This is a genomic window from Lysobacter sp. CCNWLW3 (assembly GCF_036697405.1).
Lineage (GTDB): Bacteria > Pseudomonadota > Gammaproteobacteria > Xanthomonadales > Xanthomonadaceae > Lysobacter.
On the sequence record NZ_JBAHWA010000027.1, the window covers coordinates 1 to 42,799 of the forward strand.

The 42,799-nt window shown below is 68.2% G+C and carries 53 protein-coding genes; 13 read left to right on the forward strand and 40 right to left on the reverse strand.

Going from position 1 to position 42,799, the window contains the following annotated elements; translation table 11 throughout:
• Positions 1–200 (forward strand): hypothetical protein (locus tag V1318_RS20930; RefSeq protein WP_332941706.1); only part of this gene is annotated, 200 nt, incomplete at its 5' end.
• 382 nt (positions 201–582) lie between these two features.
• Here V1318_RS20930 and V1318_RS20935 read toward each other — a convergent pair.
• Genes V1318_RS20935 through surE form a run of 4 tightly spaced genes read right to left on the reverse strand, consistent with a single transcriptional unit; the run spans position 583 to position 3,533 of the window.
• Positions 583–1,437 carry a peptidoglycan DD-metalloendopeptidase family protein gene (locus V1318_RS20935; protein WP_332941707.1) on the reverse strand — a complete coding sequence of 285 codons (855 nt, stop codon included), beginning with the start codon at positions 1,435–1,437 and terminating at the stop codon, positions 583–585.
• Positions 1,434–2,051, reverse strand: a complete 618-nt coding sequence (locus tag V1318_RS20940; protein ID WP_332941708.1) for a YqaA family protein — start codon at positions 2,049–2,051, stop codon at positions 1,434–1,436. Before V1318_RS20940 ends, V1318_RS20935 begins: the two co-directional genes overlap by 4 nt.
• A 25-nt stretch (positions 2,052–2,076) precedes the next feature.
• On the reverse strand, positions 2,077–2,757 hold the full coding sequence (locus tag V1318_RS20945; RefSeq protein ID WP_332941709.1) for a protein-L-isoaspartate(D-aspartate) O-methyltransferase: 681 nt from the start codon (positions 2,755–2,757) through the stop codon (positions 2,077–2,079).
• Positions 2,754–3,533: a 5'/3'-nucleotidase SurE gene (surE, locus tag V1318_RS20950; RefSeq protein WP_332941710.1), complete on the reverse strand. Its 780-nt coding sequence runs from the start codon at positions 3,531–3,533 to the stop codon at positions 2,754–2,756. Before surE ends, V1318_RS20945 begins: the two co-directional genes overlap by 4 nt.
• Positions 3,534–3,924: 391 nt before the next feature.
• Between surE and V1318_RS20955 the strand changes: the two genes are divergently transcribed.
• Positions 3,925–4,500, forward strand: coding sequence for a Smr/MutS family protein (locus tag V1318_RS20955; RefSeq protein WP_332941711.1), 576 nt, complete (start codon positions 3,925–3,927; stop codon positions 4,498–4,500).
• A 6-nt stretch (positions 4,501–4,506) separates the two neighbouring features.
• On the opposite strand, the gene V1318_RS20960 is transcribed toward V1318_RS20955, so the two are convergent.
• From V1318_RS20960 to V1318_RS21090, 27 genes are all read right to left on the reverse strand, one after another.
• Entirely contained in the window at positions 4,507–4,737 is a 231-nt protein-coding gene (locus V1318_RS20960; RefSeq protein ID WP_332941712.1) for a hypothetical protein, read from the reverse strand.
• Positions 4,738–4,852: 115 nt separating this feature from the next.
• A complete protein-coding gene (truD, locus tag V1318_RS20965) occupies positions 4,853–5,920 on the reverse strand; it encodes a tRNA pseudouridine(13) synthase TruD (protein WP_332941713.1) in 1,068 nt (355 codons plus the stop codon).
• Complete coding sequence (ispF, locus tag V1318_RS20970; protein WP_332941714.1) at positions 5,917–6,390, reverse strand: 2-C-methyl-D-erythritol 2,4-cyclodiphosphate synthase; 474 nt, start codon at positions 6,388–6,390, stop codon at positions 5,917–5,919. Before ispF ends, truD begins: the two co-directional genes overlap by 4 nt.
• 8 nt (positions 6,391–6,398) lie before the next feature.
• On the reverse strand, positions 6,399–6,671 hold the full coding sequence (locus tag V1318_RS20975; protein WP_332941715.1) for a hypothetical protein: 273 nt from the start codon (positions 6,669–6,671) through the stop codon (positions 6,399–6,401).
• Positions 6,672–6,684: 13 nt separating this feature from the next.
• Complete coding sequence (gene ispD / locus V1318_RS20980) at positions 6,685–7,374, reverse strand: 2-C-methyl-D-erythritol 4-phosphate cytidylyltransferase (RefSeq protein ID WP_332941716.1); 690 nt, start codon at positions 7,372–7,374, stop codon at positions 6,685–6,687.
• Positions 7,375–7,417: 43 nt separating this feature from the next.
• Positions 7,418–7,753, reverse strand: a complete 336-nt coding sequence (ftsB, locus tag V1318_RS20985; protein ID WP_332941717.1) for a cell division protein FtsB — start codon at positions 7,751–7,753, stop codon at positions 7,418–7,420.
• 20 nt (positions 7,754–7,773) lie between these two features.
• Entirely contained in the window at positions 7,774–9,060 is a 1,287-nt protein-coding gene (gene eno, locus V1318_RS20990) for a phosphopyruvate hydratase (protein ID WP_332941718.1), read from the reverse strand.
• A 67-nt stretch (positions 9,061–9,127) separates the two neighbouring features.
• Positions 9,128–9,694, reverse strand: a complete 567-nt coding sequence (locus V1318_RS20995) for a hypothetical protein (protein WP_332941719.1) — start codon at positions 9,692–9,694, stop codon at positions 9,128–9,130.
• Positions 9,694–10,527 carry a 3-deoxy-8-phosphooctulonate synthase gene (gene kdsA, locus V1318_RS21000; RefSeq protein ID WP_332941720.1) on the reverse strand — a complete coding sequence of 278 codons (834 nt, stop codon included), beginning with the start codon at positions 10,525–10,527 and terminating at the stop codon, positions 9,694–9,696. The genes V1318_RS20995 and kdsA overlap by 1 nt, the downstream gene beginning before the upstream one ends.
• 28 nt (positions 10,528–10,555) lie before the next feature.
• On the reverse strand, positions 10,556–12,214 hold the full coding sequence (locus V1318_RS21005; RefSeq protein ID WP_332941721.1) for a CTP synthase: 1,659 nt from the start codon (positions 12,212–12,214) through the stop codon (positions 10,556–10,558).
• A gap of 252 nt (positions 12,215–12,466) precedes the next feature.
• Positions 12,467–12,853: a DUF488 family protein gene (locus V1318_RS21010; protein WP_332941722.1), complete on the reverse strand. Its 387-nt coding sequence runs from the start codon at positions 12,851–12,853 to the stop codon at positions 12,467–12,469.
• A 130-nt stretch (positions 12,854–12,983) separates the two neighbouring features.
• Complete coding sequence (locus tag V1318_RS21015) at positions 12,984–13,679, reverse strand: phosphodiester glycosidase family protein (RefSeq protein WP_332941723.1); 696 nt, start codon at positions 13,677–13,679, stop codon at positions 12,984–12,986.
• A 16-nt stretch (positions 13,680–13,695) separates the two neighbouring features.
• Positions 13,696–14,130, reverse strand: a complete 435-nt coding sequence (locus tag V1318_RS21020; RefSeq protein ID WP_332941724.1) for a hypothetical protein — start codon at positions 14,128–14,130, stop codon at positions 13,696–13,698.
• Positions 14,131–14,159: 29 nt separating this feature from the next.
• The gene (locus V1318_RS21025; protein WP_332941725.1) at positions 14,160–14,525 is read right to left on the reverse strand and encodes a ribonuclease E inhibitor RraB; all 366 of its coding nucleotides are present in this window, start codon (positions 14,523–14,525) and stop codon (positions 14,160–14,162) included.
• Between the two features lie 152 nt (positions 14,526–14,677).
• Positions 14,678–15,034, reverse strand: coding sequence for a hypothetical protein (locus tag V1318_RS21030; protein WP_332941727.1), 357 nt, complete (start codon positions 15,032–15,034; stop codon positions 14,678–14,680).
• A 144-nt stretch (positions 15,035–15,178) separates the two neighbouring features.
• A complete protein-coding gene (locus V1318_RS21035; protein WP_332941757.1) occupies positions 15,179–15,649 on the reverse strand; it encodes a GFA family protein in 471 nt (156 codons plus the stop codon).
• A 5-nt stretch (positions 15,650–15,654) separates the two neighbouring features.
• Positions 15,655–15,858 carry a zinc ribbon domain-containing protein gene (locus V1318_RS21040; protein WP_332941728.1) on the reverse strand — a complete coding sequence of 68 codons (204 nt, stop codon included), beginning with the start codon at positions 15,856–15,858 and terminating at the stop codon, positions 15,655–15,657.
• Positions 15,859–15,881: 23 nt separating this feature from the next.
• Entirely contained in the window at positions 15,882–16,400 is a 519-nt protein-coding gene (locus tag V1318_RS21045) for a hypothetical protein (RefSeq protein ID WP_332941729.1), read from the reverse strand.
• 22 nt (positions 16,401–16,422) lie between these two features.
• Positions 16,423–16,836, reverse strand: a complete 414-nt coding sequence (locus V1318_RS21050) for a hypothetical protein (protein WP_332941730.1) — start codon at positions 16,834–16,836, stop codon at positions 16,423–16,425.
• A 13-nt stretch (positions 16,837–16,849) separates the two neighbouring features.
• Positions 16,850–17,020 (reverse strand): hypothetical protein, encoded by a 171-nt coding sequence (locus V1318_RS21055; RefSeq protein WP_332941731.1) that lies wholly within the window; start codon positions 17,018–17,020, stop codon positions 16,850–16,852.
• Between the two features lie 307 nt (positions 17,021–17,327).
• Entirely contained in the window at positions 17,328–17,576 is a 249-nt protein-coding gene (locus tag V1318_RS21060) for a hypothetical protein (RefSeq protein ID WP_332941732.1), read from the reverse strand.
• 375 nt (positions 17,577–17,951) lie between these two features.
• Complete coding sequence (locus V1318_RS21065; protein ID WP_332941733.1) at positions 17,952–18,233, reverse strand: hypothetical protein; 282 nt, start codon at positions 18,231–18,233, stop codon at positions 17,952–17,954.
• Positions 18,234–18,800: 567 nt separating this feature from the next.
• A complete protein-coding gene (locus V1318_RS21070; protein ID WP_332941734.1) occupies positions 18,801–19,253 on the reverse strand; it encodes a hypothetical protein in 453 nt (150 codons plus the stop codon).
• Between the two features lie 163 nt (positions 19,254–19,416).
• A complete protein-coding gene (locus V1318_RS21075; RefSeq protein ID WP_332941735.1) occupies positions 19,417–19,926 on the reverse strand; it encodes a nuclear transport factor 2 family protein in 510 nt (169 codons plus the stop codon).
• Between the two features lie 42 nt (positions 19,927–19,968).
• The gene (locus V1318_RS21080; RefSeq protein ID WP_332941736.1) at positions 19,969–20,487 is read right to left on the reverse strand and encodes a DUF5063 domain-containing protein; all 519 of its coding nucleotides are present in this window, start codon (positions 20,485–20,487) and stop codon (positions 19,969–19,971) included.
• 78 nt (positions 20,488–20,565) lie between these two features.
• Positions 20,566–21,081, reverse strand: a complete 516-nt coding sequence (locus V1318_RS21085) for a hypothetical protein (RefSeq protein WP_332941737.1) — start codon at positions 21,079–21,081, stop codon at positions 20,566–20,568.
• Between the two features lie 124 nt (positions 21,082–21,205).
• Positions 21,206–21,376 (reverse strand): hypothetical protein, encoded by a 171-nt coding sequence (locus V1318_RS21090; RefSeq protein ID WP_332941738.1) that lies wholly within the window; start codon positions 21,374–21,376, stop codon positions 21,206–21,208.
• Positions 21,377–21,858: 482 nt separating this feature from the next.
• On the opposite strand from V1318_RS21090, the gene V1318_RS21095 reads away from it, so the two are divergent.
• The 5 genes from V1318_RS21095 to V1318_RS21115 all read left to right on the forward strand — a co-directional run bounded on the left by V1318_RS21095 (position 21,859) and on the right by V1318_RS21115 (position 27,341).
• Positions 21,859–22,587, forward strand: a complete 729-nt coding sequence (locus tag V1318_RS21095) for a hypothetical protein (protein ID WP_332941739.1) — start codon at positions 21,859–21,861, stop codon at positions 22,585–22,587.
• Positions 22,588–22,626: 39 nt separating this feature from the next.
• Entirely contained in the window at positions 22,627–24,528 is a 1,902-nt protein-coding gene (parE, locus tag V1318_RS21100; protein WP_332941740.1) for a DNA topoisomerase IV subunit B, read from the forward strand.
• A 39-nt stretch (positions 24,529–24,567) separates the two neighbouring features.
• Entirely contained in the window at positions 24,568–24,987 is a 420-nt protein-coding gene (locus tag V1318_RS21105) for an ankyrin repeat domain-containing protein (RefSeq protein ID WP_332941741.1), read from the forward strand.
• Between the two features lie 229 nt (positions 24,988–25,216).
• On the forward strand, positions 25,217–26,782 hold the full coding sequence (locus V1318_RS21110) for a right-handed parallel beta-helix repeat-containing protein (RefSeq protein WP_332941742.1): 1,566 nt from the start codon (positions 25,217–25,219) through the stop codon (positions 26,780–26,782).
• 274 nt (positions 26,783–27,056) lie between these two features.
• Positions 27,057–27,341: a hypothetical protein gene (locus tag V1318_RS21115; RefSeq protein WP_332941743.1), complete on the forward strand. Its 285-nt coding sequence runs from the start codon at positions 27,057–27,059 to the stop codon at positions 27,339–27,341.
• A 277-nt stretch (positions 27,342–27,618) separates the two neighbouring features.
• Here V1318_RS21115 and V1318_RS21120 read toward each other — a convergent pair whose 3' ends face one another.
• The 5 genes from V1318_RS21120 to V1318_RS21140 form a co-directional block, all read right to left on the reverse strand.
• A complete protein-coding gene (locus V1318_RS21120; protein WP_332941744.1) occupies positions 27,619–28,884 on the reverse strand; it encodes a crosslink repair DNA glycosylase YcaQ family protein in 1,266 nt (421 codons plus the stop codon).
• Positions 28,881–29,687 (reverse strand): N-formylglutamate deformylase, encoded by an 807-nt coding sequence (hutG, locus tag V1318_RS21125; RefSeq protein WP_332941745.1) that lies wholly within the window; start codon positions 29,685–29,687, stop codon positions 28,881–28,883. The genes V1318_RS21120 and hutG overlap by 4 nt, the downstream gene beginning before the upstream one ends.
• A 6-nt stretch (positions 29,688–29,693) precedes the next feature.
• The gene (locus V1318_RS21130) at positions 29,694–31,772 is read right to left on the reverse strand and encodes a prolyl oligopeptidase family serine peptidase (RefSeq protein ID WP_332941746.1); all 2,079 of its coding nucleotides are present in this window, start codon (positions 31,770–31,772) and stop codon (positions 29,694–29,696) included.
• Between the two features lie 67 nt (positions 31,773–31,839).
• Positions 31,840–33,195, reverse strand: a complete 1,356-nt coding sequence (gorA, locus tag V1318_RS21135) for a glutathione-disulfide reductase (RefSeq protein WP_332941747.1) — start codon at positions 33,193–33,195, stop codon at positions 31,840–31,842.
• Positions 33,192–34,445, reverse strand: a complete 1,254-nt coding sequence (locus tag V1318_RS21140) for an FAD-dependent oxidoreductase (protein WP_332941758.1) — start codon at positions 34,443–34,445, stop codon at positions 33,192–33,194. Before V1318_RS21140 ends, gorA begins: the two co-directional genes overlap by 4 nt.
• A 268-nt stretch (positions 34,446–34,713) precedes the next feature.
• Between V1318_RS21140 and V1318_RS21145 the strand changes: the two genes are divergently transcribed.
• Positions 34,714–36,495: a M4 family metallopeptidase gene (locus V1318_RS21145; protein WP_332941748.1), complete on the forward strand. Its 1,782-nt coding sequence runs from the start codon at positions 34,714–34,716 to the stop codon at positions 36,493–36,495.
• 55 nt (positions 36,496–36,550) lie between these two features.
• Here V1318_RS21145 and V1318_RS21150 read toward each other — a convergent pair whose 3' ends face one another.
• Both V1318_RS21150 and V1318_RS21155 read right to left on the reverse strand, forming a co-directional pair.
• Positions 36,551–37,807, reverse strand: a complete 1,257-nt coding sequence (locus V1318_RS21150) for a DUF418 domain-containing protein (RefSeq protein WP_332941749.1) — start codon at positions 37,805–37,807, stop codon at positions 36,551–36,553.
• A gap of 80 nt (positions 37,808–37,887) precedes the next feature.
• Entirely contained in the window at positions 37,888–38,367 is a 480-nt protein-coding gene (locus V1318_RS21155; RefSeq protein WP_332941750.1) for a peptidylprolyl isomerase, read from the reverse strand.
• A 201-nt stretch (positions 38,368–38,568) separates the two neighbouring features.
• Here V1318_RS21155 and V1318_RS21160 point away from each other — a divergent pair, with 201 nt between their 5' ends.
• Positions 38,569–39,066, forward strand: coding sequence for a C40 family peptidase (locus tag V1318_RS21160; RefSeq protein WP_332941759.1), 498 nt, complete (start codon positions 38,569–38,571; stop codon positions 39,064–39,066).
• 117 nt (positions 39,067–39,183) lie between these two features.
• Positions 39,184–39,906: a C40 family peptidase gene (locus tag V1318_RS21165; RefSeq protein WP_332941751.1), complete on the forward strand. Its 723-nt coding sequence runs from the start codon at positions 39,184–39,186 to the stop codon at positions 39,904–39,906.
• A gap of 162 nt (positions 39,907–40,068) precedes the next feature.
• Here the strand turns inward: V1318_RS21165 and V1318_RS21170 are convergent, their stop codons facing one another.
• Positions 40,069–40,578: a hotdog domain-containing protein gene (locus tag V1318_RS21170; protein WP_332941752.1), complete on the reverse strand. Its 510-nt coding sequence runs from the start codon at positions 40,576–40,578 to the stop codon at positions 40,069–40,071.
• Positions 40,575–41,216, reverse strand: coding sequence for an NAD(P)H-dependent oxidoreductase (locus tag V1318_RS21175; protein ID WP_332941753.1), 642 nt, complete (start codon positions 41,214–41,216; stop codon positions 40,575–40,577). The genes V1318_RS21170 and V1318_RS21175 overlap by 4 nt, the downstream gene beginning before the upstream one ends.
• A 107-nt stretch (positions 41,217–41,323) precedes the next feature.
• On the opposite strand from V1318_RS21175, the gene V1318_RS21180 reads away from it, so the two are divergent.
• Genes V1318_RS21180 through V1318_RS21190 form a run of 3 tightly spaced genes read left to right on the forward strand, consistent with a single transcriptional unit; the run spans position 41,324 to position 42,623 of the window.
• On the forward strand, positions 41,324–41,737 hold the full coding sequence (locus tag V1318_RS21180) for a hypothetical protein (protein ID WP_332941754.1): 414 nt from the start codon (positions 41,324–41,326) through the stop codon (positions 41,735–41,737).
• Complete coding sequence (locus tag V1318_RS21185) at positions 41,734–42,201, forward strand: hypothetical protein (protein ID WP_332941755.1); 468 nt, start codon at positions 41,734–41,736, stop codon at positions 42,199–42,201. Before V1318_RS21180 ends, V1318_RS21185 begins: the two co-directional genes overlap by 4 nt.
• An 8-nt stretch (positions 42,202–42,209) precedes the next feature.
• Positions 42,210–42,623 carry a DUF4288 domain-containing protein gene (locus tag V1318_RS21190; protein ID WP_332941756.1) on the forward strand — a complete coding sequence of 138 codons (414 nt, stop codon included), beginning with the start codon at positions 42,210–42,212 and terminating at the stop codon, positions 42,621–42,623.
• The last annotated feature ends 176 nt before the right edge of the window (positions 42,624–42,799 follow it).

Here is a 42,799-nt window from a genome sequence, read left to right on the forward strand (position 1 = left end):
AAGCCGTTGACCTTCGTGCCAACCCTGCAGAGCAAGGGCAAGAGCAAATCCTCCCCAACCCTCCTTTGTTAAAGGAGGGAGCTAAAGGCAGACAAGGTGACCCGCACGCGCAGCGGGCGGAAGCCGTTGACCTTCGCGCCAACCACGCAAAGCAACAACAACAGCAAATCCTCCCCAACCCACCCGGCCAGCAGGCATAGCCTGCAATCGTTCAGCCGCGCACGAACCTGCGGTTCGTAAACGCACGGCTTCACCCCTTGATAAAGGAGGGAGCCAAAAGCAGGAGAAGGTGACCAGCCGACGCAGCAGCTGGAATTCGCGGTCGCGGCTCACGCCGCTCCTACAGGGAGCCCGGCAACAGAAAATGGCCCGCATGCGCGGCGGGGAAGCCGTTGGCCTTCGTGGCAGCCAAGCGGAGCAAGGGCAACAGCAAATCCCCCCAACCCGCCCAGCCAGCAGGCATGACCTGCCGGCGTTCAGCCGCGCACGAACCTGCGACTGACAACGCGCGCGCCTTCATCCTTTTTCAAAGGAGGCGGCTGGAGGCAAGAGAAACCGATCGCCTGCGCCGCTATCGGCCGCTCATTTCTTCGGCAAGTACAACAACGGATCGACCGGCTTGCCGTTGTAGCGGACCTCGAAGTGCAGCATGTCGCGCGCGGCGCCGCTGCGGCCCATTTCGGCGATCTGCTGGCCCGACTTCACCAACTGGCCTTCGTTGACCAGGCGGTTGCGGTTGTGGCCGTAGGCCGAAAGCCAGGCATCATTGTGCTTGATGATGATCAGTTCGCCGTAGCCGACCAGGCCCGAGCCCGAGTACACCACCACGCCGTCGCTGGCCGCGCGCACCGGCGCGCCGCTGCTGCCGGCGATGTCGATACCCTGCTTGGTCGGTTCGCCGGCGACGTAGCGGCTCAACAACTGGCCGTCGGCGGGCCAGCGCCAGTCGATGCCGCTGCTGACCGGCGCGGTCGCGGCCGGCGGCGGACGCGAGGGCGCGGTGGCGACCGGCGGACGCACGACCGGCGTGGCCGCAACGCCGGTCGCAGGCGTCGTAACGGTGGGCCGGGCCGGCGGCGGACGCGAGACCGGCGGGCGCGCAGCCGCGGCATTGCCGCTGCCGGGATACAGCTTCAGACGCTGCCCCGGATAGATCGTGTACGGCGCGCCGATGCCGTTCCAGGCCGCCAGATCGCGCGCGTCGATGCCGTTGCGGAAGGCGATCCCGTACATGGTGTCGCCGCGCTGGACCACCGCGCTGGCGCCGTACTTGGGCGTGGACACGCGCACCGGCGCGCGGCCGCCGCGCGAGGGCTCGCGGATCACGGTGCTGGAACAGGCCGCCAGCGCGAACGCCGCGGCGACAACGACCAGCAATCGTTGAATATTGATCGTGCCTATGGGCAACCGTCCTGTGTCGATCATGCGCGCGCTCATGCTCCCGATCTTGCGTGCCACCACAGCCAGCCCAGGCCCAGCACCACCACCGCGGTCGCGACCCAGCCCACCGGCTCGATGTAGCGACGCAGCGCGGCCTCGGCGCGCGGCCCGCCGATCCGGATCACCAGCGCCAGCAGGAACACCCGCTTGCCGCGACCGATCAGCATGCTCAGCACGTATTGCAGCATGGGAACGCCGACGATGCCCGACGCCCAGGTGAACACCTTCATCGGAATCGGCATGAAGCCGCCGATCACCAGGAAGGTGAACACCGCCCACGGCGACTCCACCATCTTGGCCTGGACCGTGGCGATGCCGGCCTCGATGTTGTCCAGCATACCCAGCGCCGCGAACATCGGCTTCAGGGCCTCGAAGGCGTAGTGCCCCAGCGCATAACCGACCAGGGCGCCGGCCATCGAGCCGATCAGGCTCAAGGTGGCGAACCAGAACGCGCGCCTGGGCTGGGCCACGCACATCGGCGCCAACATCACTTCGGGCATCACCGGAAAGATGATCGCCTCGACGAAGCTCAGGCCGGTGAGGTAGGCCGGCGCGTGGCGGTGGGCGGCCCAGGCCAGCGTGCGCTCGTAGAGCGGACCGAAAATCTTCACTCAGTATCCCTGTCGCGCGCGGCGTTCAATCGATCATGCCCGACAGCAGCGGCACGAACACCACCGGCGCGAGCGTGGTTTGGCTGACGTTGCCTTCGGCGTCCTTGCGCAGCTTGAGCAGCGACTGCGAGGAAGAACCGCCGACCGGCGCGATCAGGGTGCCGCCCGCGGCCAGCTGCGCGGTCAGCGCGTCGACCAGGGCCGGCGCCGCGGCCGTGACGATGATGGCGTCGAAGGGACCGTTCTCGGGCCAGCCGATGCGGCCGTCGTCGTGCTTGCTGCGCACGTTCAGGCCGAGCTGGCGGAAACGCTTGCGCGCGGTGCGCAGCAGTTCGCCGATGCGCTCGACGGTGTGCACCTCCAGGCCCAGCGCGGCCAGGATCGCGGCCTGATAGCCCGAGCCGGTGCCGATCTCCAGCACCTTGCCCGGCACGCCGTCGGCGAGCAGGGCCTCGGTCATCTTGGCCACCACCCAGGGCTGAGAGATGGTCTGGCCGTGGCCGATCGGCAGCGCGGTGTCCTCGTAGGCGCGCGTGGCCAGGGCTTCGTCGACGAACAGATGGCGCGGCACGGTGCGGATCGCATTGAGCACGCGCTCGTCGGCGATGCCGTTGTCGCGCAGGCGCTCGACCAGGCGATCGCGCACGCGCTGCGAGGTCATGCCGGTGCCGATCGCCTCGGGTTGCAGACGCATGCGCACGCTCATGCGCTCCGCTCCAGCTCGGCGGCGAGCCCGCCGACCCAGCTGGCGACCTGGTCCAGGGCCTGATAACGGGTCAGGTCGACGTGGATCGGGGTGATCGAAATGCAGCCGCGGCGCAGCGCATGGAAATCGGTGCCGGGGCCGGCGTCCTGCTCGGGACCGGCGGCGCCGATCCACCACCATTGGCGGCCGCGCGGATCGCGCTGCGGCACGCAGGCTTCGGCGCGGTGGCGATTGCCCAGGCGGGTGACCTCGAAGCCGGCGATCTCGCCCCAGGGCAGGTCGGGCACGTTGACGTTGAGGATGGTGTCGGCCGGCAGCGGGTCGGTGCGCAGACGGGCGATGATCTCGACCGCGGCGCGCGCGGCGGTTTCGTAATGCTTGCCGTCGTGATCCACCGTCTGCAGCGACATCGCCAGCGCCGGCAGGCCCAGGAAGCGGCCTTCCATCGCCGCGGCGACGGTGCCCGAATAGATCACGTCGTCGCCGAGGTTGGCGGTGTTGTTGATGCCGGACACCACCAGGTCGGGCTCGACCTCGAGCATGCCGGTGATGGCGACGTGGACGCAGTCGGTCGGGGTACCGTGCACGCGCCAGGTCGAGGCATCGAGCTGGTGCACGCGCACCGGGGCATCCAGGGTCAGCGAATTGCTCGCGCCGGAACGGTCGCGGTCGGGGGCCACCACCAGCACCTCATGGCCGGCCTCGCGCAAGGTCTGCGCCAGGACGCGGATGCCGGGGGCGTCGACGCCATCGTCGTTACTCACGAGAACTCGCATGGACTCCCTTGCGTTGCCGCACAGCTTCGAAACAGGGTTGGCACCGGTGCGACGAAGCGACTTCGCAACCCCGGGAGCGCGCGCGAACGGCGCACGGGACCATGATAGCCGATGGGCGTTACCGGCTCCCGCGCCGGCGCGTGCGCGGCGTCGCGGCGGGCCTGGATCCGGCCCGCTGCGGCCAGAATCGGAAAAATCGCGCCCATCCCGGCCCCGCCTTGGCCAGGAGCAGCGTAAGCGGCGACCGCCACACCTCAACCCACGACGCAAGTCGCGCCACGCCCGAAGCCATCGCCTGTGCGGCGCCCTCGCCCCAGATCGAACGCGCCCGCGCCGACACCACCCGCCCGCATCGGCCAGACTGCCGCAAGGCCCCTGCTAAAATTCGCCCATGCCCGACGACCGCGACGAAGACGAAGCCGAGTTGTTCCGGTCCGCCATCGGGCCGGTGCGGCGCCTGCCCGAGGCCGCGCTGCCGCCGACCGCGCCCAAGCCCAAGCCGCGCGCGCGCATGGCCGAGCGCGACGAGGCGCAGGCGCGCGAGGAGTTCCGCCACGCCCTGGACGCCAACCTGGCCGGCAGCGGCGAGCTCGAATCCGGCGATGCCCTGTCCTACCGTCGCGACGAACTGCCGCCGCGGGTGTTCCAGCGCCTGCGCCGCGGCGAGATCTCGGCCCAGGAGGAATTGGACCTGCACGGCAGCGACGTGCGCCAGGCCGAGGCGCTGCTGCGCGCGTTCCTGCACGACGCGCGCGAGCACGGCCTGGGTTGCGTGCGGGTGATCCACGGCAAGGGCCGCCGCGGCACGGACTACGTCGACAGCCGTGGGCTACCGGTGCTGAAGAATCTGGTCGACCGGCTGCTGCGGCAGCGCGGCGACATACTGGCCTTCCACTCCGCGCCGCCCTCGCAGGGCGGCACCGGAGCGGTGCTGGTGCTGCTCGCGCCGCCGGTCAGGCGGCGCTGAGCAGGGTCAATCCTCGCTGTTCTTGGCCAGCTGCTTGCGCGGCAGGTTGACCCAGGTCACATCGATGCCGCGACGGCGCGCGATGCGCTCCACCGTGGCCATGTAGACCTCGTCGTTGTCCATGATCGACGGCGCTTTCTGCGGCGGCACGTAGGCACTCTTGGTGCTATGCCCGGCGCAGGCGGCCAGACCGAGGATGGACAGCGACAACAAGGCGACTTTCAAGGACGCGTTCATATTCCCGTCTCCTGAGGCTTACTGCGTCCGGCACCATTGCCGGTCGCACTTTTGGCTTATACGCCCGCCCTCAGGACCAACCAGTGCCGCCCGTTGCTTTCCGACGAACGGTCGATCAGGGCCGAACCAGCGTCGTGATTTCGCCCAGTTCGGCGAGTACCACGGTGGCGTAGGCGCCGGCCGGCAGCACGAAATCCAGTTCCAGCGCGCGGCCTTCGGCGGCCTCCTCCAGCCAGCGCCAACTCAGCGCCGACGGGCGCAGGCGCAGGGCTCGACGCTCCTGGTTGAGACCGGCCTGTTCCAGACCGGCGCGCAGCGCGGCGGCGTCCTCGCCGGCCAATGCGGCCAACTCGATCTCGGCTGCGGCCTGGCGGCTGCGCAGCTCGCCGCGGCCCCACAGCGGGCCGCTGGGATGGATATCGAACGCGGCCAGCCGCGCGGCCAGGGTCTCGTCGTAGGGCTCCGGACCGAACACGCTGCGGCTGCCGTCGAGCATCCAGACCTCGCCGTCCAACGGCCGGTCCCAGCAGTCGGCGCCCACGCGCGCGGCCAAGACCCGGTTGAACAGCTCCGAGCGCGCCGCCGACAGCAACAGGCTGCGCTGCTCGCGCCGCACCCGCCGGCCGCCGAACATCGCCAGCGCATTGGCGACGTTGTCGCCGTCGCGGCCGAAGCGCTGCTCGCCGAAATAGTTGGGCACGCCGCGCGCGGCGATCGCCTGCAGGCGCGTTTCGATCGCGGCGCGCTCGCCGTCCAGTTCGCGCAGCCTGAGCACGAAGCGATTGCCGGCCAGGGCCCCGCGCGGCAGCTTCTTGGCGTGCCAGGCGCTGTCCAGCACGCGCAGGCCTTCGCCGGACGCGGACGCCTCCTGCAGCGCCGCCAGGTCGGGCGCGACGCGCTTGGGCAGGTGCACGCTGAAGCGCTGGCGGGTGAGCGCATGGCGGTCCTTGAGACCGGCATAGCCGATCGCCAGTTCGCCGACGCCGGCCCAGGCCGCCAGCCGCTTGGCCGCGAAGGCGGTGTTCATGCCGCGCTTTTCGATCGTCAACAGCAGATGCTCGCCGCTGCCGCTGGGCTCGAAGCCCGGCAGCTCCTCGACCAAAAAGTCCTCGGGCACGCTGCGGATGCGCGCGCGCACGACCGGCGCGCCATGGGCGCGCGCCAGGGCGGGCTCGGAGCTCATGCCGGCACCAGCAGACAGATCGCGGTCGCGGCGATGCCTTCGCCGCGGCCGGTGAAGCCCAACTTCTCGCTGGTGGTGGCTTTCACGCTGACCGCGTCCAGGGCGATGCCCAGGTCCTGCGCGATCGCCTCGCGCATGGCCAGCGCGTGCGGGCCCACCTTGGGCCGTTCGCAGATCACGGTGACGTCGGCGTTGCCGACCCGGTAGCCGCGCGCGACGATCAATTCGTTGCAGTGGCGCAGGAAGCGCCGGCTGTCGGCGTCGCGCCAGCGCGGGTCGCTGGGCGGGAAATGCTGGCCGATGTCGCCCAGCGCCAGCGCGCCCAGCAGGGCGTCGCACAGCGCATGCAGGACCACGTCGCCGTCCGAATGCGCGATCACCCCGCGATCGTGCGGCACCCGCACCCCGCCGAGCATGACGTGGTCGCCGTCGCCGAATGCGTGGACGTCGTAGCCTTGGCCGATTCTCATAGCGATTCCTAAGATGGGTTCGTGGGCGGCTCGGGCTCGCGCGCGCGGCGTGGGCGCCCCCACAGCAGCGCCCAGACGCCCAGGCCCAGCAAGGCGATGCACAGTGCCAGCCTGGCCAGCGATTCGCCCGTGCCGGGCGGTGTTCCCAAGGGGTCTGCGTCGTTCGTCAGTTGCACGCCGACGGGCTCCAGCAGCGCCCAGACTCCGGTCAAAACGCCGCCCGCGCCCAGCAGCAAAGCCACCAGGCCGAACAACCGCAGGGCGATACGCAGCCAGATCATCACGGTCCCGTGCTCAGCCCTTGCCCAGCAGGTACTCCGCCAGCGCCAGATCGGCCGGCGTGGTGACTTTGAGATTGTCTTCGCGGCCTTCGACCAGGCGCGGATGCAGGCCGGCGTACTCCATCGCCGAGGCCTCGTCGGTCACGATCAGGCCGGCGGCCGCGGAAGCGCGCAGCGCCGCGCTCAGGGCGCCGCGGCGGAAGGCCTGCGGCGTGAACGCGCGCCACAGGCCTTCGCGCGGCTCGGTGGAGTGGATGCGCGACCCATCGGCGCGCTTGAGCGTGTCGCGCACCGGGGCGCCGAGGATGGCGCCGTCGGGCTCGGCCTCGGCCGCCGCGATCAACGCGTCCAGGTCGATCCGGCGCAGATTCGGGCGCGCCGCGTCGTGCACCAGCACCAGGCTGGCGTCGCCGACGTCTTCGGGCAATGCGCGCAGCGCGGCCAGCACCGAATCGGCGCGTTCGCCGCCGCCGACGCAACGCAGCACCGGCTTGCCCTGGCGCTCGCTCCAGCCCGGCCACAGCCCGTCGTCTGCGGCCAGGGCGACCATCGCACCGGCCACCCGCGGATGCGCGAGCAGTGCGTCCAGCGCGTGCGCGATCAGCGGCTTGCCGGCCGCGATCAGATATTGCTTCGGGGTCTGCCCGCCGAAACGGCTGCCGCGACCGGCCGCGGGCATCACCGCCCAGATCGGCGCGCTCATCGGCCCGGCTCCGCGTCGATCCGGAACGGGCGGGACGGCGCCGTCACGGCGCCTGCGCGTCGGCGTCGGCCGACGCGGCCTGCACGCTGACCGGGGTTTCGGGTTCGACCACGCGGTAGAAGGTTTCGCCGGGCTTGATCATGCCCAGCTCGCTGCGCGCGCGTTCCTCGACCGCGGCCTCGCCGGACTTGAGGTCCTCGACTTCGGCCGCGAGCGCGGCGTTGCGCTGGCGCAACCCGCCGTTGTCGCGGGTCTGCTGCCGCACCTGCTGCTCCAGCACGGCCACCGAGCGGCTGCCGCCCTGGCCCATCCACAGACGGTATTGCAGGAAGGCGAGCAGGCCCGCCAGGACCACCACCAGCACTCGCAGCCAGCGCATGCCCGCCCTCCCCGGTCCGCTCAGCGCTTCAAGGACACGAAAGCGTCGCGGCCGGCGTAACGGGCCGCGGCACCCAACTGCTCTTCGATACGCAGCAACTGGTTGTACTTGGCGACGCGGTCGCTGCGGCACAGCGAACCGGTCTTGATCTGGGTCGCGGTGGTGGCCACGGCGATGTCGGCGATGGTGGTGTCCTCGGTTTCGCCGGAACGGTGCGAAACCACCGCCGCATACTTGGCCGCATCCGCCATGGCGATCGCTTCCAGGGTCTCGGTGAGGGTGCCGATCTGGTTGACCTTGATCAGGATGGCGTTGGCGACGTGCTTGTCGATGCCTTCGGCGAAGATCTTCGGGTTGGTCACGAACAGGTCGTCGCCGACCAGCTGGACCTTGTTGCCGATCTTCTCGGTGAGCAGCTTCCAGCCGGCCCAATCGTCCTCGGCCATGCCGTCCTCGATGGTCACGATCGGGTACTGCGCGGCCCAGTTGGCCAGGAAGTCGACGAACTGCTCGCTGGTCAGGCGCTTGCCCTCGCCGACCAGGTGGTACTTGCCGTTGTCGTAGAACTCGGTGGAGGCCACGTCCAGGCCCAGCAGGATGTCCTCGCCGGCCTTGTAACCGGCCTTGCCGATCGCCTCGAGGATGGTTTCCAGCGCTTCCTCGTTGCTGCGCAGGTCGGGGGCGAAACCGCCCTCGTCGCCGACCGCGGTGCTCAGGCCGCGGCCCTTGAGCACGGACTTGAGCGCATGGAAGACCTCGGCGCCGGCGCGCAGCGCCTCGGCGAAGTTGGTCACGCCCACCGGCAGGATCATGAACTCCTGCAGATCGACGTTGTTATCGGCATGCGCGCCGCCGTTGATGATGTTCATCATCGGCACCGGCAGCACCGGCGCGCGGCCGTTGGCCAGGTACTGCCACAGCGGCAGTTTCTTCGACGCGGCCACCGCGTGCGCGTTGGCCATCGACACGCCCAGCAGTGCGTTGGCGCCCAGGCGGCCCTTGTTCTCGGTGCCGTCCAGATCGATCAGGCGACGGTCCAGACCGGCCTGGTCGGCCGCGTCGAAGCCGGTCAGGGCCTGGGCGATCGCGGTGTTCACATTCTCCACCGCCTTGCGCACGCCCTTGCCCAGGTAACGGGTCTTGTCGCCGTCGCGCAGTTCCACGGCTTCCTTGCTGCCGGTGGACGCGCCCGAGGGCACCATCGCGCGGCCGAAGCTGCCGTCGGCCAGGGTGACCTCGGCTTCGAGCGTGGGATTGCCGCGGCTGTCGAGGATTTCGCGGGCGTGGATCTGGGTGATCGTGGTCATGGGCGGGAATGGGACCGGAGATTGAGGGGTATGGAATGAAATTCGCGGCGGCGGCGCAAGTTCGGGCTCAGGGCTCGGGCGGGACGCGCGCCATCGCGGCGGTCAGTTCGGGCGCGACCTTGCAGCGGCCGTCGCTGACGCCGGCGATCTCGGTCGCGACGATCGCCACGGCCTTGGCGCTGAGTATGTCCTGACGGATCGAGACGGCGTCGCGGCTGCCGAACATGCCCAGCGCGACGATCAGAGACTGGGTCTGGCCGACGCTGCCGGCGGGGTTGTCGCGCGCCGACAGCACGGTCAGGTGGCCGGAGCCCAGCACGCTGGAGGCCGAGACCACCAGGGCCGGGTAGCGGCCGGCGGCGTAGAGCTTGGCCGCGACATTCGGGCCGCCGACTTCCTGCATGTAGGGGCCGACGCACTGGTAGAGCTCGCCGGCCAGATCGGCCAGCGACAGGTACAGGCTTTCGTCGGCGCTGGGAGCCCGGTCGGCTTTGGCTCCGGCCTCGGGCCCGGCCGGCGGCTCGGGCGGCGGCGGCGGCGCGGCCAGGGCGGACGCCGCCAGCGCGAACGCCAGCGTGGCGCCGGCGAGCGCCGTAATCCGGGCGCCGCGCCGTCTGTCGCCGCCGGGGCCCATCAGAACGAACTCTCGAGGAAGCCGTTCTTCTTGGTGATGCGGTCCAGCTCCACCAGGGTTTCCAGCAGCGCGCGCATCTTCGGCAGCGGCACCGCGTTGGGACCGTCGGACAGGGCTTCCTCGGGGCGCGGATGGGTTTCCATGAAGATGCCGGAAATGCCCACCGCCATCGCCGCGCGCGCCAGCACCGGCACGAACTCGCGCTGGCCGCCGGACTTGCCGTCCATGCCGCCGGGCAACTGCACCGAATGGGTGGCGTCGAACACCACCGGGCAACCGGTGTCGCGCATCACCGACAGCGAACGCATGTCGCTGACCAGGTTGTTGTAGCCGAAGCTGGCGCCGCGTTCGCAGGCCATGATCTGTTCGTTGCCCACGGCCTTGGCCTTGGCGGTGACGTGCTTCATCTCCCAGGGCGAGAGGAACTGCCCCTTCTTGATGTTGACCGGCTTGCCGGCGCGCGCCACGTTCTGGATGAAATCGGTCTGCCGGCACAGGAAGGCCGGCGTCTGCAGCACGTCCACCACCGAGGCGACCTCGGCCATCGGGGTGTATTCGTGCACGTCGGTCAGCACCGGCACGTTGAGCTGGCGCTTGACCTCGGACAGCACCTTCAGCCCTTCCTCCATGCCCGGGCCGCGGAAGCTCGTCGCCGAGGTGCGGTTGGCCTTGTCGAAGCTGGACTTGAAGATGAAGGGGATGCCGAGCGCGCCGGTGATCTCCTTGAGCTGGCCGGCGACGTCGAGCTGCAGCTGCATCGATTCGATCACGCAGGGACCGGCGATCAGGAAGAACGGCCGGTCCAGGCCGACTTCGAATCCGCACAAATTCATCGGGCAGCTCCGTGGAGAATCGAGGGGTTCATGCGCTGGCTTCCTTGAGCAGGCGGCCGCCGGCCTTGGCCTCGCGCGCGGCGCGCACGAAACCGATGAACAGCGGATGGCCGTCGCGCGGCGTCGACAGGAATTCCGGGTGCGCCTGGCAGGCCAGGAACCAGGGGTGCTGCGACTTGGGCAGTTCGACCATCTCCACCAGCAGGTCGTCCATGGACTTGGCCGCGATCACCAGGCCGGCGTCCTCGAGCTGGGTGCGGTAGCGGTTGTTGAACTCGTAACGGTGGCGGTGACGCTCGCCGACCACGTCCTTGCCGTACAGCTCGCGCGCCAGGGTGCCAGGCTTGAGGCGCTGGTCCTGCAGGCCCAGGCGCATGGTGCCGCCCAGGTCGCTGTCCTCGCTGCGGCGCTCGACTTCGCCGGTGGCGGTGCGCCACTCGGTGATCAGGCCGATCACCGGATGCGCGCTGGCCTTGTCGTTCTCGGTGCTGTTGGCGCCTTCCAGGCCGGCGACGTGGCGGGCGTAATCGACCACCGCCGCCTGCATGCCGTAGCAGATGCCGAAGTACGGCACGCCATGTTCGCGCGCGTACTTCGCGGTCGCGACCTTGCCTTCGAAACCGCGGTCGCCGAAGCCGCCGGGCACCAGGATGCCGTCGACGCCCGCGAGCGCGCCGACGCCGTCGCGCTCGATTTCGCTGGATTCCAGCCACTTCAGCTTGACCTTGGTGCGCTGGCGCAGGCCGCCGTGCTTGAGCGCCTCGGCCAGCGATTTGTAGGCGTCCTGGTGGTCGATGTACTTGCCGACCACCGCGATCGAGACCTCGTCGACCGGATGCTCGGTGGCGTCGACCACCTCGTGCCATTCGCGCAGATCGGCCGGCCCGGCGTTGATGCGCAGGCGGTCGAGCACGATCGCGTCCAGGCCCTGTTCGTGGAACCACTCGGGCAGCTTGTAGATGTTGTCCAGGTCGACGGCCGAGATCACCGCCTTTTCCGGCACATTGGTGAACAGCGCGATCTTGCGGCGCTCGCCGTCGGGCAGCGGCTGTTCGCTGCGGCACAGCAGCACGTCGGGCTGGATACCGATCGAACGCAGTTCCTTGACCGAATGCTGGGTCGGCTTGGTCTTGAGCTCGCCGGCGGCGGCGATGAACGGCACCAGGGTCAGGTGCATGAACAAGGCATATTCCGGGCCGCGCTCGGTGCGCAGCTGGCGGATCGCCTCCAGGAACGGCAGCGACTCGATGTCGCCGACCGTGCCGCCGACCTCGACCAGGGCCACGTCGAAGCCTTCGGTGGCCTCGACGATGCAGCGCTTGATCTCGTCGGTGATGTGCGGGATCACCTGCACGGTGCCGCCGAGGTAGTCGCCGCGGCGCTCCTTGCGGATCACGTTCTCGTAGATCCGGCCGGTGGTGATCGAATTCTTGCGGCTCAGGCGCGTGCGCAGGTAGCGCTCGTAGTGGCCCAGGTCCAGGTCGGTCTCGGCGCCGTCGTCGGTGACGTAGACCTCACCGTGCTGGAACGGGCTCATCGTGCCCGGATCGACGTTGATGTAGGGGTCGAGCTTCATCATCGTCACGCGCAGGCCGCGTGCTTCGAGGATGGCCGCCAGCGAGGCTGCCGCAATGCCCTTGCCTAGCGAGGACACCACGCCGCCGGTGACGAAAATCAGGGGAGTCATGGTTTTACTGCCGCTGGAAAGCCGTAGTTTACCGGCAAGGCGGCCGGCCCGCGACTGCTTGACAGCGGCGCCGACCCGCCGAACCGGGCGCAAAGCCTGTCCTGGCGGGGTTTCCCGCGGCCGGGACCGAGTAGCCGGTTGCTCGCCTGCCCCGCCCGCGGTAGGAGCGGCGTGAGCCGCGACCGCGCCGCCCGACCGGGTTTAGGGGTCGCGGCTCGTGCCGCTCCTAGCCAGGACGGCGTTCGCCCGGCCCTAGGCCAGCTTGGCGCCCCGCTCCGCCAGCAGCTCCCGCAGCACGGAACGGTGGCAGTGCGACTCGTCCTCGCAATAGCAGCCGACCGAGAAATCGCTGTCCCGGGACAGGGCCGCCAGCAGCTGCAGCGCGTGGCTGGCGTCGGGCGCGGCCATCTCGGCCTTGTACTTGCGCACGAACGCGTTCCACTGCGCCGGCGTCCGCGCGGCCTGGGCCTGCTTCATGGTGTCCAGGCTGGGGGCGAGGTTCGGGAACCAGACGTCGTACCAGTCCTGGCGCGCGAATTCGGACTTGGGCACCCCGCGCGGCGGCCGCCGCACCGTGCCGATCCGCAGGCCTTCCCCCGCCAGCCGCGGGGTACCGAGTCTGACTATGCGTATCGCCATCGACGCCTCCTCGCCTGGGTCCGGACCAAGGAGTCGCGGCCCGCACGGCCACGACCCTCGCTAGCCTCGCAGAAACGCGTCCACCGGCAAACGCCGCCGGTCGCGGCCGGGCCTGTCGCTCCTGCCCGCCCTACTCGACCACGCCGATCATGGGCCCGAGTTTGGCGCCGGATGCGCCACGCCGCAGCCCCGGCGCATACAAGCTGGAAATCGCGCCGTCCAGGTACAGCGCGTCCGAGCACTTGAGCACGTCGCGGAAATACGACGCGAACTCGTGCAAGTTCACCGGATCGTCGCTGATCACGAAATAGGCGATGTCGCCGTCGACCCCGACGCCGTTGCGGATGTGGCGCGACTTCGAGCCCGGCTCGAAACGCGGATGGATCGCCCCGGCTTGCAGCAGCAACGGCCCCGACTGCGTCGCCAGGCGCACGCCCGGCGCCAGTGCCGGGTAGCGCGAGGATTCCACCACCTTCGGCCCATCGGCGCCGAGCAGGAACACGCCGTTGGGCTTGAGATAGAAATTGCCCTCGCCCTCGGCCAGGTTCAGCGGCGCGAGTTGGCGGCCGTTGGCCACGAACAGCCCGACCGGTGCGTAGTCGGGCTCGTACATGCCGGCGTTCATGGCGAAACGCAGGCGCTTGCCCTGCGACTTCAGCCAGGCATCGAGGCGTTTGAGCCGATGCAGCGGCTGCCCCCGCTCGTCGTACAGGAACAGGCGCAACTCCTCGCTGCGGGTATCCACGCGCATCACGGTATAACGCGGCTCGCGCGCCTGCGCGAAGCCGAAGAACGCCGCCAACGCCAGAAAAAAACCTGCCTTCATGGCGAACATCCTAAACCTAGACCCGCTCATGCCGGACCTGCAGGAGATAGTCGTCGTGGCCACTGGCCAAGGCGAACGCGGGCAGCCGCTCGACCGCGGCGAAGTAGGCGTCGGCGGTCGCATAGCCATCGGACCATAGCGCCGCCTCGGCCCCATCCAAGGCCGCGCCCGGCGCGCAACTCAGTTCGCAATGCAGCTGCTCCAGGCGCAGCGGCTCGCCGTCGTCGTCGGCGATCTCGAACTGGCAGACCGGATGGAAGTAGAACCGCGGGCGGCCGCTGAAGTCGTGGCTGCCTACCTGGAACAGCAGGCTCACGCCCGGCTGATCGAACACCTCGCGCCCGTAGGCCTTGAAGGCGCGCCAGGCGTGCATTCCGGGCACGCGCTCGCGGCCCACGCCGTGCTCGCGCAACAGCGCGTCGAGCCGGTCCGCTGGCGGGATACGAGGCATGTCGTCGTCGCGATCAGCCGACGCGAGGCCTAGGCGCCGGCTTGCGCCGCGCCCACGCAAACGCAGCCCCAGCCCGTGCACTCGCCGCCGAAGTGCCTGGCCACGTCCTTGAAGTAGCTTTCCAAATGACTGACCTCGGCATGGCCGAGCGACATGTAGGGAATGACCTGCACCGTCCATGGCGAACCCGGCTCGTCTTCCAGCGGCGGATCCAGCTGCACCTTGTATTCGTTCTTGAACAGGAACAGGCCGCAGTCCAGCGCCGCCTGTTCGCTGGGAAAGTCCAGGCTGAAATCGACGTCGCGCGCGATCGACAGATCGTCGCCGTTCTCGATCAGCCGCCAGAGCACCTCGCCATTGTCGTCCTTGGGGTACTTGCCGAAATCACGATCCACGGTCCGCGCTCCCTGTATCGGCCGCGCGGCGGTCGCGGCCCGGTTGACTATCGCCCGTTGCCGGCCGCGCCCAATGTTCGATCGGCGACCGGACGCGCGCAAGCCGCCCATGCCGGCCGCGACCGCGAAACGAGATGATGCCTCGGCCGGCGCTAGCCTTCGATCCGATAGGCGTAAACGCCCTCGGCGATCGGCCGATAAGCCGGATCGCCCGCGCGGCCGAAGTCCGCCTCCAGGGAGGCCGGCACGAAGTAGCCGCCCTCGGTAACGAACAAGCTCGACTTGCGGATATAGAGGCCTTCCGCACGCACATAGACCCGCTCGGGCCGGAGCGCGGCGATGGCCGCCGGCCACTGCGCCGGCGCGATCTCGCCGGCCAGCGGATGCTGCCGCAGCAACCGCCGGGCCTGGGAAGCCAGATCACTGGCCTGCTGGGGCGCGAGCTTCTGGCCGCAGCCCGCGATCAGGAGAGCGAGGCACAAGGCGACGGCAGCGAAGTTGCGGATCATGGGCCCTCCCGGTCATACGCGGCGGACAACAGCGCCAGCGACGCTTCCGAGCGTCATTGCGTCCCTGGAATGGATGCATTCTCGGCCGATGCCGACCTTCGCCTCAAGGCCGAGCGGACGGCCCTGCGCCGAACCGGGCCGGCACTATCCTTGGCCGGATACGCCTTCCCAGCCAACGTCGGGCACCCACAGTCGGGTCCAGCGCTCGATCTTCTGCTCCCGGCTCAGGAGCTGGGGCGACGCGTCCACCGCCGGGGCGAAGGCATCGCGATCGTCCAGGCACCCGGCATTGATCGCCGCGAACCATCGGCCGTCCTGCTCGTAGGTAACCGCCACCAGCACGCCGCACTGCGCGCACATGCGGAACAAGGCCGCTTCCGAGCCCTGGCGGTAGGACAGCAGGCCGCCCTCGCCGGAAACGCGGATACGCAGGCTGCCGGTGGGGTCGGACACGTAGGCCGCGCCGTGCTTGCGGCAATAGCTGCAGTCGCAGGCGCGCGGGGCCGTCTCCGCGACCGGCGACGAGGCGAGGTATGCCAGCCGGACCGAACCGCAGTGGCAGCCGCCCGGTAGCGAGAACGCAGCCGGCGATGGCGCCGCGAACGGTTCCGGCATGCCGCTCACCCCACCAGGAAATCGAAGATCTGCGCGCCCGACGAAAGATCGGCGCGGTAGAACTCGGTATAGCCGCAGGTCTCGCAACTGACGTACTTGAACTTGTTGGTCGACACGTCCAGCACGGAGGACACCAGGCCGCCGGCGGCGCGCAGCTCGCCTACGGTGCAGGATTCGCCGTTGCACTTCGCACAGCGGAAGGATTGCATGAGGTACGCCTCTGGTTGCCTGGTCAGGGGGTACAACGATGGCTCGCGAACGCTACCAATCTTTCGGTCAGCGATCCGCCTTCTTGCCATCGGATGTCGAGTATCGCCCAGCGCCCCCGCTGCTTGCCCAGCAGCACCGTATCGGTCCAGCGCACATCGTCGTAGGCCAACGCGACCGAAACCCGCGCGACGTCGCCGTGCAGGCGCTGCGACGCCTCCAACATCGCCTTGGCGCCATCCGGCGCCAGAAAGAACGGGCTCTGATCGAGCATGTAGGGCTTGATACCCGCCGGGGTGATGCGCGCGCAAGCGCGCTCGTAGGCATCGTAAGCCAGCAGGGCCTGATGCAGTTCCTCGCCCAGGAACGGCGCCAGTGCGACAAACGCCGTTTGCGCGGGCTCGGACCGATCGGGGGAGATGAGCCGCCCGTAGAAATCGGCGGCCACCCGGACAGGCCGCTCCCCCGCCGCGGCCGCACTGGGGACGGCGGCCGCAGCGGCGGCCAGTATCGCGATTGCGGAGCAAGTCCTCAGATCGGCCATGCGCGTCCCTCCTTCGTCCGTCCTAGCTCAGCGCTACGACCACGCCCGCCAGGTAACACAGCAAGGAAATCGTGATCCCGATCAGCGGCGCTCTGAACCAGTAGATCTTGCCCACCACGAACAGTCCGCCCAAGGTCAGCGCCCCCACCGTGAGCAGATAAGCGGAGGAAAACAGCAACTCGCGCTGCGCGATCGCCAAATAGCCGTAGATCAGCCCGAACAGGATGGCCGCCATGCTGTGGCTGACATTGAAGCCGACCCAGAAGTCCCACATGCTGGCCTGCCCGGTGATCCCCGGCGACACCTCGCGCATCCGCGCCTCCAGCGCGGGATCGCGCGGACGCAGCTTGGGCCCGACGAAGGTGATGATCAGATGCACGGTGCCCAGAAACAGCAGCACCGCGGCGCTGGCGGCCAGCAGAATGGCGGCGATCATTCACGGCTCCCGGTCAGTCACGAACGACCGACGCTTGCGCTACTTTACCGTCGGGCCCGAGCTTCAGCAGCAACCATTGGCTGTCGATGGCGACGAAGCCGCGCTCGGCGCCGAGCCGGTACACATACTCGTACTCGCGCTTGAAGTAGCCGGACGTGCTTTGCAGGCCCGGCAACGCCTCCACCTCGCGGCCGCTCAGGCCGATGAACTTGGCGTCGCGGACAGTCCGTCGGCCATGCGCAGTCGCGGCGCGTCAGGCGAGTGCTGGGCCTGCCCGCCTTGGAGCCAGGCGTCTGAATCGAAGCGGGCCGAACCGTGGACAAGGCGGCAACAGAGCCATCCGGTCAGCATCGCCGCTGTCGCAGCGAACGGACCAGACGGCCACCTTGCATTTGACGCCGGTGTGGGGAGCCGCGGCGCCCAAAGCTGCCTACGCCGCTCGCTCGAAGGCCTGGATGCGCCGCTCAGGGCGCATCCGGCCCGGTCGAGCCTTAACGCTTGCCGTCTTCCTCTTCGGGCTCGGCGGTCGGATCGGCCGCTTTGTCCTTCTTCTTGTCTGCTTTCTTCTTGTCCTTGGCGGCCTGCTCGGCCTTGGCCTTCTCGGCCTCTTCAGCCTTCTTCTGGGCCTGCGCGGCGGCCTGCTCGGCCGTCGGATTCTGGGCGGCGTCCTGCGCCATCGCCATGGGCGCCACCAGGGCGGCGGCGATCAGGCTGGGAATCCAATACTTGCGGGTGGTCATGGTGCGGTCCTCCGGTGTCGTGGGGTCAACAGGAAAAGGCGGGGCGCCTCGGCCGCTCCCCTCAGCGACGGCGCGACCGTAGCGGCTGCTTCCCTGCTAGCGACTGAACGGACGAATGTTAACCGGTACTGGGTGATGCCTGATTAGCGGCACCGGCCAGCGCAATAGGGCGGGGCCGAAGAATCGCCATGCGCCAGGCTGTCGATCTCGAATGACAGGCTGTGAGCCCTCACAGCGCAGGATGTGTTCGATGACTTAGAGCGTTCTCACCTCGGGCTACGATGAATCCATTTCGAAATACACGACAGATCGATTTGGGACACTCGACTCCCGAACCGCGCCGCTCGGCGAGATCGCTTCGGCCTAAGTGAATTGTCACGGCTCTTTTGGCGAACGTAGATAGACCGACTCCGTCCGATCCGACTCGTCATAGAGGCGCAGCCTGCCCTTACGCAGGCCCAGTATTTTCAACTGAAATGGGGCGAATCCGCCCGTCCGTGGCGTGACCATCAACCGGCAGTTCTCCAGCTTCCATGCGGCTCCAGATATCTCGGGACCTTGATGGAGCCATGAGTTGAAGACGCGCTCCCCGGCATCCATCTCGAGCGAGAACTCCTCGAAGAAGCCGAACTCACCGCTCCTGTTCCACACCCCCATCAATTGCCGCTCCGTGGCGGGACAAACCTCTGCGGACAAGGCCGAGCTTGATACTGCAAAAAGGAGTACGAGTGCGGGTATGGGTCTCATCAGCCTTACCTCCCAATTCACGCCATCCTACTCGATGGGGATAGGCGCTCGCCCCTCAGAGCCGGACTCCTTCGACTGTGCAAGCCTCAGCGCCAGGGGGCAGTTCAAACACCTCACCGTAGTTGCACATGTGGTCGCAGCCGCCTCCCACATGATCCCATTCGCCACCAATTTGGCATACGAACTGGCAAGCGTCTGTTCTATTGCAGCGCTTCGCGACAACTCTCGCAATGCATGTCCGAAGCGACTCTTCGCCGAACTTCTCCGCATATGCCTTGATGTCACAGACAGGAGGCTCCGCCAGATATGGGTTGATCCTCGCACCAGGAGTCAACCGCCTAGGAGCGCAAGCGGCCAAGACAAGAAGCAATGCCAAAAAGATTACTTTCGCGAACCTTCTCATGGGCGGAACGCCATGGACTATATGGAGGACACTGAACAAAGCAGAGCCGCGAAGCGAGGTCTACTTAACGATTGTCAGGCCCGCTTTCGAACAAAATAAACAACCTCGCCGCCATAGCTGGCCATGCCAATCTGATGCCCGCCACTGGGGATCGCAGCCGACACCCAGCCCGGAACGGGCGGATCCCAGGTAACCGCGCGGAAATCACGCGGGCAAGCGGTCCCATTAGGGTTTTGCGAGTGGGCATACACCGCATTGTCCATGGTGTTGCTACATAGGGTTGCCCATAGCTGGATAGGCTCCGGGCGGTCTTTCGCCAGCAATTCCAAATATTGCAGCAATCGAACCGTCGCGGCTGCAATCTCCGGGGCATTCTCTGGGCGGCTATTGCCCCGGCCATACCAATCGACGTGAGTGTGCCAGTAGTCAAACCAACCCGTCAGGTCGAGACGGTCGATATGCCGGCGCCCGCGCGCCTCCACACGTGCCCAGTAGGCCTGCATCCTTTTGCGATAACGGCGATCCATGATGCGATCCTAACGCCTGAAACAAGCCGATCGGCACAGCGGTTTCGACTTCAATGAATTGTAAGACTCCGATCCGATCACTCTTGGTGCGCGCCAAAGTTCGCAACCACGCCCTCAAAGGACAGGTCGAGCAATACCAATTGAATTACTGCCCCGGCATCGCCTAACGAATGTCCTGCCTGGCCACCTGAGTGTCCGCATGGCGATGAACGATTCGCCAGCCGTCGGATTCCCGCCTGAAGATTGTGGTCACGCGGTAATCCCGCTGAGCCTCCTTGGCCTGACCTGGCGGATGGTAGCGAATGCGTTCGTACTGGACTATGTAGGCCAAGTCTCCGCTCACCGTGACCTGAAGCTGCTCGTCGGACCACGAGCCTTTGGAGTCCAGGAACTGCGAACTGGCCCAGCTGAGCCTCTTGCTGACCTCGTCCCATCCCTTGGCGGTGGCGCCACCGGCGGCGCCAGACAGCGTCACATCGTCCGCATGCGACCACAGCGCCTTCACCGCATCCGGCTGGCCGTTATAGAACGCCGGCTTCGCCTCGGAATACTTAGCGAGCATCGAGGTCAGATCAGGATCCTGGACGGATTGAGCCGATTTCTCGGCGCCGTAGCTTGCGTGGGTGGCGGTCATGAGTAGCGCGGCCGTCACAACAAAAAGTAGTGCTTTCATATGTGACTCCCTCGATGGCTGGTGCGGTGTCTAACGCCTGAATTAAGCCGAGCCGGGAAGCGACTTCGATTTTGCTTCATCGTTGGCAGCACTTTCCGGCTGATCGACGAGCCAGCAATGAAGCGCATAGATGCCGCCCGCCGCATGCCGCCCCCAATGCTGCCAGAAACTCTGACGCCACTCCCATGCCGCTGCCGAGATATGCCCGGCGTCAAAAAGTGACAGGCCGCGCTTTAGATCCCGCCAGATGTCGGCCAGGTCATCGGCCAGATCGGCGACGCCCGATGGCTCATCCAGCGAATCTAGCGGGTTGAAACACTGACTGTAGAAGTTAAAGGGTAGCGAACCGAAACGCTTGTAGATTCTTGCCCAAGCGTCTTGCGTTACCTCGCCTGGCTCTTCCTCTCCGGATACATCCGGAAGATGCAGGGCTCGTTGATAGAGATTGGAAAGAAGCGCCAAGGCAACGGCCGCCTCCTTCTCGATCGGCGCACAGGTCCGTTCTGCCCAATCGCAAAATTCCGCTGCTGCTTCTGCGAATTGCTCGATCTGCGAAGTCATCTGTTGCACCGTCTGATGCCTCGACCCTGGCGCCTCGAGCATGAAGCCCGTCATCCAGATCGCTTCGGTTTGAACCCATCAGGCCTCAGCGAGAGCCGCCTGCAGCCTGGTGAGGTTGCCGATATACGTTTCGGCGTGATCCCAGTCCGGCTGCAGCCTGGCCCATACGATCTGCCGCTTGAGCGCGCGCGACGCGTACGGCTTCGCGGAGGCGTCGATCTTGCCCTCGTCGGCGAGCTGCCCGAAGGCGGTGGCGATCACCGACACGTCCGTGGTGTAGATCAGCTGCTGATCGTCGAAATCGGGGTCTTCGATCTGCCCGCGCACCGTCGCCTCGTCGAAGATGCCGTCGGTGTATTCGGATGCATCGATCTCGCCGACGCACTCGATGGTCCAGACGAGACAGGCTTCCAGCGCCTGCTTCGGATTCTCTTCCCGCCAATCCCGATATTCGGACAGGGCCGTGTCGCCCTCGTCCGAGCCGAAGGGCGCCAGTTCGTCGGTGCAATCCCAGAAGAACTCGTCCGGGATGAGCTGGAGGGCGCGCGGATGGCCGCGGTCCTTGTCGATACCGCCGAGATCTTCGTCTTCCATGTTCCCCCCTAGTCTGTGTGCGAGGCTCGGCGACCTGTTCGAGCCGAGTCGTTACCTCGTCATGGTGCGACAGGATTGTCGGATGCCGGGCAACCGCCAGCAAGAGCAACTCGCCGGCGCGGGATCAATGGGATTTCTCCAGAGCCGATAGCTGCGCAACCGTGTAGAACTTGAAGTGCTCCACCTTGTTTCCGTTCAGAAGGTTCAGCGAAGGCCCGTAGCTATAGCCGTAGGTATCTCCGCTGCCGGAGATGGTCTTGACCCGCATGATCTCGTACGAGCCGCAGTCGTACATCAGGCTGCCACCGTCAGAGACACCGTACGCTACCGTGCAAGCTGGATGCTGCCCTGCGAGTATTCGTTGGTAGTTCAGCCACGCGGACCTGACGATTTCGGCGTCCCTCGGAGCGACCGTCGCCAAGTCGATACCGAAGTCCGGGAGAGCGTCCGATTTCGGAAGGACACTAGGGGGTAAACGATAAGCCGCTGGCTGATTAGCGCCATCTGCGTGCCCACCGGATGGGGAGGGCTTGGGCTGACAGGCGACCAGAGCCAGAGCCAGTACTAGACTCGCCGCGATCTTCATAGCGCCCCCAAGGTTTGTAAACCTGCGCAATCCCCTGCGCGACCCTAGTGTTCCATCTTACGCTGCTCCAGCGCACGCCCCATGCAAGACGACCCGCGCCCGGCCACGCGCAGGGCAGCCTCCACAGCCCCGGCTTGACCCTGCCCCGCCCCATCGCCATGCTCGCTGCGCTCAATCAAGGGAACCGTTCCATGCGCCGTCTACGCGTGTTGTTCATGTTGTGCCTGGGCCTCGCGGCCGTGGCGCCGGCCTGGGCCGGCCATACCGGGCTGCCGGTGAGCCAGATCCGGATCGACGAGCTCATGGGCGACACCCAGAAGACCGGCGGCGGGGCCAACGGCAGCGAGATGATCTGGTGGCTGCCGCCGCAGCTGTGGGCCTATGTGCTGGACCAGCAGGATGCGAACGCCGAGGGCGTGTCCAAAAAGGTGTCCCAGGAGGTCTCCCGCCAGTTCCAGGACCTGTTCACCCGCAATACCGTGATCGCGGCCCTGCGCATCGACAGCCTGGACGAGAGCCCGAATTTCAGCAGCGAGGCCGACCTGCGCGGCAAGCTGCAGCTGGTCGACATGCACGGCGGCAGCCACCGCCCGATGGCGGCCGACCAGGTCGACCCGGCCCTGAAGGGGCTGCTGGACACCATGCGGCCGATGTTGGTCAGCATGATCGGCCCAGCGGGCGAGAATATGCAGTTCTACGTGTTCCCGGGCCGCACCGCTGACGGCAAACCCGTCGCCGACCCGCTCGGGGATGGCAAGATGCTGGTCCGGCTGGACCGTAGCGAGTTCAGCTTCCGCCTGCCCCTGGGCGGCCTGCTGCCGGCTCGGCGCGACCCCGCCAACGGCGAGACCTTCCCGGGCGGCTACCGCTACAACCCCTACACCGGCGCCGAATTGCAGGCCGTCGGCGCCGGGCGCTAACTGGTTTCGCCAATTGTTTCACTACCCCATGCAGGTTTCATGAGCAGTCGTTACAACGCCGCCGATATCGAAGTCCTTTCCGGCCTGGACCCCGTCAAACGCCGTCCGGGCATGTACACCGACACCACCCGGCCCAACCATCTGGCCCAGGAAGTGATCGACAACGCGGTCGACGAGGCCCTGGCCGGGCACGCGCGCAGCATCGACGTGGTGCTGCACGCCGACGGCAGCTGCGAGGTGTCCGACGACGGCCGCGGCATGCCGGTCGACATCCACCCGGAGGAGAAGATCCCCGGCGTCGAGCTGATCCTGACCCGGCTGCACGCGGGCGGCAAGTTCAGCAACAAGAACTACACCTTCTCCGGCGGCCTGCACGGCGTCGGCGTCAGCGTGGTCAATGCGCTGTCGACCCTGGTCGAAGTGCACATCAAGCGCGACGGCAACGAATACCGCATGACCTTCAAGGACGGCGACCGCGCCACCCCGCTGGAGGTGGTCGGCACGGTCGGCAAGAAGAACACCGGCACCCGCGTGCGCTTCTGGCCGGACGCCAAGTACTTCGACACGCCCAAGTTCAACCTGCGTTCGCTCAAGCACCTGCTGCGCGCCAAGGCCGTGCTCTGCCCCGGCCTGACCGTGAAGCTGCACGACGCGGCCAGCGGCGAAACCGCGCAGTGGTATTACGAGGATGGCCTGCGCGACTACCTGTCGGGCGAGCTGCGCGAAGGCCAGCCGCAGCGCGAGCTGCTGCCGCCGGAGCTGTTCGTCGGCCAGCTCAAGAAGGACACCGAAGTGGTCGACTGGGCGGTGGCCTGGGCCCCGGACGGCGAGCTGACCCAGGAAAGCTACGTCAACCTGATCCCGACCGCACAGCACGGCACCCACGTCAACGGCCTGCGCACCGGCTTCACCGACGCGCTGCGCGAGTTCTGCGATTTCCGCAACCTGCTGCCGCGCGGCGTCAAGCTGGCGCCGGAGGACGTGTGGGACCGGGTCGCCTTCGTGCTCAGCATCAAGATGACCGACCCGCAGTTCAGCGGCCAGACCAAGGAACGCCTGTCCTCGCGCCAGGCCGCGGGCTTCGTCGAGGGCGCTGCCCACGACGCGTTCTCGCTGTGGCTGAACCAGCACACCGAGCTGGGCGAGAAGATCGCGCAGCTGGCGATCGAGCGCGCCGCGGCGCGTTTGAAGACCGAAAAGCAGATCGTGCGCAAGAAGATCACCCAGGGCCCGGCCCTGCCCGGCAAGCTCGCCGACTGCACCTCGCAGGATCTGTCGCGCACCGAGCTGTTCCTGGTCGAGGGCGATTCGGCCGGCGGCAGCGCGCGCCAGGCGCGCGACAAGGATTTCCAGGCGATCCTGCCGCTGCGCGGCAAGATCCTCAACACCTGGGAAGTCGCATCCGGCAGCGTGCTGGCCTCGCAGGAAGTGCACGACCTGGCGGTGGCGATCGGCTGCGATCCGGGCAAGGACGACATCACCGGCCTGCGTTACGGCAAGGTCATCATCCTGGCCGACGCCGATTCCGACGGCCTGCACATCGCGACCCTGCTCAGCGCGCTGTTCCTCAGGCACTTCCCGGCCTTGGTCGCGGCCGGCCACATCTTCGTGGCGATGCCGCCGCTGTTCCGCGTCGACGTGGGCAAGCAGGTGTTCTACGCCCTGGACGAGGAAGAGAAGCGCATCCTGCTGGAGAAGATCGAACGCGAGAAGATCCGCGGCGCGATCAACGTCACCCGCTTCAAGGGCCTGGGCGAGATGAACGCCTCGCAGCTGCGCGAGTCGACCATCCACCCCGACACCCGCCGCCTGGTCCAGCTGACCGTCGACGACGGCATCGAGACCCACTCGCTGATGGACATGCTGCTGGCCAAGAAACGCGCCGGCGACCGCAAGCAGTGGCTGGAAACCAAGGGCGATCTGGCGACGCTGGAGGTTTGAGCGTCGCGGCGCCCGGCAGGAAACAAGCTGGACGATGCATTGCCGGGCGCAGACCAAGGCCACGCCGAATCGGCGCTGCATTACGCCGCCTGGTCGGGCGATCTCGACGAGGTCCGCGCGCTGATCGCGGCGGGCGCGGATGTGAACTGGATCGACTCCAGCGCGGAGACGGCGCTGTTCGGCGCCGCCGCCTGGGGTCACACGCAGATCGTCCGCTGCCTGCTGACGGCCGGCGCCCGTCACGACCTGTGCGAACGCGGCGGCCTCACGCCGCTGCACTACGCCGCCAGCCACGGCAACCTCGCGACGATCGAGGCCCTGGTATCCGCGGGCGCAGACACTGCCGCCGCGGACGGCAACGGCCGCCTGCCGATTGATGTGGCACACGCACATGGAAAAGGTGCACATGTTGCGTATCTAAAGACGGTGGGGCCGGCGACCGCTTCGCGACGAAGCTAGGGTTTGGGGTATAGCTGGACCGCCGCCGCGTGCGGGCGACGCTCGACGTCTGAGCGTCCGCTCATGATTCGTGGCACCACTTCGTACGCATACTGCGCGCGTACTCCACTTAATATCCACAGCAAGCACCATTTTCTTGCAATGCGGAAGCGCGATCTCAGCCGTTGCGATGGCCCCTCGCTATCATGGAGCGAGAGCCGTCGCTCAGCCTTGGATCGGAGCTCGCCGCATGCATTCCTCGAAGACGCTTAAGTACCGCCGGCCCCTGATGGGTCTGAGCGCCATGTTTCTCTCGGTTATTGCATGGCCCGCAGCCGCGGCCTGCAACGCTTCAGACCTCCCATCCCTGTCGGCCTGCCTCGCCGCGATCGGCAACAACGATGAGATCAGCCTGCAGGCGGATCTCAGCTGCGATGGTGCGCAGTGCTGCCCTGAGGGAGTCGCTTTACTGCATGTTTACGGCAAGTCCGGCGTGACCATCGAGGGCAATGGCCATAGCCTCGCGCGCGGAGGCGATGCATGGGCGCAATGCCCTGCCCTGCACATCTGGAATTCCAGCCTCATCCAGGTACGCAACCTGATCGTGCAGGAAAACGCATCGGTCACGTCCCCGCCTTGCTACCAGGGCGCCCCTTGCCCATCCAACATTGCATTGCTAGTGCAGGATTCCGCGAACATCGCGATGGACCGGGTGGAGGTCTACGACGCGCCGAGCTTCGCCGTGGCGACGAACGGTGTCGATGGCTTTCTCTTCGATCGCTCCAAGATCCATAACGCGGGCCTGATCGGCCTATTCTCGGGTCCAAACGGAAACGTCGCCTCCACTGGAATCATCGTGGATCGCTCCATTTTCACCGCCAATGCCACCAACGCCGTGGTGTTCTACGACAGTGCCGACAACCGGCTCAGCAATAGCCTGCTACTGGGCAATCACCGCCACGGCATGTACTACTGGTGCGGCCCCGCAGGCAACCAGCCCTGCAACGGCGGTCAGGTCTACGTGCCGCGCGGCGGCGCCACAATTGTCGACAACAATGTTGTCGGCGACGGCCGCTGCGACAACTGCGCGACCTCGCCCACGCTCCATCATCCGGTATGGGCGATCGAAGCCGGCGGCTACAGCGGACTGAGCGACGCCGCGCAAGTTGTGAATGGGCTGGAGATCAAGAACAACTATTTCTATAACCATGCCACGGCTGCGGTATTCAGGAACGAACACTCGATACTCAATGCGTTTTACCTGACCGGCAATATCGCCGCGGGCGCGGGCAGCCTGTACATGCCTTACAATCCCAACGATCGCTGCACGCTTTCCGGCCCCGGCATCGTCGACAAGGACAAGTGCGCGGCGGACGCCAATCAGCCGCACGAGTCCGGCAACCATTCGTCGTCGCCTTATCAGCTCGACCGCGGCGGCGTCGCGGATTGGAAGCTCTATCAACTCGTCGCAAACGGCTTCCGGTACGAGGCTCGCTACGCTACCGAGCAGCCGCAGTTCCTGGCGGCCCATCAGCTGGCCCTGCGGCCGCTGTCCGGCGTCGATGGCGGCGGCGCGATCTATCGCTGCTGGCTTTCGACGCCGGTCAACGGCGTTTATCACGACTACTTGAGCAATGACCGGAACTGCGAAGGCGGCGGCAGCTTGGATTCGATCGTCGGGTTCAGCGTCGGTGCCGGCAGCCCTGGCGCTTATCCGATCTATCGCTGCCGCAACGGCTACGATCATTACGTTTCGACGCAGTCCAGTTGCGGCGGCGATACGCAGGAAGGCCTGCTCGGTTATGCCCGACCGTGAAAGATGCCGAACGTCGACGAGTTTGCGCATGCGCAAGCTCGACCGGGCCATGGCCGGCCCCTGCTGCGGTATATGTGCATGAGAAAGGTGCGCGCGGCGCGCATTTAAGACGTCGGACCGGCAATCACATCGCGACGAAGCTAGAGTTTGGTGTATAGCTGGGCCGCCGCCGCGTGCGGCATCGGCCCGGACAGCCCTCTGCGTAGCGCTGCCGGCGCCGATCTTCGCGTATGCAATCGGACCGAGGCCTGCGATGGATACTGCGGCGCGCCCCATGCAACACCCCATCCTGTTCTGGTCGGCCATCGCGGTCGCGGCCTCGCATGCGCTGCTGATCTGGTTGATGCACGCCTTCGGCGGGCCCTGTGGCGATGGCTTGTGCGGGTTCTGGGAGGCGATCTTCATCTGGCTGCTATGCGCCTTGGGCAGCGCGGCGCTGGCCGTGATCGGCTGGGTGCGTGGCGAGCGGCCGCGTTGGCTGGTCTTGCTGGTGCCTGCGGCGCTGGGGGCGCCGTTGATCGTGCTGATGGTGTGGGTGATGTATACGCAGGGTGGTTGAGGACTCACGGGTAGGAGCGGCGTAAGTCGCGACCACGGGAACGAAGCAGCTGTGCAGAACGGGCTTGCGGGCGAAGCGGAGACCTTGTGCGTCGTAGACGCGGACTCCTCGGCTGCCGATGCCGGCGTTTAGGTTGAGGTTGCGCGAATCGCGGCTTACGCCGCCCCCACAGAGGGCGGGCCGACGGCCTGCTCGAAGCTTGCGCTGGGCATGGGTGGCGTGGTCGCGGCTTGCGCCGCTCCTACCTCCAGGCCTTGGCGGTTGCGCCGCGCTATCCCTAGGGCTGGGCCGCCTGGAGGGCGCGCAGGGCGGCGCGCAGCGGGGTGCGCAGGGTCGCGGGGCGACAGCGGACCAGGTCGACCTTGGGGGTGGCGTGCCAGCGCGCGCAGTCGTCGATGGCACGGGCGATGTCGGCGATCAGGGCTTCGTCGGCGACGAGGTCTTCTTCCAGGAACAGCGCCTTGACCTCGAACACGCCTTCCCGGCGATGCGCCTTGGCGTCCAGGCGTCCGACCAGGCGGCCGCGCGCGAGGATGGGCAGCACGAAGTAGCCGTAGCGGCGCTTGGGCTCGGGCGTGTAGCACTCCAGGGTGTAGTCGAAGCCGAAGAATTCGCTGGCGCGTTCGCGGTCCCAGACCACCGGATCGAAGGGCGACAGCAGGGTGGCGTGGGTCGCGCGCAGGCGCCCCGCGGCGGCCAGAGCCAGCGCGCCGGCGTGATCGGGATGTACGTAGCCGGGCGCGTCCCAGCCCTTCACCGTCACCCGCAGCAAGGCGCCCTGCTCCACCAACGGATCCAGGTCGGCGTCGCGCAGGCGCGGCTTGGTGCGGTAGTAGTCGGCGATCCAGCGCGCCTGGGTCAGGCCGAGCGCGCGCACGGATTTGAGCAGTGTCTCGCGTCTGATCGTCTCGGCGTCGATGGCCGTGGTGTTCCAACCAGGCACGACGGTACCGGCGACGCGTTCGCTGAGATCGTAGACGCGGTGGAAATTGTCGCGCCTGGCGACCATCAGCTCGCCCAGCGCGAACGCGGCCTCCAGCCAGCGCTTCTCGTCCTTCCAGCCCCACCAGCCGCCACCGCCGGCCTGCTCGCGTTCGAAATCCGAGGATTTGACTGGGCCCAGGCTGCGGATGTGTTCGAGCAGGCGTTCGATCTTGGCGCCGCTGCCGGCGCGATGGGCCTGGGCGTTGCGGATCGCCCAGTGATGGGCGCGCTGCGGCATGGCGTTGCGATGCAGCAGGTAGTCGCCCATCGGCGCGAAGCAGGCTTCGTGGGCCCAGACCTCGAAGATCTCGCGTTGCGCCAGCAGTTCTTCCAGCCAGGCCTGCGGATATGCGCCCAGGCGCGAGTACAGCACCAGGTAGGGGCTGCGTGCGACGATGTGGATGGTGTCGATCTGCAGCAGCTGCATGCGCGCGATCGCATCGAGCAGATCGGCCTTGCGCGCGCGCCGGCGAGGGCGCGCTAGCAGGCCCTGCGCGCCCAGGTGCAGCGCACGCGCCTGCGATAGCGTCAGCGCGGGCGCCGCAGCCGTGCTCTTCATCCGGCCAGGCAGGTTCGCAGCAGTTCGGCCAGCAGCGGTTGCAGCTTGGCGGCCTTGGCTTCGTCGTAGGCGAAGCTGGCCTCGTCCATGTAGTTGCGCTGGCTCAGCTCCAACTGCACCGCCTGTACACCGGTGTCGGGCGAGGCGTAGTGACGGGTGATGTAGCCGCCTTTGAAGCGGCCGTTGACGATCCAGTCGTAGCCGCCCTGCCCGGCCAGCACCGCTTCCAGGCGCGCCTGCAGTTGCGGCGAGCAGCTGGCGCCGCCGGAGGTGCCCAGGTTGAGGTCCGGCAGGCGGCCCTCGAACAGGAACGGCAACTCGCTGCCCTTGATCGAATGGCCTTCCCAGAGCACCACGCGGCCGTGCTCGCCGCGCAGGCGCGCCAGTTCGGCGTCGAGGTTCTCGTGATACGGACGCCAGTAGCGATCGACGCGCTCGGCGACTTCCTCCGGCGACGGCGCCTGACCGTCCAGGTAGACCGGTTCGCCGGTGAACTGCACCGCCGGGCACAGGCCGGTGGTGTTCTGGCCCGGATACAGCGAGGTATCGTCGGGCGGGCGGTTGAGGTCGACCACGTAGCGCGAGTAGCGCGGCACCAGGATCGAGGCGCCCAGTTCGCGCGCGAACGCGTACAGCCGCGACACGTGCCAGTCGGTGTCGGGCGCGCGCCGCGCCGAGGGCTGCATGCGCCCGGCCAGCGCCGGCGGGATCGCGCTGCCGTCGTGCGGCAGGCTGATCAGCAACGGCGCGCTGCCGTGGTGGAGTTCGAAGACCGGTTCGGCCGGCGCGGGAACGGTACTCATGTCGGTTCAGGGTTTCAGCTGGCGCTCGAAGAAGTCCATGGTACTGCGGTGCACCTGCATCCAGGTCGCGTAGCGCAGGAAGAAGTGATCCTCGTCCGGAATGACCAGGCTTTCGATGGGCACGCCGCGCGCGCGCAGGCGCTCGACCAGATCCACGCTCTGGCTGAATTTGACCGCGCGGTCGTCGTCGCCGTGCACCAACAGCACCGGCGAACGCCAGCCTTCGACGTGCGCGACCGGCGAGGACTGCCCGGCCAGCTCGAGCTCGTCGGGCTTCAGGCCCCACAGGCCGCTGTTGTCGCCGCCCTTGGCGCTCTCGCGCCAGTCGTGCACGCCATGGCGGTCGACACCGGCCGCGAACAGGTCGGAATTGCGCGACAGCGCCTGCGCGGTCAGATAGCCGCCGTAGGACCCGCCGTAGATGCCGATGCGCCGCGCGTCGACCTCGGCCAGACCGGCCAGGTGCGCTTGCGCGGCCAGCACGTCCTGGTACTCGCTGGCGCCGCGCGGGCCCTGCTTGGGCGCACGCCGGAAGGCCTGGCCGTAGCCGGTGCCGGCGCGATAGTTCAGGGCCAGCACCACGAAACCGCGGCTGGCGAGCCATTGGTTGCTGGCGTAGTCGTTGTAGTAGTAGCTGCTGTAGTGCCAGCCCGGCAGCATCTGCCGGATCGGGCCGCCGTGCACGTAGACCAGGGCCGGGCGCTTGCCCTTGAACGAGGCCGGCGGCATGAACACGGTCGCGTGCGAGACCATGCCGTCGGCGGCGCGCAGGGTCACCGTCTTGGGTTCGACCAGGGCCTGGATCGGGAACGCGGCCGGCAGCTGCGCCGGGAAGATCCGGCGCGGCTCGCCGCCGCCGGCCGGCATCACCGCGATCGCGGTCGGGCGGCGCGCGTCGGCGTGGCGGAACGCGATCCACTGCGCGCCGGCCAGCGGCAGCGGGTCGGTCGCGATCTGGCCATCGGCGGTCAGGCGCTTCGGCGCGGCGCCGGCGGAGGCGGCATACAGCTGACGGCGTTCGATGTCGTCGCAGTTGGCGCTGTAGACCAGGCGGCCGGCATCGCTCAGGCCCGCGGTTTCGACTTCGCAATCGCCGCGGCTGATCGCGACCGGCGTACCGCCGTCGGGCGACAGCGCGTACCAATGCAGCCAGCCGCTCTCTTCCGAACTGAACAGCAGGCGGCCGTCGCGGCTCCAGCGCAGCGGCTCGGCCACCGCGAACTGCGCGTGGCCGCCGGCGCTGGCACCGGAGCGGTGCACGCGCCGCGCCTGGCCGCTGTCGGCGTCGGCCACCCAGACCTCGAACGGATTGGCCAGGGTCAGGTCGAAGGCCAGGCCCGGGCGCGCACCGGCGCCGCGCAGGAAGGCGATGCGCTTGCCGTCCGGCGACCACACCGGCGAGCTGTCGTTGTTGTAGTCCGGCGCGATCCAGCGCACCGAACGCGCGGCCAGATCGAGCACGCCGATGAAGGCGTGGTCGCCGCGGTTGCTGACGAACAGCAAGCGCCCGCCGTCGGGCGAGAACGCGGCCGCGCTGTTGGCGCCGCGCGTCTTCAGCAGCGCTTCCACGCACCAAGCCGGCGCCTTGGCATAAGCATGCGGATAGCAGCCCACGCCCTTGCCCTGCACGATCAGAGCGTCGCCGGCGGGCGCGAACATCACGCCGCGGCCGGCGGCCACGCGCTGGGGCGCGGCCGAACCGTCGCTGGGCACGATCCACACCGCCTGTTCGGCGCCGTCGGGATCGCCGGTGGGATTGCTGGCGTTGCCGGCCGCGTCCGGGCCGCCGCCGCGCACGTAGGCCAGGTAGCGGCCGTCGGCGCTGAGCGCGAGCGAACTCAGCAACTGGCCGTCGTCCTCGTCGTAGCCGGTGAGTTTGCGCGGCGCGAACTCGGGCGCGCTTGCGACCCACAGGTTGCGCACCCCACGCTCGTTCGCGGCCCAGGCGATCACCGGCGCCTTGGCCGCGGCCACCGGCACTTCCGGTTGCGGCGCGCCGAGCAGGTCGGCGATCTCCATGCCTTGCGCGGCCGGCGCGGCGACCAGCGCGCCCGCCAACATCCAACTCTGCCACCGCTGCTTCATGCGTTTCGCTCCGTGAATGAGGGATCTGCGTGCTCGGTCCGTACGATCCGGCGACAGCGGCTGCGGTTCAGCGCATCAACACCACTTCCTCGGCGCTGGTGGGGTGAATCGCAACCGTGTCGCGCAGGTCGTCCAGGGTGATGCCGCGCTTGAGCGCGACCGCGAAGCCCTGCAGGATCTCATCGGCGGCCTCACCCATCAGATGGATGCCGATCACCCTTCGTTCCTCGCCCACGCATACCAGTTTGAACAAACTGCGCTGCGGAGAGTTGACCAAAGCCTGCAACATCGGCCGGAATCCGGCCCGATACACGTGCACGGCATCGCCGTGCTGCGCGCGCGCCTGCGCCTCGGTCAGGCCGACCTTGCCGATCGGCGGATGCGAGAACACCACGGTAGGAACGTCGCGCTGGTCCAACACCGCGCTGGCGCCGCCGTAGAGGCGATCCATCAGCCGGCGCGCGGCCGCGATCGCGACCGGAGTCAGGGCCGGGTCGGCGGTGACGTCGCCGACCGCGTGAATGCCGGCGACGTTGGTGGCGTGGCGCTCGTCAACCTGGACATAGCCGCGCGCGTCGGTGAGCACGCCGGCCGCGGCCAGATCCAGCGAGGCGGTATTGGCGCGGCGCCCGGTCGCGAACAGCAAACGGTCGTAACGATCGCTCAGGCCGCCGTCGGCGTCGCGCAGGCGCACGCCGTCGCCGTCGCGCTCGACCGCGGCCAGACGATGGCCGAACTGGACGTGCACGCCGGCATGGCGGTAGTCCTGCGCCAGTTGCTCGACCAGCTCGACGTCGAAACCGTCCAGCAGCTTGCCGCGCACCAGCAGGTCGACGCGGCTGCCCAGCGCCTGCAGCAGGCCGGCCAGTTCGACCGCGATGTAGCCGCCGCCGACGATGGCCACGCGCTCGGGAGCGGCGGTCCATTGGAAGAAATCGTCGGACACGCCGCCCAGTTCGGCGCCCGGCAACTGCGGGCGCAGCGGATGCCCGCCGGTGGCGATCAGCAGCTGGCGCGCACTCAGGCGCACGCCGTCCATGCATTCGATGGTGCGCGCGTCGATGAAGCGCGCGCGCATCGGCGCGGTCACGATGCCGGCCGCGTCGAGGCGGCGGCGGTAGCTGTCGTGGATGTTGGCGATATAGCGCTGGCGGTGGGCGATGAAGGTAGGCCAGTCCAGCGCGGGCGATTCGGCGACGTCGAAACCGAGGTCGCGCGCCATGCGCAGGTGGCCGGCCACGCCCGCGGCCAGCCACATCGCCTTCTTCGGCACGCAGCCGACGTTGACGCAGGTGCCGCCGAGCAGATGGGGTTCCAGCAGGGCGACGCGGGCGCCGTGCTCGGCGGCGCGGAAGGCGCCGGCCAGGCCGCCTGAGCCGCCGCCGATCACGATCAGGTCGAAGTCGCGCAGGGCGGCGCTCATGCGAATCGCTCCGGTCGGTAAGGCGCAGGGTCGATCGCGGGCGCGCGCCCGGCGATCAGGTCGGCGACGAGCTGGCCGGTGCCGGCGCTCATGCTCACGCCCATCATGCCGTGGCCGGTGGCCAGCCACAGGCCGTCGCGGCCGGGCACGCGGCCGATCAGGGGGATGTCGTCGCTGCTCATCGGACGCCAGCCGTACCAGCGCTCGCGTTCGACCGGGCCGACCGGTTCGTGCAGGTACTCGGCCGCGCCGCGTTCCAATGCCGCCAGACGGCGCGGATTGAGGCTGTCGTCGTAGCCGGAGAATTCCATGGTGCTGCCCAGGCGGTAGCCGCTGCCCCAGGCGGTCACGCAGACCTTGCGCTCGCGCAGCACCACCGGCCGCCGCGGCACCCGCGCCGGACGGTCGTAGGTGATCGAGTAACCCTTGCCGGGCTGGATCGCGCGCTTCAGCCCCGGCAGGCCGATCGCGTCGGACAGCTGCGGCGACCAGGCGCCCAGCGCCAGCACGACTTCGCGCGCGCGCATCGACCCTCGCGTGGTGCTCAAGCCAATCCCATCGCCGCCGCTGTCCAGCGATTGCAGGCGGCAGTGTTCGACGATGACGCCGCCACGCGCACGCACCGCCCGCGCGAGCGCATCGACGTAGCGATCCGGGCGCAGCACCGCGTCGTGGTCGAAACGGATCGCGCCGGCGACGCCGGGCTTGAAGGCGGGATCTTCGGCCTCGTAGCGGCGGCCGTCGATCAGCTCGATGCGGATGCCGAGCTCGCGCAGCAGATCCAGTTCGATCTGGCCGGCGGCGAAGGCGCGCTCGTCGCGGAACACGTAGTCGACGCCGCTCTGCTCGAACTCGCACTGCAGGCCGTAGTCGCGCACCCAGTCCTGCAGGCGCGCGCGCGAATCGTTGAGCAGCGCCGACTTGGCCAAAGCGCTTTGACGCCAGTCGCGGGCGTTGCAGCGCAGCGCGAAACGCAACAGCCAGCCCCACAGGCGCGGGTCCAGGCGCGGGTGCACGTACAACGGCGCGTCGGGGGTGAGCATCCAGCGCAAGGCCTGCGCGATCACGCCCGGCGCGGCCAGCGGGGTCGCGTGGCTGGGGGTGATCGTTCCGCAGTTCCCGTGCGAACTGCCGCTGCCCAGGGTGTTGCCTTCCAGCACGCAGACCCGGCGCCCGTCGTTCAGCAGGGCCAGCGCCGAGGTCAGACCGATGACGCCGCCACCGACGATCGCGATCTCCGCATCGCGCAGTGCGTCGCTGGGGGGGGGTTGCAGGGATTCACTCGACAAGGCTGTGCTCGGCTCGAACGAAGATCCGGAAGTGTGACCGCAATCCGACAGCGAGCGCTATCGGCCGCTTCCGCATTCCGGAAACGCGTCCCAGCGGCACTTACGGTTGAAGAACTCGGCGAGGGAACGCAGGCGGAACGCGATCGATCGCATGAGTTGTGGAACGAAACAGTAACGGATGTGGACGCATTCCACCAACCATCTTTCGACACTTCGGGGACATACGCATATGCAAGCGAAAACCGCCCTACTCAGCGCCGCCATCGTCGCTGCCCTGACCCTGCTGGCCAGCCAGTCCGAGACCCTGTCCGGTTCCGCCCATCGCCAGCTCCAGGCCGACCCGGCCGGCGCGATCGCGGCGTCGGCAGCGAGCCGCAGCGCCGGCGCGCACCCGGCCGGCAGCGGCCTGCAGGCGATCCTGGCCCGCGCCGCCGGCGCCCGCCCCGGCAGCGACCAGCTGTTCGCCGCGACCTCGCCCGCCGAGGCCGACGCTTCGCCGGCCGCCGATCGCGCCCGTGGCCTGCTCGAAAGCAGCGCCGCCCGCGAAGTGCACCGCATGCCCGCCGACGGCTTCGTCGCCCACGACGTGATCGTAGACCGCGACGGCACCGAGCACGTGCGCATGGACCGCACCTACCAGGGCCTGCCGGTGATCGGCGGCGACATGGTCGTGCATTCGCGCAACGGCAAGATCCAGTCGATCACCCAGGGCGAGGAGATGAAGACCTTCGTCCGTCCCGATATCAAGCCCGGCATCAGCGCCGCCCAGGCCGAGGTCGAGGCCGGTGCGGCCTTCGACGGCACCGTGACCGACATCGAATCGACCCGCCTGGTGGTGTTCGCGCGCGGCGGCCGTCCCACCCTGGCCTATCAGGTCGATCTGCTCGGCGACCGCCGCAACGACCAGGCGCCGGGCACCATGACCTACTACCTCGACGCCGCCGACGGCAAGGTGCTGCTGGCGGACGACCGCTTCCACTCCGCCGCCGCCAGCGGCACCGGCAAGACCCTGACCCTGGGCGACGTCGGCATCGGCACCAACTCGGTCAGCGGCGGCTTCCAGTTGACCGATGTCTCGCGCGGCAGCGGCTCGACCTGGGACGCGCGGAACCAGACCAGCACGTCCGGCGCCCTCTTGTTCAGCGACAGCGACAACACCTGGGGCAACAACAGCGTGTCCGACCGCGCCACGGTCGCCGCCGACGCCCACTACGGCGTCGCCTCGACCTGGGACTACTACAAGAGCGTGCACGGCCGCAACGGCATCTCCAACAACGGCGCGGGCGCCAAGAGCTACGTCCACTACGGCACCAACTACGTCAACGCCGGCTGGAACGGGGTGATGATCTACGGCGACGGCGACGGCGTGACCTACCGGCCGCTGGTGGCGGTGGACGTGGCCGGCCATGAGATGACGCACGGTGTGACCGGCGCCACCGCGCGCCTGGGCTACTACAACGTCAAGGACGCCGGCGGCCTCAACGAAGCGGTGTCGGACATCTTCGGCACCCTGGTCGAATTCAGCGTCAACAACCTCAACGACCCGGGCGACTTCCTGATCGGCGAGGAAATCTTCATCAGCAATCCGGACGACAAGAAGGCCCTGCGGCTGATGTTCAAGCAGGATGCCGACGGCAAATCGTTCGCCTGCTATCCCGCCGGCGGTTTCCGCGCGTCGCTGTCCTACTACCGCGGCCCGCACGACCCGCACCTGACCTCCGGCGTGGGCAACCGTCAGTTCTATCTGCTGAGCCAGGGCGCGATCGCGCCGGCCGGCTTCGGTTACACCAACGCGCAGATGGTCTGCAACGGCGACACCGGCATCGTCGGCATCGGCCGCGCCAAGGCCGGCGCGATCTGGTACCGCGCGCTGACGCGCTACTTCGTGTCCAGCACCACCTATCCGCAGGCGCGCACCGGCACCCTGCAGGCGGCGGCGGATCTGTACGGCAGCGGCTCGGCCGAGTACCAGGCGGTGGCGCGCGCCTGGTCGGCGGCCGCGGTGAACTGAGGCGCGATTCCGCAGGCTCACGAGCGGCCCGTCCTGGCGGGCCGCTCTTCCTGCGTCAATGCGGCGTCGCCGCGACCTCGCGACGCAAGGCCGGACGCCGCGCGTACGTGAACCATCGCCACAGCCATTCCATCGGCCCGTAGCGGTAGCGCGCGAACCAGGCCTGCGCGAACCCGACCTGCAGGGCGAACAGCAGGCAGGCGCCCAGCAGCTGCGGCGCGCGCGAGACCTGGCCCCACAGGCCCAGGCCATAGCCGTAGAACGCCAGGGTGCCGGCCAGCGACTGCATCAGGTACAGGCTCAGGGCCATGCGCCCGGCCGGCGCGAACAGCAGCGGCCAGCGCGCGCCGCCTTGCAGCCTGCGCACCAGCCAGGCCAGGTAGGCCAGCGACATCAGCGGCGCGGCCGCCAGCTCCAGCGTCGCCGACAGCATGTCGCCCGCGCTCATGCCGGCGCCGCCCAACACCGGTTCGCTGTCGATCGCCAGCCCGCCCAGGGTGATCGCCAGGCCCAGCGGACCCGCACCCCACAACAGCCAGGCGTAGAGACGGCGATGGCGCGCCGGGTCGACGATCGCGCCACTGCGTACGAACCAGGCGCCGATCGCGAACATGCCCAGCGCCATCGGCACGAACACCCACAGCGTGCCCAGGTTCTGTTCCAGGAAGTAACGCCAGCGCAACGCGGTCGCCTCGCCGTAGCTGCCCTGGCTGTAGGCGGCGATTTCGGCGCCGCGCAGCGCGTTGTCGGCCGCGGCATTGCCGAGGTCTTCGCCGGCGCTGCCGTTCATGGCGATCGCGAAGCTCGCCATCAGCAGCGTCGTCACGATGATCAGGTGCAGCAGGCCGCCGATCGGCCACAGCGCGTCCTGCGGTGCGTTGCGCAGGGCCAGCAGGCCGAGCGCGGCCAGCGCGTAGCAGAACAGGATGTCGCCGGACCACAGCAGGATCGAATGCGCCAGACCGATCGCCAGCAGCCCGAGGGTGCGGCGCAGATAGACCGGCACGAAGTCGGCGCCGGCCGCGCGCGCGCGCTCGCTCATGCTCGCGAAGCCCATGCCGAACAGCAGCGCGAACAGGGTCCAGAACTTGCCCTGCACGAAGATGTAGACGAAGCCGTCGGCGATCCGGTCCAGCCAGGCCTGGTCCGGATCGATACCGGTGCCGGCATCCAGCATCGAGGAGGTGAACGATTCCACGTTCATCAGCGCGATACCGAGCAGGGCGATGCCGCGCAGGGCGTCGAGCGCATCGATGCGTTCGCCCTGGGGCACGGGGCCCAGGGCGGCGGAGGAAACGGGGCTGGAGTTCATGCGCGCACTCTACCCGCCGGCGCGCAAACGCAAACGGCCCGCATCGCGCGGGCCGTTCGGGTGTCGCGTCGCCGCGCGGCTTAGTGCTGGTGGCCGCCGTCGCCGTGCACGTGGCCGTGCTCGACTTCCTCGGCGCTGGCCTCGCGCACTTCCACGATCTCGACCGCGAAGTGCAGGTCCTTGCCCGCCATCGGGTGGTTCAGGTCGACGTCGACCACGCTCATGCCGACCTTCTGGATGGTCACCGCGCGCGGGCCGAAGTTGGTCGGCAGCACGGCCTGCATGCCCGGCTCCAGGCGCGCGTCCTTGAAGTACTTCTTCGGCACGCGCTGGGTCAGGCCTTCCTGGCGCACGCCGTAGGCGTCGGCGGCGACCACGTCGACTTCGAACTTCTCACCGGCCTCGCGGCCTTCCATCGCGTTTTCCAGGCCCGGGATGATGTTGCCGTGGCCGATCAGGATCGCCAGCGGACCGCGGCCTTCCGAGCTCTCCAGCGGCTCCTGGCCGGCTTCGGAGACGGTGTAGTGGAAAAGGACGACGCGATCTTTCTCGATTTTCATTGCGGGACTCGACTGGCGGCCGACGGTGCGGCGCGGATGGGTAAGGCGGCAGCGGCAGCGGGGCCGGCGCGACGGAGACTTGTCGCCGCCGGCGCCAGCCGCCAAGCTAACGGCGTGACGAAGGCCGCGCATTATCCCGGCAACACCGCCCCCGCGCCAGCGCGCGGCGCTGGCCCGTTGCCGGTCGCCGGCGCGCGCTGGCTGCTGATCGGCGCCGTCTGCGCCCTGCTCGCGGCCTGCGGCGGCGGCCGCGAAACCGTACGCCGCCCCGCTCCGTCGCCGATGCCGCGGGTTTGGCCGGTGGTCGAGCCGGCCGACCCGGCCTCGGCCAACTCGGTGCTGATGCGCGCGATCAGCCTGGTCGGCACCCCCTACCGCTACGGCGGCAACACCCCCGAGGGCGGCTTCGACTGCTCCGGCCTGGTCAACTACGTCTACCGCGACATGCTGGCCTTGAACCTGCCGCGGACCTCGCGCGACCTGGCCGGCTTCCAGGGCCCGAAGATCGCGCCGGAGCGCCTGGCGGCCGCCGACCTGGTGTTCTTCGGCAGCTCCGGCAACGTCAGCCACGTCGGCATCTACGTCGGCGAGGGCCGTTTCGTGCACGCCCCCAGCACCGGCGGCACGGTCCGCCTGGATCATCTGGACGGGCCCTACTGGCGCGACCATTACAGCGGAGCGAAACGGGTTCTGAAGTAGCCGGCGGCCAAAATGTGAGCAAAATCACAGGCTTGTTAACGAGCTGCTAACGAAATTTGAACCTTCTGCTCGCGTTCGGCAGGCATGATCGCTCGGTATCGATTCAGTGATGACCGCGTGACGACCCAGCTCCTCTGCCAAGGCCGCCCAGCAGCCACCACCGCCCCCCGCCTTGCGCGGGCCGCGTTCCGTATTTCCCTAGTCCTCGCCCTGGCCGCCCTGGCGCTGCCGGCGTTCGCGCAGGAACAGCCTTCCGCGGTGGCCTCGCTGGCCGGCGGTTCGGCCATGAGCGGCGACTCGGCCGACGGCCCGGCACCCGCCACCCGCCACCTGCTGCCCGACGCGATGACCCTGCCGGACCGCGCCCTGCTGCTGGCCACCGATCTCAACCGCCTGCTGGCCTATTCCAGCGCCGGCGACAGCAAGACCGGCACCGCCGCCGCACCGGCCGCCGGCGAAGGCCGCATCAAGGGCATGCTGCAGCGCGCCCTGGCCCTGCTCGGTACGCCCTACCGCTGGGGCGGCAACTCCCCGGACAAGGGTTTCGACTGCAGCGGCCTGGTCGGCTACGTGTTCCGCAACGCCCTGGGCATCGAACTGCCGCGCGTCTCGCGCGAGATGGCCAAGACCGGCGAACTGATCAGCGACCGCGACGACCTCAGCGAAGGCGATCTGGTGTTCTTCGGCCGCAAGGGCCGGGTCGACCACGTCGGCATCTACCTGGGCGAAGGCCGCTTCGTGCACGCCCCGCGCACCGGCAAGGACGTGACCGTGTCCAGCCTGGACACCGGCTACTGGAGCGGCAAGTTCATGGAAGCGCGCCGGGTCGAAGGCATCTAAAGCTTCTCGCGACACCATAGCTGACACATAGCTACAGGGAAGGCCGCCTCAGGGCGGCCTTCTGCTTTTCCGCCCTGAGGCTCCTGCCTCCCCCTTTGAAAAAGGGGGATTGAGGGGGATTTGCTCTTCATAGCCGGAGCCCCTCTGGGCACAGGCAGAGACTCAGAGCGGATCGGCGACCTGGCTGAGATAACGCTCCACCGTCGCCTCGATGCCCTTGCTCAGCTCCATCACCTTCAGCGCGTATTCGGCCAGGCGCTTGTCGTCCTCGCTGGTCGGGGTCCAGGGCGGCACCGGGGTCGGCTTGCCTTCGACCTGGTCCATGGCCACGAACACGATCACGCAATGGGTGCACAGGCGCTCCTCGGCCTCGCCGTCGTCCAGGCCCGGGTCGCGCGCCTTCACGTCGACCGCGAAGTGCATGCTGGTGGTGCCGGTGTGGACGAGCTTGGTATGCACGGTGACCAGGTCGCTGATCCGGATCGGGGCGACGAAGCGGATCCCGCCGACCGCGACGGTCACGCTGTACTTGCCGCTCCAGCCGACCGCGGCGGCGTAGCCGGCCTGGTCGATCCACTTCATCACCATGCCGCCGTGGACCTTGCCGCCGTAGTTCACGTCGGTGGGCTGGGCCAGGAACCGCAGGTTCAATTCGCGCTGTTGGCCTTTCATGCCACGACTCCCTTGCACAAGTGACGGACCACGGCCGCGCCGACGCCCAGCACGGCGCCGCGCAGGCGTTCGTCGGTCAGCACACCGGTCTCGGGCAGGCGTTCGGCGGCGGCGCCGACCGCGACCTGCTGCGGCACCACCAGCAGGCCGAGCTTGGACAGCGCGTCGCGCAACACCAGCAGCGAGCGGATGCCGCCCAGCGGCCCCGGCGAGGCCGAAACGATGCCGGCCATCTTGTCCTGAAACAGCAGGGTGCCGGAGCGGCCGTCGGCGGTCGCGCGCGACATCCAGTCCAGGGTGTTCTTGACCAGCGCGGGCATGGAGCCGTTGTACTCAGGCGTGCTGATCAGCAGGCCGTCGCAGCCGGCCATCAGCGCCTGCAGGCGATGCACGTTGTCGGGCATGCCGGCGGCCTCGATGTCGCCGTCGTAGACCGGCAACGGGTAGTCGCGCAGATCGATCAGCTCGACTTCGGCGCCGGCCGCGCGCGCGCCTTCGGCCAGCAAGGGGATCAACCGGCGGTTGTAGGACGCCTGGCGCAGGCTGCCGGCGAAGGCGAGCAGGCGCGGACGCGGCGGCGGGGTGGCGATGTAGCGGTCGGCCTCGGGCGAGCGCGGATCGGAAGGGCTGGCGGACATGCGCTGGCTCCAGGGAGAAGGCCGCCGATTATGCGCACAGCCGCCGCGCTTGCGGCGATGCTCGCGACCGGCGATGCTCGCCGCGATTCGTCAGCGGGAGACACGACATGGGGCGCACGATACTCGCGGTGCTGGCCGGCCTGGTGGTGGCCTGGATCACCATCACACTGTGCGAATTCGGCGGCGTGATGCTGTACCCGCCGCCGGCCGGGACCCACCTGGCCGATCCCGACGCCTTGGCCGCGCATATCGCCGGCGCTCCGCCGACCGCGATGGCGTTGGTCCTGCTGGGCTGGATCGCGGGCGCCTTCGACGGCGGCCTGATCGCGGCGTTGATCTCGCGCCGGCACAAGCGCGGCGCGGCGCTGAGCATCGGCGTGTTGGTGGTGCTGGGCGTGATCGCCAACAGCCTGATGATCCCGCACCCGCTGTGGATGACCGTGGCCGGCCTGCTGCTGCCGATTCCGGCGGCCTGGCTGGCTTCGCGCCTGGTGGGCGGGCGCAAGGCGGAGCGCGCATGAGCGAGCTGCGCAACTCCGGCAAGGCGATCGTCTACACCGTCGGCCTGTTCGCATTCGCGTTCGCGATCGGCGCCTGGCTGGCCGGCTACGCCGCACCCGGCCACCAGGCCGCGTGGTGGATCAGCGGCGCCCTGCTCGCGGTCGGGCTGGTGGTCGGCCTGAAGGTGCTGGAGGCCGCGGCGATGCTGGCTGCGCCGTTCCTGCTGGCGAAGATGGCGGCGCGCTGGGCGGTCACCGGCAAACCCCTGAACCCGCGCCAGGACGGCGACCGCCACGACTGGATCGCCTACCTGCTGTTCATTCCTTCCTATGCCTTGTTCGCGCTAGCGACCGGCGCCGACATCGGCTTCATCAACGGCGGCTTGGGCTTCTTCCTCAGCGCACTGGTGTACGGGCTGGCCGGCGTCGTCCTGGGCGCGGTGGCGGCGAGGATTTTGTTGAAGCATGCCTGGGATGCGGGTTGAGCACGCACATGCCATCCAAATCCGTTTCCCCGGTCGGCTGGTACGTCGGCTCCTACCTGCTGCGCTTCATCGAATTGGACGCTCCAGGCAACGACGATCCCGAGCGCGAGTTCCCCACCTGGGAAAACACGGTCATCGTCCAGGCCGGCCACATGGACCACGCTTACGACAAGATCGTGGCCATCGCGGAACGCGAGACGGCGCCGTACCGGGGCGGCGATGAAGGCATAAGGGTTCGCTGGGTGTTCGAGGGCGTGACCGAACTGCTGCCGATCTACGAGGAACTCGCGGACGGCGCCGAAATCATGTGGGCCGAGCACGAACCCACCCGGCTCGACCAATTGCGACGGCGCGTTTACAGCCGCGACGAGTTGATCGCGCCGCTGTCCGGAGACGCTGGAGTCCCGTCTACGCGGGAATGACGGCAAAAGTAATACCGGATCGCGGCCTGTGCTGTTGCTGTTGCTGTTGCTGTTGCTGTTGCTGTTGCATTGAAATCCAATAGCACCGCACTCGCCGATCAACCGTAGACCCGAAGGGCGGCGCGCAGGACGCGCGCCGTTTTTCGAATGGACAAGGATGTCCATTCGAAAAATCC

Coding starts and splice junctions, on each gene's coding strand:
- V1318_RS20955 (WP_332941711.1), top strand. CDS start 3,925: ATGCCCGACGACCGCGACGAAGACGAAGCCGAGTTGTTCCGGTCCGCC.
- ispF (WP_332941714.1), bottom strand. CDS start 6,390: ATGAGAATCGGCCAAGGCTACGACGTCCACGCATTCGGCGACGGCGAC.
- truD (WP_332941713.1), bottom strand. CDS start 5,920: ATGAGCTCCGAGCCCGCCCTGGCGCGCGCCCATGGCGCGCCGGTCGTG.
- ispD (WP_332941716.1), bottom strand. CDS start 7,374: ATGAGCGCGCCGATCTGGGCGGTGATGCCCGCGGCCGGTCGCGGCAGC.
- V1318_RS21020 (WP_332941724.1), bottom strand. CDS start 14,130: ATGCCTCGTATCCCGCCAGCGGACCGGCTCGACGCGCTGTTGCGCGAG.
- ftsB (WP_332941717.1), bottom strand. CDS start 7,753: ATGCGCTGGCTGCGAGTGCTGGTGGTGGTCCTGGCGGGCCTGCTCGCC.
- V1318_RS21015 (WP_332941723.1), bottom strand. CDS start 13,679: ATGAAGGCAGGTTTTTTTCTGGCGTTGGCGGCGTTCTTCGGCTTCGCG.
- V1318_RS21115 (WP_332941743.1), top strand. CDS start 27,057: ATGCAACACCCCATCCTGTTCTGGTCGGCCATCGCGGTCGCGGCCTCG.
- V1318_RS21155 (WP_332941750.1), bottom strand. CDS start 38,367: ATGAAAATCGAGAAAGATCGCGTCGTCCTTTTCCACTACACCGTCTCC.
- V1318_RS21070 (WP_332941734.1), bottom strand. CDS start 19,253: ATGGATCGCCGTTATCGCAAAAGGATGCAGGCCTACTGGGCACGTGTG.
- V1318_RS21190 (WP_332941756.1), top strand. CDS start 42,210: ATGCCATCCAAATCCGTTTCCCCGGTCGGCTGGTACGTCGGCTCCTAC.
- V1318_RS21040 (WP_332941728.1), bottom strand. CDS start 15,858: ATGCAATCCTTCCGCTGTGCGAAGTGCAACGGCGAATCCTGCACCGTA.
- V1318_RS21065 (WP_332941733.1), bottom strand. CDS start 18,233: ATGGGGGTGTGGAACAGGAGCGGTGAGTTCGGCTTCTTCGAGGAGTTC.
- eno (WP_332941718.1), bottom strand. CDS start 9,060: ATGACCACGATCACCCAGATCCACGCCCGCGAAATCCTCGACAGCCGC.
- V1318_RS21075 (WP_332941735.1), bottom strand. CDS start 19,926: ATGAAAGCACTACTTTTTGTTGTGACGGCCGCGCTACTCATGACCGCC.
- V1318_RS20995 (WP_332941719.1), bottom strand. CDS start 9,694: ATGGGCCCCGGCGGCGACAGACGGCGCGGCGCCCGGATTACGGCGCTC.
- V1318_RS21095 (WP_332941739.1), top strand. CDS start 21,859: ATGCGCCGTCTACGCGTGTTGTTCATGTTGTGCCTGGGCCTCGCGGCC.
- V1318_RS20975 (WP_332941715.1), bottom strand. CDS start 6,671: ATGATCTGGCTGCGTATCGCCCTGCGGTTGTTCGGCCTGGTGGCTTTG.
- V1318_RS21085 (WP_332941737.1), bottom strand. CDS start 21,081: ATGGAAGACGAAGATCTCGGCGGTATCGACAAGGACCGCGGCCATCCG.
- V1318_RS21130 (WP_332941746.1), bottom strand. CDS start 31,772: ATGAAGCAGCGGTGGCAGAGTTGGATGTTGGCGGGCGCGCTGGTCGCC.
- V1318_RS21005 (WP_332941721.1), bottom strand. CDS start 12,214: ATGACTCCCCTGATTTTCGTCACCGGCGGCGTGGTGTCCTCGCTAGGC.
- V1318_RS20960 (WP_332941712.1), bottom strand. CDS start 4,737: ATGAACGCGTCCTTGAAAGTCGCCTTGTTGTCGCTGTCCATCCTCGGT.
- V1318_RS21185 (WP_332941755.1), top strand. CDS start 41,734: ATGAGCGAGCTGCGCAACTCCGGCAAGGCGATCGTCTACACCGTCGGC.
- hutG (WP_332941745.1), bottom strand. CDS start 29,687: ATGAGTACCGTTCCCGCGCCGGCCGAACCGGTCTTCGAACTCCACCAC.
- V1318_RS21060 (WP_332941732.1), bottom strand. CDS start 17,576: ATGACCACCCGCAAGTATTGGATTCCCAGCCTGATCGCCGCCGCCCTG.
- V1318_RS20935 (WP_332941707.1), bottom strand. CDS start 1,437: ATGAGCGCGCGCATGATCGACACAGGACGGTTGCCCATAGGCACGATC.
- V1318_RS21175 (WP_332941753.1), bottom strand. CDS start 41,216: ATGTCCGCCAGCCCTTCCGATCCGCGCTCGCCCGAGGCCGACCGCTAC.
- V1318_RS21030 (WP_332941727.1), bottom strand. CDS start 15,034: ATGATCCGCAACTTCGCTGCCGTCGCCTTGTGCCTCGCTCTCCTGATC.
- V1318_RS21170 (WP_332941752.1), bottom strand. CDS start 40,578: ATGAAAGGCCAACAGCGCGAATTGAACCTGCGGTTCCTGGCCCAGCCC.
- V1318_RS21145 (WP_332941748.1), top strand. CDS start 34,714: ATGCAAGCGAAAACCGCCCTACTCAGCGCCGCCATCGTCGCTGCCCTG.
- V1318_RS21080 (WP_332941736.1), bottom strand. CDS start 20,487: ATGACTTCGCAGATCGAGCAATTCGCAGAAGCAGCAGCGGAATTTTGC.
- V1318_RS21050 (WP_332941730.1), bottom strand. CDS start 16,836: ATGATCGCCGCCATTCTGCTGGCCGCCAGCGCCGCGGTGCTGCTGTTT.
- V1318_RS21010 (WP_332941722.1), bottom strand. CDS start 12,853: ATGGCGATACGCATAGTCAGACTCGGTACCCCGCGGCTGGCGGGGGAA.
- V1318_RS21150 (WP_332941749.1), bottom strand. CDS start 37,807: ATGAACTCCAGCCCCGTTTCCTCCGCCGCCCTGGGCCCCGTGCCCCAG.
- V1318_RS21090 (WP_332941738.1), bottom strand. CDS start 21,376: ATGTACGACTGCGGCTCGTACGAGATCATGCGGGTCAAGACCATCTCC.
- V1318_RS21045 (WP_332941729.1), bottom strand. CDS start 16,400: ATGGCCGATCTGAGGACTTGCTCCGCAATCGCGATACTGGCCGCCGCT.
- V1318_RS21120 (WP_332941744.1), bottom strand. CDS start 28,884: ATGAAGAGCACGGCTGCGGCGCCCGCGCTGACGCTATCGCAGGCGCGT.
- gorA (WP_332941747.1), bottom strand. CDS start 33,195: ATGAGCGCCGCCCTGCGCGACTTCGACCTGATCGTGATCGGCGGCGGC.
- parE (WP_332941740.1), top strand. CDS start 22,627: ATGAGCAGTCGTTACAACGCCGCCGATATCGAAGTCCTTTCCGGCCTG.
- kdsA (WP_332941720.1), bottom strand. CDS start 10,527: ATGAATTTGTGCGGATTCGAAGTCGGCCTGGACCGGCCGTTCTTCCTG.
- V1318_RS21180 (WP_332941754.1), top strand. CDS start 41,324: ATGGGGCGCACGATACTCGCGGTGCTGGCCGGCCTGGTGGTGGCCTGG.
- V1318_RS20945 (WP_332941709.1), bottom strand. CDS start 2,757: ATGAGCGTGCGCATGCGTCTGCAACCCGAGGCGATCGGCACCGGCATG.
- V1318_RS21110 (WP_332941742.1), top strand. CDS start 25,217: ATGCATTCCTCGAAGACGCTTAAGTACCGCCGGCCCCTGATGGGTCTG.
- V1318_RS21035 (WP_332941757.1), bottom strand. CDS start 15,649: ATGCCGGAACCGTTCGCGGCGCCATCGCCGGCTGCGTTCTCGCTACCG.
- surE (WP_332941710.1), bottom strand. CDS start 3,533: ATGCGAGTTCTCGTGAGTAACGACGATGGCGTCGACGCCCCCGGCATC.